The sequence below is a fragment of the Porphyromonas sp. COT-239 OH1446 genome (assembly GCF_000768875.1).
Lineage (GTDB): Bacteria > Bacteroidota > Bacteroidia > Bacteroidales > Porphyromonadaceae > Porphyromonas.
The window spans coordinates 173,015-230,685 of sequence record NZ_JRAO01000010.1 but is presented as its reverse complement, the minus strand read 5'-3'; the positions used below and the strand labels follow the sequence as shown (position 1 = coordinate 230,685).

Genomic DNA, 57,671 nt, shown 5'->3' with positions numbered 1-57,671 from the left:
GCTCTCGAGTCAGCTTACAGAGCGAGGCTACCTGATGCTCTCTGGTGGAGGCCCAGGGGCTATGGAGGCAACCCATCTCGGAGCATGGCTGGCAGGTCGTAGTGAACATACCCTCGGAGAAGCCCTAGCGATCCTTGCCCGAGCCCCCAAGTATGCCGACGAGGGCTGGCTCGAGACAGCCTTCGAGGTCATTGATCGCTATCCGAACCTAGGCTATGATAGTCTCGGAATACCCACTTGGCATTACGGTCATGAGCTGGCAACCCCTTTCGCTACTAAGATCGCCAAGTACTTTGCCAATAGCATTCGTGAGGAGGGCCTCTTGGCTGTCGCTCGAGGAGGGGTGATTTATTCGCCTGGCAGTGCGGGTACGATGCAGGAGATCTTTCAGGATCTAGCTCAGAACCATTATGTCAGCTATGGTGTAGCTAGCCCGATGATCTTCCTTGGCGAGAGCTATTGGACTAGAGAGAAGCCCATTTATCCGCTTATCGAAGAGCTCTCTACCTCGGGCAAGCTCAAGCATATTATCCTCTCGATCACAGATAGCAACGAGGAGATTATTGCCGAGCTGGAGCGATTTGCTGGAAGCCTCCCTGCCCCTCGTCCTTGAGGTGGAGAGAGCTTATAGATCAAAAAATAGACGCCATACCTCGATGGGTATGGCGTCGTATTTGTTTGTCTGTCCCTAGACCTTCGGGGGTTGTCCTTAGCGAGTCGCTTATGTCCTTGGGAAGGCCTAGTCCTGAGGCTTGGGGGAGTAGCCCTCTGCTGGGCGTATAGGCTTGCCAATGAGGGTCGCTGAGGTAGCAGCCTCGACGACGACCTCGACGAATTGCCCAATGCGGTAGCCTTGCTTGTCGAAGACCACGACCTTATTCTGCTGCGTTCGGCCGAAGAGCTGCTCTCGTGAACGCTTACTGAAGCCCTCAACGAGTACCTCGACGGTCTTTCCAATATCTCTGAGATTGCTCTCGAGCGAGAGCTTGTTTTGTAGGTCGATCATCTCCTGTAGACGGCGTAGCTTCGTCTCCTCGGGTACATTATCCTCTAGGTATTTGGCTGCATAGGTGCCGGGACGCTCTGAATACTTGAACATAAACGAGCTGTCGTAACCCACCTCTTGCATCAGGCGTAGGGTGTCCTGGAAGTCCTCCTCGCTCTCGTCATGGAAGCCACAGAAGAGATCCGAGCTTAGGGCACAGTCGGGCATAGCCTCTCGGATGATCCTTACACGATCTAAGTACCACTGACGTGTATAGTTGCGCTTCATTAGCTTGAGGATACGATCGCTACCCGACTGGGCTGGGAAGTGGATATGCCGACAGATATTCGGATACTTCGCCATCGTAGCGATGGCCTTGTCGTCCATATCCTTGGGGTGGGGTGAAGTGAAGCGGATGCGCATCTCAGGGACTGCCTCGGCTACCGCCGAGAGGAGGTCGGCAAAGTCATAGATACGCTCTCCCGAGTCGTAGCGATACGAATTGACATTCTGCCCAAGTAGGGTTACCTCTCGATAATTCTTTTCCCTGAGATCGAGCACCTCTCGTAGGATGCTATCAATCTCTCTACTACGCTCCCGACCACGGGTATAGGGGACGATGCAGTAGGAGCAGAAATTATTGCAGCCTCGCATGATCGACACAAAGCCAGAGATGTGCACACCACTCATTTTCAGAGGCATGACATCTTTGTAGGTCTCTTGGGTGGAGAGTTTGACGTTGATGGCTCGCTCGCCTCGCTCGACAGCCCCGACTAGATTGGGCAGATCTAGGTAGCTGTCTGGCCCGACGACGAGGTCTACACCATATTTGTCGATCAGTTCGTCCTTGACTCGCTCGGCCATACAGCCTAGGATGCCTAGCACCAATCCCTTGCGATGCTTGCGGCGTAGGGTGTTGTAGTACTCGATGCGGTTGAGTACCTTTTGCTCGGCATTCTCTCGCACCGAACAGGTGTTGATGAAGATCGCATCGGCATCGTCTGGATGCTCAACCAAATGAAACCCATCCATCTGCATGATGGAGGCTACAACTTCGCTGTCAGCTACGTTCATTTGGCATCCATAGGTCTCGATGTAGAGACTTTTGTCCGTTACTGCTTGGGCGGATTTAGAGTCCGCTGTCATTGCATTGCTCATACTAATAAACCATGTTTGAGATATTATAACAGAGATTAGGCTTGGTAAGTTCGGATATTCTGCTTACATTTGCGTTGGAAAATGTAAGATTTTTCATAGTTAAGGTTTTGGTTAAATAGGTTGGAGTAGATCGGGAGGTTTGCTCCAATTCTTTTTGTATTGAGTGATATCCTACTGGTGCGCCTGATATTACCTAATGGCTTCCTATTGATCGCCCTATCTTAAGCTCATATTTTCTTCTACTTGTCCTAATCCTAGTGTGTTTGACTTCTTGAGACTCTTTCTGTGGCTTTCGAGTAGTTGTAGGTGAAAATAAAAAATCTTGTTCGTGAGATACTTTTTTTGTGATATGGGTCGATATTTCCTCTTAAAGAACGAAGATAATTCATAACAATGTATTACCTTTGCAAGGTAATGAAGATTACAATGACAATAGTTATAAACCTATTAAAGTGAAATTTATGGGCAAGAAAAAGACTTTGGCACTTTGTGCTGCAATCCTGCTGAGCTTTGGCGTTAAGGCTAATGCTCAGGTCAAGGACGTGAGCTTTACGGCTTCGCCTGTGCTTGGGTACACCTGGTGGCACAACAACCTTAATATGGGTGATACCCCCTATTATGGTGTGCGTGCAGGCATCGGGCTAGGTCCTCTCATTGAGTTCCGTGCTCTCTATGAGAGAAGCTACAACCTCAAGGGAAAGCTCAAGGGCTCTTCTTGGGGAGCTTTACAGAGTATAGCCGATAAGCTGGAGGATGCTAAGATCCACATCGATCGCCTCGGGGGAGAGGTTAAGCTGAACCTATGGGATGGCACAGCTTTAACCCCTTACTTGACAGCTGGGGGTGGTCTGATGAACTTCAAGTATGACTACCCCGTTGCTCCAGGCAAGTATAAGGAGGAGCAGCTCTATGGATCTATCGGTGCTGGTGCTAAGATCAACTTGGCACGTCGCATCGCTCTCACGTTGGAGGGACGCAATATCTTCTTCAACGTAGACAAAAACAATCATTACCTAGCCGCTGGGGCATCTAAGAATGGTCGCCTTCACAACTGGGCCGCACAGGCCTCCCTCGACTTCTACTTCGGCGGTACGAGCGAGTATCCTAAGGATGCCGTTTCTCGTGCCTATCGAGATGCTTTTGCTGGAGGCTATCGTGGCATGAAGTTCTCTCTCGAGCCAGGTGTGGCCTATATCAACTTCAACGATAAGTCTATCTTCCGCAATCAGTGGTTTGTCGGAGGATCTTTGGGTGTAGACCTCAATCCTCTGATCGGGGTGCGTGGTTACTATTACCGTGCGGCTCAGAGCCCAAGGACGAGGAAGCTCAAGACCTCTGATCATATGCAGCTCTTCGGAGGTAAGTTCATTGGTCGTCTTAACTTCCCTCAGGGGGTAACCCCTTACATCAGCATGGGTGCTGGTTACATGCTTGTAGATAAGGATAACTATGTCGACAAGTTCGGTACTCGTCTCGGACGTAGTGGCCTTTATGCTACTGCTGGTGCTGGTATCGATATGCCTCTGCATCGCTCTGTCGCTGCCTATGTCGCTGTAGATGCCATGCTCAATAGACAGGACAATCCTAACATTAAGAGAATCCTTGAGCCTAGCCAGGTAAATCTGAGCATGATGTATCAGGCTGGTATCCGCTTCCACTTCGGATCTCCCTCTCCTAACCCAAGAGATGTCTACCGCAACTACATTACTAGTGCCCGTGGTGCTGCTCGTGAGGCCAATATGAGTGAGATTAACAAGCTGCGTGCTGAATATGAAAGCCGTATCGCTAAACTGAATAGAGAGCTGGAAGAGGCTGCTAGAAACCATGATGCAGAGAAGGTATCTCGTATCATTGAGGAGAAGAATGCCCTCGACAACATCAAGTCGATCAAGAGTGAAGAGATCATCAGAACTGAGTATGCTTATCCAAAGGATATTGTTCTGACTACTTCTCAGTTCGAGAGCCTTGTACGTCGTGTGGTATCCGAAGTCAAGGGTGCAAACGCTCAGACCATCACCAATGCCAATGTGATGGGTAGCAGCCTGACGGATCTTGACAAGATCCTTCTGATCAACGCTCTTAGTCAGGCTAAGTATCGTCAGCATCTTGCTCCCCAGCAGATTGTCATGCCAGCGGTTAAAAAGGATGACAGCAAGACTGAACAGCTACTTGAGCGTATGGAAGAGCTAGTTCGTCGTGTAGACCGCCTCGACCGTTCTAATCGTGATCTTCGTGATGTAACTCTTCAGAGTCAGGTGCTTAATGCTCCTGTAGCTCCTATAATCCAAGAGGTGCGTACGCCATCTGGCGATGATGTAGTTCTTGTAACTAGTGCTAGAGAGCCTGTTCTAAGATTTAGAGGGCTTACCCTCTTCACTGGTCCTAGCTTCGGAGACCATACTACTTGGAATTTGGGCCTACGTCCTATCTTCCAGATTGGCCGTTCGGACTTTGCCTTTGCTCCAGAGACTTTTATCGGTCTTGGTTCCAATGATGGCTTCGGTCTCTCTGCTAACGTGCTCTATGGCTTCCGTATTGGCAAAATACTACCCCTCAAGCCTTATGTGGGTGTAGGTCTTGGCTATACGGACATCAATAGCACAGTGCGCTTCGGTACTAACGTAATCGTAGGTACTTACTTTACCGACATTCTTGGCGGTAAGCTGAGCGTTGATTACTCTATACGTAATGCCTTCAAGAACAATCAGATCTCTGTAGGTTATACGTTCAACTTCTAATCACTTAATCCCTTTAAGAGATTATGAAAGCGAAAGTATTATTTAGCATCCTCGGCCTGTGTGCCTGGTCGTTTTGTGGTACTCCGAGTGCCCAAGCCTCTAGTGTTGCACGCCCCGACTCCTTGATCGTTATCAGTGAGCAAGAGCTCATCGACGGACTAAGGGCTATTGCTGAGGCTGCTGCCAAGGAGCAGAAGGTTCAGCGTAGTGGTAAAGATGGCCTTACCGCTGAGGATATGAGGCTACTCAAGTATCAGATGTTGCTCAATGCTCTTGGCTTGGGCGCAGTTGATATGCAGCACCCTGTCCAGGTTCAGCATACGCATACTACAGCTGAGTGTGCTGTTTGTGCCGCAAATAGGAGAGGTGGGGCGGCAGCCTCTAGGTACGATGATGAGCGTCTTGAACGTCTTGAGCGAGCTATCGACCTGCTTCTTTCCCAGCATCTTGCTAAAGATCCTAGAGCTTCTGTGCTCATCCGATCTAAGGAGAAGAAGGACACTGTAGCCAAGGTCGTGCCCATGATGCCTCTGCAGCCTGCAGAGCAAAAGCCCGATCCTCGTATCGGAGAGCTTCAGCGCAAGATCGATGAGCTCCTCGCTCTCAAGGACGAGCTTACTAAGCCTAAGATCAATACGGTTGTAGAGATGCGTACGGACACCATCCTTAAGCCTATTGGCTTCAAGCGTCAGGTGTTCTTTGCTCAGGGTAGCTCTCGTCTCTCTACGGCAGCTCGTAAGAGTCTGGGCGATGTGGTTCTGATGATGTCTCGTGATCATAGCCTTGTGATGCGATTGACAGGCTTTGCCTCTCCAGAGGGTAGCAAGGCTCTGAACCAACGTCTCTCAGATCAGCGTAGCCGTGCCGTGCGCGAGTTCCTCATCGCTTCTGGTATAGAGGAGCATAGGCTGATCACTGTTGCTGCAGGTGTTGATGCTACTCAGGATCTGCGTACAGTTGCTCGTCGAGTAGATATCGAGTTGGCTCGTCGAGAGGTACATCGTCATTAAGAGATCTCAGTTGAGATTGTAATAAACACACTAGGGGGTGTGGCTTTATGCCACACCCCCTAGTGTGTATTCGAAGAAAGGGCGGATTAAACTCTTACAGGCTTTGAAGGGAAAAGGTTTAGGATGATAATCTCCTAGACCTTTTCCCTTATTGTTCTAGTCCCTTTGAGCCTTTTAGAGGTTGTTTGCACCGAGGTAACGCTCAGCCTCGATAGCTGCCTTACAGCCCGAGGCGGCGGCGGTTACAGCCTGGCGGTAGTGTGGATCTGCTACGTCCCCGGCGGCGAATACCCCAGGGAGGTTGGTGGAGGGTGAATGTCCCTTCGTGATAATGTAGCCCACCTCGTCGCACTCTAGATACTTGGAGAAGAGGCTGGAGTTGGGTGAGTGCCCAATGGCCAGGAAGAAGCCATCGATAGCAATGTCCACAAGCTCCTCATCTGGCTCACCCTTGCGCTTGACCAGGTGGGCACCCTCTACACCATTCTCGCCAAAGAGTCCTAGGGTATTGTGTTCGAAGAGGATAGTGATATTCTTCGCATTGCGTACACGCTCCTGCATGATCTCAGAGGCACGCAGGTAGTTTTTGCGGACGATCATGTAGACATGCTTAGCGAGTGAGGCGAGGTAGAGAGCCTCTTCGCAGGCAGTATCTCCACCGCCCACTACGGCCACGACCTTGTTGCGGTAGAAGAAGCCATCGCAAGTTGCACAAGCCGAGACCCCCATGCCTGCATACTTCTGCTCGTCCTCGAGACCGAGGTACTTGGCAGTAGCTCCCGTGGAGATGATGATCGTGTCTGCCTCCACCTCGTGTCCATCGTCGAAGGTAACCAGGTAGGGAGCCTTCGAGAGGTCTGCCTTGACTGCGATACCTGTACGTATCTCAGCGCCAAATCGCTCGGCTTGCTTGCGCAGATCAGCCATGAGCTCGGGGCCTGTGATACCCTCGGGATAACCAGGGAAGTTCTCCACCTCTGTCGTGGTCGTTAGCTGCCCTCCTGGCTGTAGGCCTTCGTAGAGTAGGGGAGCTAGGTTTGCTCGAGAGGCGTAGATAGCGGCCGTGTAGCCTGCTGGGCCTGAGCCGATGATCAGGCAACGCTTGTGTTCTCTGTTCATAATGATGACAATGAGTTTTTAGATAATTTCTTTATGAGTAATAACCAGCTAGCATTCTCGGAGGTTCAGTCGTAAAACGAAGAAGGTTACTTCCCAGAGGGAAGTAACCCGTAGAGCCTCTTGTCGGATTCGAACCAACGACCCCGAGATTACAAATCACGTGCTCTGGCCAACTGAGCTAAAGAGGCAGGTGGGCAAGCGATCCATATCGCACCGCTACGACCTAATACCCTTGCTGCGATCAAGCCCTGGGGGAGTCAAAGGGAGCTGGTCGTATGGGACTTACCCGCTGCAAAGGTACTACTTTTCTCCAAATTTGCAAGTATTTGACTTCGTTTTTTCTTTTTCTGTGAGGGGGCGTGCAGATAGTGTTCTTGTTTAGAGAGTGTTATCCTGTGGGGCGAATACGCCCTTCGACCTCTCCTAATGCTTCCCTGGTGGCTTTTTGGTGCTAAAGCAGCCCTCTAGCTTCTGCACCTAGAGGGGAATGACCTCGATCTGACCATAGGAGCAGGCGTAGTCGAAGGCTTGCTCGAGCGAATACCTCCCCTGCCATACCGCAGCCGAGCGAAGTACTCCCGAGTGGGTAAAGGCCAGGATATTCCCTCCAGTACTGAGGGCCTCCGTCCTCTTCTCCTCTAGGAAGCTAGCCACACGCTCATATTGTTCGGCGAAGGACTCCCCCCCAGTGGGGGCTGTGTAGATATAGTCCCGATACCACTCCTCTAGCCTGGGATCCTCGATAGCGTCGAAGGCTTGCAGCTCCCATTGGCCGAAGTTGAGCTCCATCAGACGGTTATCTCGCTGGATATGATCGCCGTAGCCACAAAACTCGGCGAGCCGTATGCACCGAGACATCGGCGAGCTATAGACCCTCATCCCCTCGGGTGTAAGCCCTAGGCTCTCGAGCTCTTGCCTGACACAGAGGGCCTCCTCGGCGAAGCTGTCAGCCAGAGGAACATCGCTCTGCCCGTAGCAAACCCCTCGAGGGATCGCTACCGAGGTGTGGCGAATAAGGATGAGCCTGGCCATACTCTAGTCGATCGGTAGGGGATAAGAGGCTCGGAAGCTGAGGATGATTACGAGCTCGGCCATGAGATAGACAGCCCCACAGCAGTCGCCCGTATAGCCTCCGATACGCTTGCGTATGTAGGCGATCAGCCCTCGTACTAGGGCTATAGGCAGTAGGAGCGAGAGTATAACACCCCTCGTGCGATACACCATCCCTTCGCCCCCCTCGGAGATGAAGTGTGCTAGCAGAGCAAAGATGATCACTAGAGAGAGGATGCTAGGCCAAGGGTTCGTGGGCGTGTAGACGACCCCGGTCTTGCTCTGCTCCTCCTCTCGGGCATAGGGCAGTAGTCTAATCTGTTGCATTGAGAGGATGCGCCCATATACCCCAGCGTAGATCAGCAGTAGCGGATGATGGGCATCGGGTATGCTCTGCATCGCTAAGACTAGGAGGATGAAGTAGAGGATGAGGCTCAGTACCCCATAGCTCCCGATGTGGCTGTCTTTCATGATCATAAGGATGCGCTCTCGCTCTCTCCCCCCACCAAATCCGTCGAAGAAGTCTGCTAGACCATCCTCGTGGAAGCCCCCCGTGAGCAACAGCCTAGCGATGAGTGCCAGGACGAAGGCCACCACCCACGAGCCTGTGAGTAGATAGCTGCCGAGCAGCATAAGGCTCATAGCTCCTGCGACGATGAAGCCCACCACGGGCCACCAGTTGATGGCTTGACTGTAGGCCTCGCGAGGTAGCTCTCTGAGCCGCCAGGCAGGCAGGCGAGTGTACATCGAGACGGCGGCGAGGGCTTGATCGAGGGCTGAGGCTGACTTACTCATGGGTCTCGTCTGTGTCTTGGTCAAAGTACTTCGTTACCCCTGCCCCTGCGAAGGAGGCCATCTCTGAGAGCATACGCACGCTAGAGTGGACTATAGGCAGGGCACACACCGCTCCACTCCCCTCGCCCAGGCGCATCCCGAGGTGTAGTAGGGGCTTAGCCCCGAGATAGTTCAGTAGGCGAGCATGACCTGCCTCATCCCCCTGATGCCCGAAGATAGCGTATTGTCCCACGAGGGGGTAGAGGGCTCGAGCTGCCAGGAGGCAGGCAGTCATGATGAAGCCATCGACGAGGATTGTCATCCGCAGCTCCGCCGCCCGAAGCATTCCCCCCAGGGCTGCAACCATCTCTAGACCACCGAAGTAGCGGATGTGATCGATGGTCTCTGAAGAGCCCTGATAGCCCTCGAGGGCTCGCTTGAGGATCTGGTACTTATGCTCTAGGCCTGCATCGTTGAGGCCACTGCCACGGCCAACGCAGTCTCTCAGATCCATACCCGTTAGGATGCTCATCCACAGGGCCGAGGCAGCGGTATTGGTGATGCCCATCTCACCGAAGCTAACGATGTTAGCCCCCTCCTGCTGGGCTCGCTCCACCATCTCTACCCCGACCTCTATCGCCCGATCGAATTGGCTCTCTGTCATGGCATAGCCCTCGAGGTAACTCTCTGTGCCGTACATGATCTTGCGATCTATGAGCCCCTCGATCGAGCCGAACTCATAGTCTACGCCGACATCGACCAGTAGGGTCTCGACCCCATGCTGTCTGCTGAGGTAGCAGACCCCGGCACCACCCGAGAGAATGTTGTAGACGACCTGCCAAGTAACCTCCTTCGGACTTTGACTAATCCCCTCATTGACAATGCCGTGGTCTGCGCAGAAGATGATGTTGTAGGGTTTGTGTAGCTCGGGCGTAAGACTGCGCTGGATCATACCCACCTGTAGGGCGATCTCCTCGAGCCGTCCGAGAGCCCCCTTAGGTTTGGTGAGGTTATTGATCTTCTCGAGCAGGGGAGCTCTGTAGCGTTCATCTAGTGGAGAGATGTAGAAGTGTCTCATTGTCAATTGGTCATTTTGTCTTTATTTGACCTCCATGGGGATGCCGCAGACCATGAGGCTGAGGCGGTCTGCTCTCTGTGCGATGTATTGGTTGATCCAGCCTTGCAGCTCAGTAAACTGCCTCTGAAGTTTGTGTTCAGATACCCCTCCCATACCGATCTCGTTGGTTACGAAGATGAAGTGGGCATCCTGCTGCACTAGACGGTCAAACTCCTCCTTGAGGGCCTCGAGGGCATGCTCGACATCGCTCTCGAGGTCGAAGAAGAAGTTTGTTGCCCAGAGGGTTACGCAGTCTATGAGGACGACACGGCCCGTGAAGTCGTGTCGGGAGAGCTGGGTCTCCTCCTCGAGGTTATCCCAGTGCTCGGTGCGACGCTCCTGGTGTCGCTCTACACGGCGGGCGAATTCGTCGTCCCAGATGCGGGCCGTGGCCACATATAGAGGACGGGGAGATAGGGATAGAGCAGTCTCTTCGGCGAAGGTGCTCTTGCCCGAGCGTTCGCCTCCTGTGATGAGGTGGATGTAGCTCATTGCTCTCTTTGGGGTTGGTGTGGGGTTAGTGGGTGGAGGAGAGCGAGCGGATCTCGAGGCTGAGCTCGTCCCATCGCTCGGGGTGAGGGAGGCTCTCTCTGAGGTCTTTGCCTTCGAGGGCCGCTCGGCGAATAGCTGTCGAGGAGTACTCGAGTAGAGGGGCATCGAGCAGTATGATCTCGCCATCCTCTCCTGGCCTCTCCTGGCTTAGGTGGCGGATCTGCCCCTCTAGCTGCTCCCTGCTATAGCCCGCCCGTGGGTAGGCCAGCAGCCGATAGCCCTCGAGTAGCCGTTGGTAATCATGCCACGAGGCGAGGCCCATGAGGTTGTCCGCCCCGATCAGCAGGCTAAGCCTCGTCTCGGGGTGTAGGAGCTCGATGGCTCGTAGGGTGCGGACGGTGTAGTTGGGGCGAGGGAGATCCTCCTCGATGCGGCAGAGGCATAGCCTTGGCTCGCCCTCTATAGCCTCCTGGATGTAGTGAGCACGCCGATGGGCGAGGAGCTGGGTACGCCCCTGCTTATGTGGGCTCGATGGGCTGAGGACGAACCACAGCTCGTCGGCATAGCCCTCCGAGAGGACATGCCGGGCCAAGGCCAAGTGCCCTCGATGGATGGGGTTGAATGAGCCGAAGTAGAGGCAAACCTGCTTCATAGCTAGGGGAAAAGGTCGAGCCCTAGGGTGCGCTGTGCAAGCTCGATCTCTTGTGGATCTCCAGTATGCTTACCCTCGACATCGCTAAGCTTGATGCAGTTGTGCCAGCGTTCGCGTTCGGTCATCTTGCAACTGTAGAGTTTCATGACGATATTGCGAGGCTTGACTCCATTGCCCACATCGTTGGAGAGGTTCGTCCCTATGCCGAAGCTCGCCCCAATGCGTCCTCGACAGTAGTCCGCAATCTCGATCGCACGTTCGGGGTTGAGGCTGTCGGAGAAGATGATGTACTTGATCGTCGGGTCTACACGCAGCTCTTTGTATCGGGCAATAGCCTTCTCGGTGAAGACGAAGGGGTCTCCACTATCATGACGCAGGCTGGTGTAGAGCATAGCGTGTTTCTTGCTGAAATTGCTCATGAAGACATCAGTCGTATAGGTATCGGTGAGTACTGTGCCGAGGTCGCCGTCGTAGACGTTGATCCAGTCCTCCATGGCCATGTAGTTGGCCATCTTGTAGCCGAACATAGCTCCATGAAATTGTATCCACTCATGAGGGTGTGTCCCTGTAACCCTAAGACCCAGGAGGTAGGCAATATATACGTTGCTTGTGCCATAGAGACTCTCGCCTGCATGCTCCTTGAGCAGCTCCGTCATGCGTAGCTCCACGTCGAAGCTGAAGCGGCGACGCATCCCAAACATGGAGAAGGTAATGTTGTGCTCTCGGAGCATGCGTGCCTTCTCGATAATGCGCTGCTCGGCATACTGCATATCGGGCTCTGCGCCAGTGGCCTGGTAATATAGCTCGCTCACCAAGGCTAGGATAGGGGTCTCCCAGAGAGTAATGCGGTAGAGCAATCCCTCGGCCCATATCGAGAGGTGTCCCTCCTCGTCTTGGGAGACTTGTACCTCCTGTGGGTCGAAGCGATAGCCTCGGACGAAGTCTATGTAGGTAGGGGGTAGGTAGGGAAGCCCATGGGCGAGGAACTGTGCCTCCTCACGGCTCAGACTGAGCGAAGCCATGGCCTGGATCTCGGACTTGACCAGCTCGGCAAAGCCCTTGGGGTAGATGGTGTGGTCTCTGTCGATGAACTGAAATCGCCCACAGGCACGAGGATAGAGCTTCGAGTAGGCGTAGCTCGTGGTAAACTTGTAGAGGTCTGTGTCTAGGATACTTCGGATGATGCCCATAATCGTTGTAGGGAATATAGAGGTGTTAGGAATGCGATGACTATTGAGGCTCGGGCGATAGCTCTTGCTGTGCCAGCTCGAGGAGCCGAGTTACACGGCCGAGCGTGAGCGGGTGTGTGTTGGTGATGAAGCTACGTCGGCTGAGAAATCCGCCCATCTCATTGCAAGAGGCGATGTAAGCCCCGAGCAGACGTTCCATATCGGAGTCTACAGGCAGGAGGATGCCGAAGAGCATGAAGCTGGGCGCAAACTCGTACGACTCGACCTCGCCCCCTACTCGCCCCACCTGGTAGAGGAGCTCATCGACGAGGATGCGCTCTTGGTAGGGCTCTATTGTGATCCCTGGGCGGTAGGTTACGAAGCCATGCAGGCGAATGAGGTGGCCTCTGCCGCCCAAGCCGCTGGCTAGCATCACCTGATCTGCATCAACGAGCGATCCCACGACGCTCATTTTGAGGTCGAGCTCGGCCATGAGAGCCCAGCTACGATTGACTGCTTTGAGCCGAGGTAACAGCTCCTGTACCAGGCGCAGAGCTTCGATGGAGGCTGTCGAAGCGAGGAGTACGAGCTGTTTGCGTAGCTCCGAGACCTCCATCGTCTCTTGGGCGAAGAGCTCTCGAGCCTGGCTGATAATCTCCTCATCATCGAGAGCCAGCGAGCCCTGTAGGCGTTGTCTGCGTACAGACCGTGCCTGCTCGATGTACTGCTTCTGTAGCTGTATGGGCACATACTCGGGCAATTGGTGGATGTTCTCTGGGGCGATGTGCGAGAGCTTATCCTGCAATTCTGTATTGTCTGCTTCGGTGATGCTCATAATGCACAAAGATAAGTCTTTCCGTATAGCTTGCCCTCACTTTGGGGTAAGATCTGTATGGGGTCAGGGTTGTGGAGATGGCCTCTCGGTCTCTCAGCCCCTCTCGTGAGTTTCTAGTTATACCTCTCTTGTGCTCCTGCTTAACTCTCTATTGAAGCTCTATTTGAGTCTCTGTTGCGATCCTATTTGGACCTCCATCGAGCTCCTATCTGAGCCTCTGCTGCGATCCTATTTAGATCTCCATCGCTCTCCTATCTGAGCCTCTGCTACGCTCTTATTTAGATCAATTTGAGAAGTTCGTTATTCAGAGACTTTCGGGGATGTTTCACCCGAATGAACAAGATTGGTGGGGCAAAGGCTTGCATAGTATTGGTTAGTTATTTACCTTTGCAGAGCATTTCGATAGCACCTCTTGCGGTAGTAGCTCAGTTGGTAGAGCATCGGCTTCCCAAGCCGAGGGTCACGAGTTCGAGTCTCGCCTACCGCTCCACTGTAATCTAAATCCCTTCTGTTATGGCACTAGACATAGGTCATGAGTTGTCTCTCTTCAGCTTCGAAGAGATCATTGGTTCTTTTGCCCCTCTCTTTGTTACTATTGATATTCTAGGTGCTATACCCATTGTGCTTTCACTCAAGGATCGAGGACAGAAGTATGATCCCACTCAGGTTGCCGTTTATTCCACGATCATCCTCTTGATCTTCCTCTTCGTTGGGCAGTCCTTGCTCTCAGCTCTGAGCATCGATATCCATTCGTTTGGGGTAGCCGGGGGGATCATCCTCTTGGTGATGGCCGCTGAGATGGTCTTTGGGCTGCAGATCTTCCAGGAGGATGGGCCTACGGCCAATGCGACTTTTATCCCTCTCGTCTTCCCTCTCTTCGCTGGGGCAGCAGCCTTTACGACCCTACTTACTCTTCGCAGCCAGGGGTTAGCCTATATCAATCTGAGCATCAGTGTTGTCCTCAATATGTTCGCCGTTTACCTTGGGCTACGCTTCGTAGATCCTATCGAGCGGCTCTTAGGCAAGAATGGGGCCTACATCCTGCGTAAGTTTTTCGGGGTCATCCTGCTGGCTATCGCTGTGAAGTTCATCACCAATAGCTTGATTCATGTGATTGCCGATGTGAAGATTGGGGTGGAGGCCATTGCTGGCTAAGCTCTTCGCCCTATACCGAAGCATTATTCACTACTCATAAGGGTTGCGCCCCCGATCGAAGTTTTATCAAGACTTCGATCGGGGGCGCAACCCTTCTTTTTACTACTGAGCAACCACTAGTGTCCAGCCTGGCATTGCTCCAGGACACGCATGAGGTTCTCACCCCAGATGAGCGAGAGCTCCTCCTCGTCATATCCCCTGTCGAGCAGCTCCATGGTGATGCGGATCAAGTCTTCGCTCGAGCGACAGCCCACCAGCTCCCCATCTCCATCGAAGTCCGAACCAATACCCACATGTTCAATCCCTGCGATGCGGATCACGTGCTCGATATGATCGACAGCGTGTAGATAGCTCGCCTCGGCCTCCTCTGGATGGATGAAGCCTGCATAGAGGCAGATCTGCACCACCCCGCCCGTGCGGGCAATCGCTCGGATCTGCTCATCGGTCAGGTTGCGTGGATGGTCGCAGAGACTGCGGGCCGAGGAGTGGCTCGCTATGACTGGCTGTGTGGTGATCTCGAGGACGTCAGCAACGGTCTCCTCTGCGGCGTGGCTGAGGTCTATCATGATCCCGAGCCTATTCATCTCTCGCACAGCGGCTCGACCGAGCTCGCTCAGCCCCCCATGGGTGCGCTGGCTCTTGCGGGCCGAGTCGCAGAGGGCATTGTCTCCATTGTGGCAGAGGGTGATGTAGACGATGCCATATTGTTCTCGGTAGTATTGCAGTAGGCTCAGGTCTTCGCCTATGGCATAGCCGTTTTCGATGGCTGGTATGATCGCCTTGAGGCCTTCACGTTGAGCCTGTCTGATCTCCTCGGCAGAGCGAGCAATGCGTGCTCGCTCGGGGTAGAGGGAGACCTGGTGATGCAGCTCGCGGAGCTTGCCTTCGGCATAGAGGCGGGCCTCCTGGTGTGCCTCGTTGTTCACCTCTCCTTGGGGCAGGTAGGCGACCATTACCGTCGCATCAATCTGTCCGAGCTCGAGCTTGGGCAGATCCACGAGGGTAGGGCCATAATCTCCTAGGCGAAACTCAGGGGTGAAGCACATCGGTGTGTCGGTGTGCGAGTCTAGGGTCAGATGCTCTCGGTGGAAGCGTCTCGCTCTGCGATAGAGCTCCCCTCGGCGGACGATATGCTCGAAGAGGCGCAGCTGAGTCTGATCCCCTCCCAAGACCATCTGCTCGGGATGCCACTGCACAGCGAGTATATCCAGCTCGGGGAAGGCATCTATAGCCTCGTTGATACCATCTGAGGCAATGGCCAGCTCGGTGAAGGGGGGCTTGATCTCTCGCAGGGCTTGGTGGTGCAGACTATTGACATAGAGCTCCTCGCATTCTTGGGTGTCGATGCCGAGTAGCTCGCCTAGGCGATTGGGCAGGCCCGATAGGCTTACCTTGTGCGCTGCCATGGTCTTGGGGATGCTGGGGCTATGGTCTATGGCCAGCTCTATGGTATATTGGCTGACAAGATCTTGGAAGAGCGTAGAGCCATAGGCGACCCCTAGGAGCTGATGCCCTCGACAAATACCCAGGATCGGTAGGCACATTGAGGCAGCCAAGCGGATGAGGAGTAGCTCGTAGCGGTCTCGCTCGGGCTTCACCTCTCCGAGGCCTCGCAGAGGCTCTTCGTCGAGGTAGAGGGGGTAGAGGTCTGAACCACCCGAGAGGATGAGTGCATCGACGCCTCGGAGCAGGTGTGTCAGGGCCTCCAGGTCGGAGGTGATCGGAAGGATCACGGGCGTCCCACCTGAGCGGATGACTGCCTCCGAGTAGGCGAGAGCAAGGCTCGAGCCATACTCGGTACTGTTGGCCGTGATGCCGATGACGGGCCGAGCAGTTGCTAAAAAGGGAGAGGACGTGCGTCCCCTCCCTAGATAGTGCTTGACCTCTTGATGCAGGCTCTGTAGAGCTGGCGAAAGATCTTGCTTTATCATGACTTCTATTGCATCGTGATACTCACATGCTGTTAGGCATCGATGCGAGCATAGGTAGCATTGGCCTCGATGAACTCTCTGCGTGGGGCAACATCGTCGCCCATGAGCATGGAGAAGATAGAGTCGGCCTCGGCTGCATTCTCGATCGTGATCTTGCGCAGCGTCCTATGCTCTGGATTCATTGTGGTTTCCCAGAGCTGCTCCTCGTTCATCTCACCAAGACCCTTGTAACGCTGCACATGTACCTTGCTCTCGTCCCCAGAGGCTACTCGGGAGATGAAGGCGAGGCGTTGCTGTTCGTTCCAGCAGTACTCCTGCTCCTTGCCTCGACGGCACAGATAGAGCGGGGGAGTGGCGATGTAGACATAGCCGTTCTCGATGAGGCTGCGCATATTGCGGAAGAAGAAGGTCAGGATCAGCGTTGCAATATGGCTGCCATCTACGTCGGCATCGGTCATGATGATGACCTTGTGGTAGCGCAGCTTCGATAGGTTCAGTGCCTTGCTGTCCTCCTCTGTGCCGATGGTTACACCGAGGGCGGTGTAGATGTTGCGTATCTCTTCGCTCTCGAGGACTTTGTGTTGCATGGCCTTCTCCACGTTGAGGATCTTCCCTCTTAGGGGGAGGATAGCCTGAAACTCTCGGTCTCGTCCCTGTTTGGCTGTACCGCCGGCCGAGTCTCCCTCGACGAGGAAGAGCTCGCTCTGTGCGGGATCTTTGCTCGAGCAGTCAGCGAGCTTACCGGGCAGTCCACCGCCAGAGAGGGGCGACTTACGCTGTACCATTTCACGGGCCTTGCGTGCAGCTTGTCGAGCCGTTGCCGCAAGGATGACTTTGTCTACGATGATCTTTGCCTCCTTGGGGTGCTCCTCGAGGTACTGCTCAAGTGCTTTGCCGACAGCGATCTCTACGGCACCGCTGACCTCGTTGTTACCGAGCTTAGTTTTCGTTTGTCCCTCGAACTGTGGCTCTGCGACCTTGATGCTCACCACAGCGGTCAGTCCCTCGCGGAAGTCATCGCCTGTGATTTCAACCTTGACCTTATCCAGGAGCTTAGAGTCGGTCGCATACTTTTTGAGCGTGCGAGTAAGTCCACGACGGAAGCCCGCCAGGTGTGTCCCCCCCTCGATGGTGTTGATATTATTGACGTAGCTGTATACGTTCTCTTGGTAGGAAGTATTGTAGGTCATGGCCACCTCCACGGGGATGCCCTGCTCTTCGCAGGAGATGTGGATGATGTCCTGCACGAGGGCCTCCTTCATGCGGTCAATGTAGAGAACGAATTCCTTGAGTCCATCGGCCGAATGGTAGGTTTCACTGCGGAAGCTCCCATCCTCAAGAGGTGTGCGCAGATCCGTAAGCGTTAGCTTGATACCTGCATTGAGGAAGGCTAGTTCGCGCAATCTATCGGAGAGGATCTTGAACTGATACTCCCTAGCGATGAAGATGGAGCTGTCGGGGGTGAAGATGATCGTTGTCCCAGTACGATCCGTCTCTCCCAGCACTCTCAGTTCTGTGGTGGGCACGCCACAAGAGAACTCCTGCGCATAAATCTTTCCCTCACGATGAACGATCGCCTTGAGATGCGTCGAGAGTGCATTCACACATGATACACCAACCCCGTGCAGTCCTCCCGATACCTTGTACGAACCCTTGTCGAACTTACCCCCTGCATGCAGGACTGTTAGCACAACCTCGAGGGCACTCTTGCCCTCCTTCTCGTGAATGTCTACAGGGATGCCTCGACCATTGTCCTGTACCTCGATGGAGTTGTCTGGGTGGATGGTTACGCGGATGTCGTCGCAATAGCCTGCGAGAGCTTCGTCGATAGAGTTGTCTACGACCTCGTAGACCAGGTGGTGGAGACCCTTCTCTCCTATGTCTCCGATATACATGGCTGGGCGTTTGCGGACTGCCTCGAGGCCCTCTAGCACTTGGATGCTACTAGCCGAGTAATCCTGCCCTTGCATTTTGTCGTTTAGTTCTTCGTTCATTGATGTACATCTTGATTGTAACTACAAAGGTAGTGAAAAGCTGCGTGATGGGCAAAGCTCGCCCTCTCGGCCCCATCCCTGTCGATGAGAATGCAGTATGGACTCCCAGGGAGATGTGTATTAATTTGTATGTTAGTTCTTTGTGTGTTTCTCTCGAGGTCTCTCTAGAAGTCTCGATAGGGCCTCGCTTGAGATCCTATTAGGATCACCATCGAGACTCAGATAGGATCGCCATCGAGATCCTAATAGGATCGTTGTAGAAGTCTAGATAGGCTCTCTATCGAGGAGTCGTCTAGGCACTCACTCGAGCTCTCGATAGACCTCCACTTGGATGCCTCATAAGGCCTCTTCGGACGAGCCTCCGAAGTCGAACCATACACTCCCATGCTCCCGAGGAGGAGCACACGAGGGTGAATGTTTATCTTTGCAGGCAAAACAAAAACGAGAACTACTTATAATGATTGGGATCATAGGTATTAGCCACCATACGGCGAGCCTCGAGGAGAGAGAGCTATTCGCCCTAGATGCCTCTCAAGCCAAGGCCTTGGTCGAGCAATGGCGCACTCAGGATCTTATTGTAGGGGCGATCATCCTCTCGACCTGCAACCGAACCGAGATTTATTACGAAACAGCCTCTGCCTGCCCTTCGCAGGGAGCGAGGATCATCGATACTCTCACGGCTCAGTATGATGAGGGCGATGCCCTCAAGCAAGCCTTCGTTCACCATACGGGGAGCGAGGCAACGAGACACCTCTTTCGCCTAGCCTCGGGCCTCGAGTCGATGGTCGTTGGGGAGACGCAGATCTTGGGACAGCTCAAAGCGGCCTTCCGCATGGCGATAGATGAGGGGCAGAGTACACCGTTGCTCTCGCGCCTCTTTCACAAGGCATTTGAGGCAGCCAAGCATATCCGTACTCATCATCTCATCTCAGCCACACCAATCTCGGCAGGCTCGGCTGCGGTGGACTTTGTCTCTGAGCGTCTCGGGGGGCTCGCCTCTAGCCCTGTGCTCATCATTGGCGCAGGACAGATGGCCGAGACTATCTATGATCGTCTGCAAGAGCTAGGTACTCCCGAGGTACACCTCTACAATCGTACGGGTGAGCGGGCCGAACGCTTCGCCGAGGGTCGAAGCCTTCGTATTTGGAGCGGCGACGATCTACGCCCTGCGCTTCAGGCGGCCTCGGTCGTCTTTGTTGCGACCTCGGCTTCGTCCGCAGTGGTTACCGAGGAGCTACTCAGTGGCCTCGAGCAGCAGTGGAGCTTCTTCGACCTCGGAGTGCCTCGCAACGTAGCCCAGGATCTAGGTCATGACCCTCGTATTCATCTCTATACGATCGATGACCTCGGTCGTGGGGCTTGCGAAGAGGGGCGGTTCGACCTCAAGGGCGTGGAGGTTCAGATCGAGGAGATGGTGCGGGAATTCGCCCGTTGGTGCGATGCCTCGGAGATGCGAGAAGTGATTCGTATCATCCAGCAGGCCTCAGATGCGGTGCTCGAGCAGGAGCTCAGCAAGCTCCCCAGTCAGCTCTCAGCTCATGAGCTGGAGCTTATTACTCAGTACGATACCCATCTGCGTATCACCTTCGCTACAGCCATCGTCTCGGCCCTGAGGGAGGTAACCCAGGAGGGGCGGCAGGCCAAGGAGGCGCAGGCCATCCATCAACTATTTGCTCACATCTTGGATCGCTACAGTCCAAGCTCCTCCTCAACATAAACCCATCATGAAGAAGATCGTCATTGGCACAAGGGGCAGTCGTCTAGCCCTGGTACAGACCTATATGGTGCGAGATGCCCTTCTCGAGCATGATCCGAGCCTCGAGATCGAGGTCAGGGTTATCAAGACCAAGGGAGACCGCTTCCTCCAACTGGCCCTCGATGCCTCGGGCGACAAGGGGCTATTCACCAAAGAGCTCGAGCAGGAGCTACTCGAGGGCTCTATCGATATGGCTGTACATAGCCTCAAGGATCTGCCCGTCGAGCCTGTGGCTGGGATTTGTGTGGCGGCCCTCCTGCCTCGAGAGTGTACCTGCGATGTGCTACTGGGCCGTCGCCTCGAGGAGCTTGGCCCTGGGGCTATTGTCGGCACGTCAAGTCGGCGTCGAGCCTATCAGCTACGCCAGCATCATCCGCAGCTGGATATTCGCCCGATACGAGGCAATGTGGAGACGCGGATCGCCAAGATGCGCTCAGGCGATTACGATGCCATCGTGATGGCCTACGCAGGTCTCAAGCGTCTAGGGCTCGAGCACGAGATCGCCCAAGTCCTACCCATCGAGGTGATGGTCCCTGCACCAGGTCAGGGGGCTATAGCTGTACATACCCGAGCCGAGGACGAGGCTCTCATTCGCCTGCTATCCAAGATCCATCACCATCAGACGGCCCTCGAGGTCGAGACGGAGCGTAGACTACTCTCCAGCCTCGGTGGGGGCTGTGCCTTGCCCTTGGGTTGCCTGTGTCAGATAGAGGGCTCTCAGGCTCGGCTCGAGGTTTTCTATGCCCGAGAGGATGGCTCAGAGGCGTTACACCGATCGCTGAGCTCCTCGTTAGAGGGCCTCGCTGAGACCCTAATGGCCTTGAGGAATGAACTGCTTTGCCTGCACGAGAAGAGATGAGGACAACTGTTTACCTTGTTGGGGCAGGCCCAGGTGATCCCTCCCTGCTCACCCTCGGGGCGGCTCAGCTGCTCTCTGAGGCCGATATTATCGTCTATGATGCCCTGGTCAGCCCAGCCATTCGGTCGTATTTCTCCCCTACGGCCCGCCTCGAGTATGTGGGCAAGCGAGCCGGTCGGCACTCGATGACGCAAGAGGAGATCAATGCCCTGCTCGTCGATTTAGCTCAGGAGGGTGAGGGGTTGAAGATCGTTCGCCTCAAGGGCGGCGACCCCTTTGTCTTCGGTCGAGGGGGGGAGGAGATGGCCACTCTGCACAGCCATGGCATTGCCTACGAGATAGTCCCAGGAGTAACGGCTGGCATTGCCGCTCCAGCCTACTGCGGTATCCCCGTAACTCAACGGGAGCTTAGCCGCTCGGTAACCCTGATTACCGCCTCGACACAGCAGGGTGGTTTGCCACAGCTCGACTGGGGAGCTTATGCCCGTCTCGAGGGTACGCTCGTCTTTTACATGAGCATGCGTGCCGTGCCTGAGATCGCCCGAGAGCTGATGGAGCACGGGATGCCACAGGAACATAGGGCAGCGATCATTGCCCATGGCACTTTGCCTTCACAGCGTCTGCTGTCTCAGTCGCTCAAGCAATTTGCCTTGAGCACAGAGGGCTATGAGGCTTACTCTCCAGGGCTCTTCGTCGTCGGGGATGTGGTCGCCTGGGGGCAAGACTTCGCCTGGTATCGTCCAGGCAGGCTCGTCGGGCAGAGGATCGTCGTTACACGCTCCGAGGCACAGGCCTCGTCGCTCTCTGAGCGTCTCGAGCGAGAGGGAGCAGAGGTACACCTCTTACCGACAATAGCCATTACTCCGACCGAGGAGTGGGGGCAGATTGATGAAGCTATTGCCCATTTGGACGAGTATGATTGGCTGCTGTTGACCTCGGCCAATGCTGTGCGCCTCTTCTTCGAAAGACTCTCTCTGCTGGGTAGAGATGCTCGTGCCCTCGCAGGTCTCAGTATCGGCGTGATCGGGCAGGCAACGCAGTCAGCCCTTAGAGGGTATGGCCTCGAGGCCGACTTCATCCCGAGCATTTATACGGCCGAAGTGATGGCTCGAGAGCTAGCCCCTAGGCTAAGCCCCGGACAGAGGGTCTTGTTGCCTCAGTCGGCTCGCTCGAGTGGACTCTTGGCCGAGGGGCTTAGGGCGGCGGGAGCTGTGTGTACCGAGCTGGATCTCTATAGCCCGAGTCCCATCGAGCACGATGAGGAGTATATCCGCTCGCTCATCTCGAGGGGGACGAGCTGGATTACCCTCTGCAGTTCGTCCGCAGCGACCAACTTCCTCGACCTTGTGCATCGGTATGGCTTGCAGGAGGAGCTGCATCGGTGTCGCCTGGCCGTCATCGGTACAGTAACGGCCGAGACCATCACGGCTGCGGGCTATTCGGTTGCGGCTCTGCCCGCCAAGGCAAGTATTGAGGCTTTGGTGGAGGAGATTGTGCAAAAATCACTACCTTAGCCCCTGTACCTCGTTTTCGATACAATGCGAGGCAGTAACTATTCAACCACAATCCATTCACATCACACAGCTATGATCTACGACTTAGCGATTATCGGGGCTGGCCCTGCAGGGGCAGATACGGCTGAGTACGCAGCCGCTCAGGGCCTCTCTGTAGTACTCTTTGAGAAGAATAAGGTCGGAGGCGTTTGCCTCAACGAGGGGTGTATCCCAACCAAGACCCTCTTGCATTCGGCACATCTCTACTCCCAAGCGCAGCAGGGACGCAAGTATGCCATCTCTGCTAGCGATGTAAACCTAGAGCTCTCGAAGCTCATGGCTCGCAAGACGAAGATTCTCAAGAAGCTCGGTGCTGGTATCAAGATGAGCCTCGAACAGCATGGTGTCAGGCTCGTCTGCGAAGGGGCTCGCCTGCTGGAGCGTCGTGATGAGGGCTTTGTGCTCGAGGCTGGGGGGGATACCTATATGGCCCGCAAGGTGATCCTAGCTACAGGCTCTGAGGCTTTCATCCCTCCCATCGAAGGGCTTGAGGAGGGCTCGTATTGGACCGCTCGCGAAGCTTTAGAGGTGAAGGAATTGCCTCAGAGGCTCGTTGTTATCGGTGCTGGAGTCATCGGGATGGAGTTTGTCTCCTTCTTCAATACTATGGGCGTCGAGGTCTCTGTCGTTGAGATGCTGCCCAAGATCTTAGGCCCTGTGGATGGAGAGCTGTCCGAGGAGCTGCGTCAAGTCTTTGAGAAGCGAGGTGTGAAGTTCTACCTCTCCACCCGTGTCGAGGCGATCCGAGATGGCATCGTCTATGCCCGTAATGAGGAGGGGTCTATCGAGCTACAAGCTGATCGAGTGCTCATCAGTGTGGGTCGTCGCCCTGTGATGAGGGATCTTGGTCTGGAGACCTTGGGAGTTGCCTGTGCCCGAGGTGCTGTCGTCGTGGATGAATACATGCAAACCAATGTCCCAGGGCTTTATGCCATTGGAGACCTTAATGGTACGTCGATGCTGGCGCATACGGCTACTCGAGAGGGTGTTGTGGCAGTCGATCACATCGTCGGCGAACGTCCCGAGCCCATGAACTATCGGGCCATCCCTGGTATCGTCTATACTGATCCCGAGATTGCCTCGGTGGGTAAGACTGAGGAGGAACTACGTGCTGAGGGCGTCGAATATCGGGTGCATCACGTCCCCATGACCCTATCGGGACGATTTGTCATTGAGAACGAGATGGGTAGCGGCACTTGTAAGCTGCTCACTGATACCTCTGGCCATCTGCTGGGAGCGCACCTCTTGGGCAATGTCTCCTCAGAGATCCTCACCCCTGCGATTATGGCCGTGGAGCAGGGGATGACGCTGCGTGAGCTCAGCCGCTTCGTCTTCCCACACCCCACGATCGGGGAGATCCTACGCCTAGCCGCCCTGCATTAGCAAGAGGGGCGGGCTCTCTATCTCTTTTAGATAGTCTGTTGCGTGAAGCCTGGGCAATGATGCTCAGCTCTGCCCATCCACGATGAAGACTCTCGAGGCTCATCGTGGATGGGTTTTGTTGTGCCCATACTCTTAGCCCCCGAGCAGTCTATGGCTTGCCTCCGTATAGCTGCTCCGCTGAGGCCTCGATAGTAACCGTCTGAGGTGCTCGCAAGACCTCGGCGGAGATCTCTCTAGACACTGGATGGAGGTACAAGTAGGGCCTCGATCGAAGTATAGATAGGATCGAGGCGGAGCTTCTACTTGAGTCTCACTTGCGATCCTATCTATACTTCAATTGTGATATAAGTAGGAACGAAATGGAACTCCTCCTGATACCTCCCTCGAGGCCCCATCGGGATAGCTATTGAGTGGGGTATAGGGCCTCGGACTGGAGGCTATCGTAGGGGTGGAGGAGGCCTCGAGAGAGCCTTCGCTCGTTAGATGGGGGGGGCGAGAGGCCAGCATCTGACTAGGGCTTAGAGGGGGGCGAAGGGGAGACTTTGAAATCTTGTTATCGAGGAAACCCTCTCGGTGAAGACATTTTAACCGCTCAGCTTTATTCTTTTGGACGGGGTACTCTGTGCAAAATCAGTTATATTTGCAGATGCTTGTCCGAGCCGAGCTTGCGGCGGGCCATACTTAGATAATGATTATCAATTCTTATGATATAAGACATGAAAAGAATAGACGTACTGCTGGGTTTGCAGTGGGGAGACGAAGGTAAGGGTAAGATCGTAGATGTATTGACCCCTCGGTATGACCTCGTCGCTCGCTTCCAGGGTGGACCTAATGCAGGGCATACGCTAGAGTTTGACGGAGAGAAGTATGTATTGCGTTCGATCCCCTCAGGTATCTTCCAGGGGGATAAGCTCAACGTGATTGGTAATGGGGTTGTCCTAGACCCAATTCTCTTTGTCGACGAAGCTACGGCTCTCTCGCGTAGTGGACACGATCTGACTACTCGTCTCGTTATCTCTCGCAAGGCACATCTGATTCTACCCACACATCGCTTGCTGGATGCAGCCAACGAAGCCGCCAAGGGAGATGCCAAGGTCGGCACGACGGGCAAGGGCATTGGTCCTACCTATACGGACAAGATCGGCCGCTATGGCCTACGTGTCGGGGATATAGAGTATGACTTCCTGAACAAGTACGAGCAGGCCAAGCAGAGACATCTCGGTATGCTCAAAGCTATGGACTTCCCCCTAGGCAATCTGGAGGAGCTAGAGCGTGCATGGCTCGAGGCCGTAGAGCAGCTCAAGGCCTTCACTTTTGTCGATAGTGAATGGCTTATTAACAATAGCCTCCGAGAGGGCAAGACCGTCTTGGCCGAGGGAGCACAGGGCTCTTTGCTGGATATTGACTTCGGCTCTTACCCCTTCGTAACCTCTAGCAATACGATCTGTGCAGGCTGCTGCACAGGTCTGGGTGTTGCTCCCAGCAGCATTGGCCAGGTCTATGGGATCTTCAAGGCCTATTGCACCCGAGTGGGGGCAGGCCCCTTCCCCACAGAGCTCTTCGACCAGACAGAGGACGAGCTCTGCCGCCTAGGGCATGAGTTCGGCTCTGTAACAGGGCGTAAGCGTCGCTGTGGATGGCTAGACCTTGTAGCTCTTCGCTATACAGTAATGATCAATGGGGTTACGAAGCTCATGATGATGAAGAGCGACGTCATGGACACCTTCGAGGAGATCAAGGTTTGTGTCGGCTATGAGCATGAGGGTAGGGTCTCTAGTGAGTTCCCCTATGAGCTCAATGAGAGCTATCGTCCCGTCTATAAGAGCTTCAAGGGCTGGGGGCAAGATACCTCGAAGATGAGCCATGAGGAGGAGCTCCCGGCTGCTCTGCGAGAGTATATTGCCTTCATCGAGGGGGAGATCGGCGTGCCCATCGCCCTCATCTCTGTAGGCCCAGACCGAGACCAAACAATCATCCGAGGCACACTCTAAGCACCTATGACCTACGAGGAGGCTGTAGCCTATCTCTACGAGGCAACGCCTGTCTATCAGCATATCGGTGGCCAGGCTTACAAGCCTGGCCTGGGCAACATTGAAGCCCTAGATGCCCTCTATGATCACCCGCACACATCCTATCGCTGCATCCATGTAGCGGGGACGAATGGCAAGGGCTCTACTTCGCATACACTGGCTGCCATCCTACAGTCGGCTGGTTATCGTGTGGGGCTCTTCACCTCTCCACATCTAGTGGACTTTAGAGAGCGTATTCGGGTCAATGGCCAGATGATCACTCAAGACTATGTCGCTGATTTTGTGATGAAAGCTCGGGGTGAGGTGGAGCAGATCCACCCCTCCTTCTTCGAGCTGACGACGATGATGGCTCTCTGCTACTTCCGCCACAGTGAGGTCGATGTGGCAGTCATCGAGGTAGGGCTAGGCGGACGGCTCGATAGCACCAATATCATTCGTCCCGTGCTGAGTATCATCACGAATATCAGCCTCGAGCACACACAATTCCTCGGCAATACCCTAGGGCAGATCGCAGCCGAGAAGGCGGGCATCATCAAGCCTCTTACCCCTGTCGTCGTGGGTAACGCCTCGGGCGAGGGGGTGCGGGAGGCTCTTGAGGCCAAGGCTCAGCAGCAGAGTGCTCCCCTCTTCCTAGCCGAGGAGGCAGCACCGCTCCAGGAGGCCACCCTCATGGATGTCGGCTACCTCTACAAGACCCGAGACTGGGGTGTCGTGAGAGGCGAACTGACAGGTCTTGCCCAGGTGGAGAATACCCGTACGATCTTGACGGCCCTAGAGTGTCTGCGAGGGGAGTTTGAGATCACCCCCTCGGCCGTAGCCCAGGGCTTCGCTGGGGTGTGTCGTCTCACGGGGTTGATGGGTCGTTGGCAGACACTCTCCAAGCATCCTCGCCTTGTCTGCGACACGGGGCACAACGCCGCCGGCCTGGCTCAGATCGCTGAGCAGCTTCGTCGCTTGCGCTACTGCTACGAGCATACCCACTTCGTCCTGGGGATGGCCTCGGACAAGGATGTCGCCGCAGTGCTCAAGCTTCTGCCCCGATGGCCCAAGTACTACTTCACCCAGGCAAGTACCCCACGGTCTCTGCCCGCAGAGCGTTTGGCTGCATGGGCCCACGAAGAGGGGCTCGAGGGTGAGGTCTACTCCAGCGTCGCAGAGGCCCTTGAGGCCGCTCGAGCCTCGGCCTCTTCTAGAGACCTTATTTTCGTTGGGGGGAGCAACTTCGTTGTGGCTGACCTCCTAGAGAGCATTCAATGATTATTGTCTATCTAATAAAGAATAAACTATGACAGAACAAGTAAAACTGACGATGAGGGATAAACCCCTGTACCGCTGGGCAGCCCTTATCCTGCTGTCTGCAACCATGTTCTTTGCCTACATGTTTGTGGACGTGCTCTCCCCCTTACAGGCCAATCTGCAGGAGCTGAGAGGTTGGGATCCTAGTGCCTATGGCCACTTTGCCGGCTCTGAGATGTTTCTCAATGTCTTTGTCTTCTTCCTCATCTTCGCTGGGATCATCCTCGATACTATCGGGGCTAGGCGTACAGCCATCCTCTCGGGCGTTGTGATGGTGTTGGGTGCTCTGGTCAAGTACTTTGCGATCTCTGAAGCCTTTATTGGCAGCTCTGCCGAGGCTTGGTTCAGCAACAACCTCAACTTTCCCAGTGAGTGGTGGAATATTACCCCCTTCTATGCAGGGATGCCCGCCTCGGCCAAGATGGCAGCCGTGGGCTTTATGATCTTTGGTTGTGGTGTAGAGATGGCTGGTATTACAGTCTCTCGTGCTATCGTTAAGTGGTTTAGAGGCTACGAGATGGCCCTGGCGATGGGGCTAGAGATGGCCATCGCTCGTATCGGTGTCGCTGTCGTAGTACTGCTCGGCCCTAAGGCCCTCGGGATGGGGGGGGTGATTGATATCTCTCGTCCTGTGCTGCTGTGTACAGCCCTAGTATTCATCGGCTTGCTCTCACTCATAGCCTTCTTCTTCATGGATCGTAAGCTCGACAGAGAGGTGGGAGCTTCTAACGAGGAGAAGGACGATCCCTTCAAGCCCAAGGATCTCGTTTCGCTCTTCACCAGTCCTACATTCTTGATCGTTGCCTTGCTGTGTGTGCTCTATTACTCTGCTATCTTCCCCTTCCAAAAGTATGCGATCAACATGCTCCAGTGCAACCTACAGATCAGTGCCGAGGATGCTGGTATGATCTTCTTTTGGTTCCCCCTAGGGGCTGCAGCCATTACTCCATTCTTGGGGAACTTCCTCGATCGTAGGGGTAAGGGGGCTTCGATGCTCATTATCGGTGCTGTCCTGATGATTGTCTGCCATCTGACTTTTGCCTTCCTGCCCCATATCAGCTCATCGCTGGCTACGCCTGTGGCTCTCGGGGCCATTGTGCTGCTGGGGATCTCCTTCTCCCTCGTACCCGCCTCGCTCTGGCCCTCTGTGCCCAAGCTGGTAGACGAACGCCTCCTGGGCTCTGCCTATGCCGTGATCTTTTGGATACAGAACATCGGTCTCTACTCCCTGCCCATGGTCATCGGAGCAGTGCTGCGATCATCTAATCCAGGTGTAGAAGATCCTCTGCTCTATAACTATACACAGCCTATGCTCGTCTTCGCCAGCCTCGGTGTCGCAGCTCTAGTGCTGGCTTTCGTCCTCAAGGCGATGGATAGAAAGAAGGGCTACGGCCTTGAGCTTCCCAACGTCAAGGAGTAGCTCCTCTCTCGGTAGGCTCCAGGGGGATTGCAGGGAAGCAATAATATTGCTACCTTTGCACCGCTAATGCAATTACGCAAGCAAGAATACTTAAAAATTATTTATGGCAACTAAGATCAGATTGCAAAGACACGGTCGCAAGGCTTACGCCTTCTACAAGATCGTTGTCGCAGACAGTAGAGCGCCACGTGATGGCAAGTTTATTGAGAAGATTGGTACTTATAACCCTAACACCAATCCTGCCACAGTAGATTTGAATTTCGAGCGCGCTTTGTATTGGCTTAATACCGGAGCTCAGCCCACAGACACGGCTCGCAGCATCCTCTCTCACGAGGGCGTTCTGCTGATGAAGCACCTGCAGGGTGGAGTGAAGAAGGGTGCCTTCGATGAGCAGGCTGCCCAGGCTAAGTTCTCTGCTTGGCAGCAGAGCCGTGAGAATGCCCTCGGTACGCTCAAGGCTAACATCAACAAGGCTAAGCAGGATGCTGCTAAGGCTGCCTTCGAGGCAGAGGTAGCTGCAAACAAGGCTAAGGCTCAGCTCGTAGCTGAGAAGAAGGCCGCTGAAGCTCAGGCCGCCGCTGAGGCTGCCGCTGAACAGGAAGCTAACGAAGAAACTCCTGCTCAAGAGCCCACAGCCGAATAATCAGACTTGTATGATCTGAAGATAAAGGACGGATGCATCCTTCACAATTTTGGTGGAGTGCGTCCGTCCTTATTCTTTTTATCCCTTCGACAGACTTTCCCCCTTGGCGAGCGAACAAATAGGGGTCGAAAGTTATTCTAAGTATAAGTTAGATAAAGCACTTACACGTTCAAATCAACTTAATGATTAACCACCAAAAGTTATGATGAAACATCTACTTCGGTTTGCAGTCGCACTGGTCGTCAGTTTGGCTACATTTGGGCTTCAAGCTCAGGTAACAACCTCCGCAGTTACGGGTACAGTTACAGATGCCGTAACCAAGGAAGCTCTTATTGGAGCATCGGTTGTCGTCAAGCACTTGCCCACTGGTTCTATCCAGGGTACAAGTGTCAACGCCAAGGGTAACTTCACCATCGTTGGTCTCCGCCCTGGAGGACCTTACCTCATTGAGGTAAGTTTTGTGGGCTATCAGAAGGCTCAAGTGAAGGATGTTCAGCTCTCTCTCGGAGAGACTGAGACCTTTAACTTCCAGCTCAAGGACGATGTCCAGTCTCTCCAGCAGCTGGTTGTTACGGCTTCGGCAGGCTCTGCCTTCAACGCTAGACGTACGGGCGCAGGGACGAACTTCTCTCGCAAAGCTATCGAGCGTACCCCTAGCATCGAGCGTAGCCTTTTCGACGTGGCTAAGCTCTCTCCAATGGCTAGCATCTCGAGCAATGGTGCTGTGAGCTTCGCAGGGAGCAACAACAGATACAACAGCTTCCAAATCGACGGAGCGGTGAGCAATGATGTCTTTGGCCTTGCTAGCTCTGGGACTAATGGCGGTCAGGCTGGTGCTACTCCTATCTCTCTAGAGGCAATCGATGCTCTTCAAGTGCTTATTGCCCCCTTTGACGTGCGTCAGAGCGGATTTACTGGCGGTGGTATCAATGCTATCACCAAGAGCGGTACGAATAGTTTCAAGGGCTCTGCCTATGCCTTCTACAAGGATCACAACTTCTTCGGCACTACGCCTGGGGCAGACATTAAGAACCGCACCAAGCTAGGAGAGCAGCACGATTACTCTACTGGATTTACTCTCGGAGGGCCTATCATCAAGGACAAGCTCTTCTTCTTCGTCAATGCAGAGCTTAATGACTCTCGTTATCCCTCTCGCTACCTCATTGGCGAGCCAACGCAGCAGGTGCAGGAGGCAACTGTTAAGCAGATCGCTAATAAGGTCAAGGAACTCACTGGTGGTTATGATGCAGGCGGCTACGATGCCACTGATGTACCTACGCGTAGTTATAAGGCCCTGGCTCGTATCGATTGGAATGTCGCTCATGGTCATCGTCTGAGCCTACGCTATAGCTTCCTCGATGCCTCTAAGTATGTCTTCAGCAATGGCCCTCAGACGCTTCGCTTCCTCAACAATGGCTATACCTTTGTTAATAAGACCCATTCATTCGTAGGGGAACTCAACTCAACCTTCAGCAGTACAGTATCCAACGAACTTCGTGTTGGTTATAATCGCATCCGTGACCACCGCAATGTCGCAGGTCGTCCCATGCCTAGCATTCAGATCGTTGATGGGAATAGCAATATTTATCTTGGTCCAGAGCGTAACAGCTCGGCTAATGCGTTGGATCAGGATATCTTCAACATCACGGACAATCTGACCCTCAACTTTGGTAATCACACCCTTACGCTCGGTACACACAACGAGCTCTTTAAGATCCGCAATCTCTTCATCCAAAACAACTATGGGTCCTATGTCTACAAGTCGCTGGCAGACTTCCTAAGCATCGGCACCTCTGATGAGAAGATGCCTGATAGCTATGACTACTCTTTCTCGATAGAGAGCGTAACTGGCTCTAAGCGTTATGCACCTGGTTTCGGTGCTGCCCAGCTTGGTTTCTATGCACAGGATGACTGGAAGGTGAATGATCGCCTCCGTCTAACCTATGGTCTACGTATCGACGTTCCTATCTTCTTCGATAAGCCTAGTGAGAATAAGGACTTCAATGCTGGGCCTATTGCCAAGAAATATGGTGTGCAGAACAACACTATGCCCAGCAGCACACCTCTGCTCTCGCCTCGCTTTGGCTTCCGCTATCACCTCGATGAGGCTCGTAAGTATTTGCTTCGTGGAGGAGTTGGGATCTTCACTGGTCGCATTCCTTTCGTTTGGCTGTCTAATAGCTTCAGCAACACGGGCTTTGAGTTCTCTCGAACACGCTTGAATTCAAAAGATTTCAACAAGGGTGTGCCAGGCTTTAAGTTCAATATCGATCCTGACAAGCAATATATTGCACCTGCTGGAGGACCTAATACAGAGGTGAATATGGTAAGCAAAGACTTCAAATTCCCTCAGACTCTGCGTACAAACCTTGCTTTGGAGGCTATGCTCCCTGGTGATATTAAGGCCACTGTAGAGGGAATGTTTAGTAAGACGCTCAACAACATTTTCTATCGCAATCTCAATCAGGTTTACTCTGGAGAGTTCTTTGATCATGGCAGCATGAAGCGTCCTCTCTATAAGAAGGTTGATCCCAAGGCTACTTACCTCTTGCTGCTCGACAACACGGACAAGGGATATAGCTACAATATCTCTGCTCAGCTGTCTAAGGACTTCAATTTCGGCCTCAGCACCTCTTTGGCTTACACCTATGGAAAGAGCTTTGGCGTGATCGATGGTACGAGCTCTGTAGCTTCATCTAACTGGAAGTATAACTATACTTTCGCTGGTATGGATGCCATGGAAGAGGCCTTGACAACCTTTGACGTTCGTCATCGTATCGTTGGTACATTGAACTATCGAGTAGAATACGGTGGTAGCTTCGCCACAACTATTGGTCTTATTTATAGTGGTCAGAGCGGTCCTCGCTTCTCATTGGCTTATAACCGTAGCGACATGAACGGTGATGGAGAGAGCGGCAATGACTTGATGTACATTCCTACGAAGGAGGAGCTAAAGAAGATGAAGTTTGTGGATGATAGCAATCGACAGGCCTTCGAGGACTTCATTACTTCAAACGAACAGATTGCGGCCTATCGTGGTCAGTTTGCTCCTCGCAATGCCTTCGTCGCTCCCTTCTTGCACAAGATTGATTTGCATTTCGCCCAGGATTTCTATCTCAACATCGGAGGTCGTCGTCATACTCTACAGTTGAATGCAGATGTGCTCAACTTGGCCAATCTACTCAATCGTGGTTGGGGAATTTCCTATTCGGCCGGATGGGCCCAGACTCCACTCTCTTACAATGCGAAGAAGCAAGAGTATAAGTTCTCTCCCTATCCTGGTACGATTTGGTCTATTCAGGATATGGACTCTCGCTGGAAGGCCCAAATCGGTATCAAGTATATCTTCTAAGGCATTTCGCAGAGTGTGAGCCTTTAGGTTCATCTCTTTAAAATACAAGGGGCTGCTCTAACAAGTAGAGCAGCCCCTTGTGCTTTGTGGGGAAAAGGTAGACACCTAATTTATTGCTCTCTCTCGATAGCTCTACTATCACTATTTCTTAGACCTCCTGTAGAGACTCAGATAGGATCTCCATTGTGATCCTACTTATGTCTTACATTCGATCCTACTTATACCTCGATCGAAGTCCTATCTAGACCTCTACAGTCCGCCTATCTAACACCTCATATGAGAGTCTATTGATGTTGAGATGGAGAGCGTATGAGGCAGTCATAGTAACTTGATCGATGTCATTGGGGTAATTTGAAGAGTGAAGGCAGCAAGAAGCCTTGTAGAAATTCGCTAACTTTGCATGGCCTTGCCCCCCTCTACCTCGAGTTTATTGCTCAGTAAGGGAGTAGGGGAGGTATGGACTAAAAGCAAAACGAAAGAAGTACCACTATATAATATAGATTGCGATCTACAGGTAATCGCCCAAACTATGCAAGAGAAAATCAAAGCCCTACTCGAGGAGATCGAGTCGCTCAAGAGTCAGTCCCTGCAGGAGGTAGAGGAGCTGCGCATTAAATATATCAGCAAAAAGGGGTTGGTGGGGCAATTGTTCGAAGAGTTTCGCTCGCTCCCTAACGAGGACAAACGCAAGGTCGGAGCTCTGCTCAATCAGCTCAAAGATGTTGCCCAAGAGCGTATCAACCATCTTCGGGAGACGTTGAGCCAGGAGAGCAAGCGTACTCCCGAGATTGACTGGAGTCGCACGGCTTACCCCGCACCATTAGGCACTCGCCATCCGCTCACCCTTGTCCAGGAGCAGATCTGCTCGATCTTTGCTCGACTGGGCTTTTCTATAGCTGAAGGGCCTGAGATAGAAGACGACTGGCATGTCTTCTCTTCGCTAAACTTTGCCGAAGATCATCCTGCCAGAGATATGCAAGATACCTTCTTTGTGGCCAACGCTCCTGGGACACTGCTGCGCACCCACACCTCTTCGGTGCAGTCTCGTGTGATGAGTCAGAGCGAGCCTCCGATCCGCATCATCTGTCCTGGTCGTGTGTATCGTAATGAGGCGATTTCGTACCGAGCCCACTGCTTCTTCCACCAAATGGAGGCTCTCTATATTGATCAGAATGTCTCCTTCGCTGATCTCAAGCAGGTGCTGCTCTACTTCGCACAGGAAATGTTTGGCCCTAAGACTCGCATTCGCTTGCGACCCTCCTACTTCCCCTTTACAGAACCTTCGGCAGAGATGGATATTTCGTGTAATATTTGCTCGGGCAAGGGGTGCAACTTCTGCAAACATACGGGCTGGGTCGAAATCTTAGGATGTGGGATGGTAGACCCCAATGTGCTCGAGAGCTGTGGTATCGATAGTCATAAGTATAGTGGCTATGCTCTCGGTATGGGGATCGAGCGTATCACCAATCTTAAGTATCGAGTCAAGGATCTACGCCTCTTCTCGGAGAACGATCAGCGATTTTTGGATCAATTCGAGAGCGCACACTAACGCCTGCCTGCCCCGTGAACAAACAGGAGAGATACCGCCACATCATCGAGTGGTTCACGAAGAATATGCCCGTGGCGGAGACGGAGCTGGACTATACTACGCCTTTTGAACTGCTTGTGGCCGTTGTCCTTTCGGCTCAATGTACAGACAAGAGGGTCAATATGGTTACTCCCCATCTGTTTATGCAGTATCCGACACCCGAACGACTGTCTGGGGCTAGCGTAGAGGAGGTCTTTGAAGTCATCAAAAGTATTAGCTATCCGAATAATAAGGCTCGTCATTTGGTCGCTTTGGCTCAGATGCTCGTGCAGGATTTCTCGGGCGAAGTCCCCGAGACGAGAGAGGAGCTCATGCGGCTACCAGGTGTCGGGCGTAAGACCGCCAATGTCATTACTTCGGTCATCTTCCATCAGCCTACGATGGCTGTCGATACGCATGTCTTTAGGGTGAGCGAGCGTATGGGGTTGGTTACTCGATCACGTACTCCGTTACAGACTGAGCTCGAGCTTGTTAAACATATCCCTAGCGAACTCATTCCCAAGGCACACCATTGGCTTATCTTGCACGGGCGTTATATCTGTTTGGCCCGCAAGCCCAAGTGTGATGAATGTGGCCTAAGGCCTTATTGCCGTTATTACGAACGTAAGCAGAGGCAACTGACCAAGAGCCGCCAGGGCTCTGACCAACAACTTTCTATCTGATGAAAAGTATTATATAATAATTATTTATCTACTATGAATAGAGGAAAGACTACGACAACCTATGCCTTTTGTGCTCTTTTGATGGGCCTGGGTATCTTACTGATCTCAAGTTGTGGATCGGGCTCTAGTTCTCGTAAGGCAAACGAAGTGATGAACCTGCGTATGGGTATTATGCCTTCTGTCGATCACCTGCCTTTTGCCTGGGCGCAGAAGCAGGGTATCTATGACTCTCTTGGTCTGAAGCTCGAGATCGAGCGTTTCTACTCCCCCATGGAGAGAGATGTAGCCCTACAAGTTGGACAGCTGGATGCCTCCATCTCCGACTATACAAGTGTAATGATCCAGCATGCTAAAGGACTTCCCCTGCGCCTGGGCATGCAATGTCAAGGTGCATTTGCCTTCATTACGGCAGCAGATACTCCATGTGAGCGCGTTGAAGATCTGAGGGGGAAAGAGATTGCTCTCTCAAGCAATACAGTGATAGAATATGCTACTGACAGGCTACTCGCTCTCAGTGGCGTCTCTCCCGAGGAGGTAACTAAGGTAGAGGTACAGAAGATCCCCCTGCGTCTTGAAATGCTTCTCTCTGGTCAGGTCGATGCGGCTATATTGCCCGAGCCTTTTGCTCAGATTGCTCTCGAAGCTGGTCTCAAGACCATCCCAGGTGTGTTGGCGGCAGGCAGCCCAGAAAGCCAAATCACGGGAGTAGCCATTGCAGAGAAGGCTTTGCAGGACAAGCAGGAGGCGATAGCCCTGCTCCTCAAGGGTTATCAGATCGCTGTCGAGCGCATTCAGATGCTGAGCCCCACTGAATGGAAGCAGTTTGTAGCCCAAGAACTTGGTGCTCAAGACCTCTCCCTCTCTAGAGAAGGATATTCCCGAGAGATCACGCCTAATGCTGCAACGCTACAGGAGGTCGCCGCTTGGTTAAAAGCCAAGCAGCTCATCCCTGAATCCTATCAACCCACTCAGCTTCTCTATCAAGCGAAGAACTAACCAGACATCTCTCATGCTGACAGAGGGTGGACTGCATATAGAGAATCTGAGTCTGAACTACGAGCTGCGGGGGCGAGGCATCATCGTCCTCGAGCACGTTCACCTTTCTGTCCCCGAGCGAGAGATCTGCGCCCTCATAGGCCCCTCGGGAGGAGGCAAGTCTAGCCTCCTCAACGCCATCGCTGGGGTACACCCCCGCTATACTGGGGAGATAAGGCTCTCGGGCGAGAGGCTCTCGCCTCGAAAGCACCACATAGCCCTCGTCCCTCAGCACTATGGTCTGATGCCCTGGAAGCGGGTGAGCGAAAACATCCTCCTACCTGCCGCCCTCTCGCATGAGGCCGTAGATCCCTCGACCCTAGACGAGATCATCCATTGTCTGCACTTAGAAGATCTGCTGCAGCGTTACCCAAGTGAGCTCAGCGGAGGGCAGAGGCAGCGTGTGGCTCTAGCCCGAGCCTTTGCCATGCGGGCAGATCTACTTCTGATGGACGAACCCTTCTCTGCTCTCGATGTGCTAACGGCCGAGCGCAGTCGGGCTCTATTCCTTCAGCTCTGGGAGCGTTATCCGAGGACGACTCTCTTCGTTACCCATAGCCCCGATGAGGCGGCTACTCTAGCGCATTCGGCCGCATTGCTTACGGGCCATCCAGCATACATTTCACATCATCTTCGAGGGGCTAGTGCGGGCGAATTGCGCGGATTACTCCTCCAAACACAAGACTGTGCAGCAGACTAAACGCTATCGCTCGACCTGGGCCATGATTGCCCTCGGAGCTCTTGTACTGCACCTGTGCTGGTTGCTGCTTTGGGCCGCTCTATCCACTAAGCTCTTGCCTGCTCCATGGTTAGTCTACGCTCATCTGTCCGAGGTCTTTGCCAGCGGGCTGCCCGAGCATCTATTGGCGAGCCTAGGACGCATCCTTTGGGGCATTGGGCTCTCGATGCTCCTGGCCTTCGTCCTGGCTCTCGTCATGTTTCGCTATAAAGCCTTTGGCCGGGTGCTGGATGCCTTCATCTACCTGACTTATCCCGTGCCGAAGCTGGCCCTCCTACCCATCGTCATGCTCCTAGGTGGGCTGGGCGAGGGGACGAAGGTTGCTATGATTGTGCTCATTATCCTCTTTCAGCTCGTCCTCAGTCTCAGGGATAGCTTACGTTCGATCCCGAGGGAAAGCTTTGCCATCACTCGCTCTCTCGGGGCAGGATCTAGTCAGACCTTGAGGCACATTCTCCTGCCTGCGACGCTGCCTGCGACCCTCTCGGCCCTTAGGGTCGCTCTCGGTACGGCTATATCTGTGCTCTTCGTTACCGAGACCTACGGCACTGCGAGAGGAATGGGTTATTATATTGTGGATGCTTGGATGCGCATCCATTATTTGGATATGTATGGCGGGATTGTGGTGCTGAGTCTTGTGGGTTTTGTGCTTTTTGTGCTAATAGACCTTGTTGAGGCTTTGCTCTGCCCTTGGCATCGATCGTCGGTATCCTAGGACTCTAAAAAGGAGCAAGCCCTTCTCTCCCGAGAAAGACTTGCCTACGATTTATCACTTAAACGGTTTACTATTTACAGAGCTATTCAGGAGAGATTGCCAAGAATTACTCTACAGTTGCAAAGGTACTACCCCTAGGAAGGATCGGCAATACCTATTTTTCGCTAGTTTTTTTTCGAGCCTACCTAATAGGGATGATTATGAAGTCTATGCGAGAGAAGTTTTTGTTACTCCAGTAGGAATGAGCTACTTTTGTTGTAGTAACAAATAATAAATACAAAGTATATGGCTATCAATAAGAATAATTCGGGACAACCATTCTTCACGGCTCAGACACGCATGAGTGATTTGATCTGTGACAATTACTCACTCCTGCTCATCATCACACGCTTTGGTATCCCACTGGGCTTCGCAGACAAGACCATTGGTCAGGTTTGTTCCGATCATGGGGTGGACGTTCCGACACTGTTGCTGCTACTCAATAGTGCCACCCATCCGGGGGAGTTGCCGAGCACTGAGCAGCTCTCGCATATTGAGCTGGAGAGCTTGTTGCGTTACTTGTCGAACTCGCACAGCTATTTCCTCGACTTTCGCCTGCCTCAGATCCGTCAGCGTCTACTCTCGGCTATATCCAACTGCCCCCAGGAGGTAGCTTTTGTCATCCGTCGTTTCTTCGACGAGTATGTAGAGGAGGTGCGCAAGCATATGAACTACGAGGAGAAGACCGTCTTCCCCTATGCCCGCAGACTAGCCCACGGCGAGAGGGATGATCATTACTCGATCTCTATATTTAGCAAACGCCACGACCAGATCGAGCTCAAGATCACTGAGCTCAAGAACCTTATAATCAAGTATTACCCCGCCCCTAGTGGTTATGATCTCAACAACGTCCTGCATGACATATTCTCTTGCGAAGCTGATCTAGCCTCCCACAATCATATCGAGGACGACATCTTCACACCCTATATGCTTGCACTTGAGACAGGTGAGATACAGGCTAAGGCCTGCTAAGCCCTGACCTCGGACTATCTACGGACTAAACGATTATGACAACTCCATCCAAGATCTCCATCGCTATCGCAGAACCCTCTACGATCGTGCGCAGCGGTCTAGAGATCCAGCTCAAGAAGCTGAGCCGCTACAAGGTGTATGTAACGCAACTGTTTAACGAGGGCAAACGAGACTGGACTGAGGCGGTAGCCTACAACAGTCATGCCGACATCTACATCCTAAGCCCGCTACTGGCGAGCCTCACGCCTCGCAAGGTATGCCCTGCGCTGCCAGAGAGTAGTCGGATCGTTGCCCTCAACTATGGTTTGCTCGATCCTTCCATGCTCCGGGAGTATGATGGAGTGCTCCCCCTATCGGCCAATACCACCCAGCTGCTCGAGGTCATCGAGAGACTTCAAGAGCCACAGGCCGAGGATGAGAATATGGCTGGCACGGAGTCGCAGAGCCTCACCCCTCGAGAGCGAGAGATTGTAGTGTGCGTGGTCAAGGGAATGACCAATCGAGAGATCGCCAATGCCCTCTTTCTCTCGACTCATACGGTCATTACCCATCGTCGCAATATCTCCAAGAAGCTTCAGATCCACAGCCCCAGCGGTCTGACGATCTATGCGATTATGAACAAGCTGGTCGAGCTTGACGAGATCAACCAACGCTACTAAGGCCTCATCCCGTGGGGAGGCTTGGGGCAGTATCATCTTGTAAACAATCAACATCTAGACAATGAATAGACTATGTGAACTTCTCGGGATTCGTTACCCGATCATCTCTGGTGGTATGGTATGGTGCAGTGGCTGGAGACTAGCCAGTGCCGTGAGCCAAGCCGGAGGGCTAGGTCTCATTGGTGCAGGCTCTATGCACCCCGACAACCTTAGAGATCATATCCGCAAGTGTCGTGCTGCGACGGACAAGCCCTTTGGGGTCAATGTCCCTATGCTCTACCCTGAGCTGGATCGTATCATAGAGATCATCATCGAGGAGCAAGTCCCCGTCGTGGTAACCTCTGCCGGAAATCCCAAGACCTATACTGCTCGTCTCAAGGAGGCTGGCTGCAAGGTGCTCCATGTGGTGAGCAATAGCAAGTTCGCCCTCAAAAGCCAAGAGGCCGGCGTGGATGCCGTGATCGCAGAGGGCTTCGAGGCTGGTGGGCACAACGGTCGAGAGGAGACGACGACACTCTGCCTCATCCCCAGCATCATCGAGGTGGTCAGCATCCCTGTTGTCGCCGCAGGGGGCGTGTGCAGTGGAAGTTCGATGGCAGCCTGTATGGCCCTGGGGGCTGATGGGGTGCAGATCGGTACTCGCTTCGCCCTCTCGAGGGAGAGCTCAGCTAGCGATGCTTTCAAGAGCCACTGTCGTGGTATCAAGGAGGGCGATACGATGCTCAGCCTCAAGCACCTGAGCCCTACACGTTTGGTTAAGAATGAGTTTTACGAACAAGTCCGAGCAGCCGAACTCAGTGGCCAATCTGCCGATGAGATCCGAGCTCTGCTGGGTAAGGGACGAGCCAAGAGAGGTATCTTCGAAGGAGATCTCGTCGAGGGTGAGCTCGAGATCGGCCAATGCGCCACACTGGTGAAGCACGAGGAGGGTGTAGCCGAGATCTTCGCCGATCTCATTGAGGGCTATCGTGCCTCGATGCAGAGGCTTGCCCCTGCACTCTAGTCCGAGGAGCTCGCTGTCGTAACGACAGAGCCTCAGCCACTGCCACTGAATGGGCCTAGTGGTTGTAATAGAAGGGAGCCGCAGCATCCGCCACAATGAGGGTCAGTGCTGCGGCTCTGCCTCTTTCGCCTTGTTCGTCTCCCTCTCGTAGTCTCCGACCGCAGCCCTATCTCTCCCGATTCTTCTCCCCCTCGGTAGGGGTGTTTTTGTCGCCCTATAATCCCCCTCGATGGAGCTCCTACTTAGACTTCCATTGAGATCCTATTTGAGTCTCGATGGCGATTCTACTTAGACCTCAGGTGAAGTCCTATTTGAGTCTCGATAGCGATCCTATCTATACCTCTATAGCACCGCTGTTGAGACTTCTACGAAGGCCCTATCTAGCTGCTCGGTCGAGGATCTACCGAGAGCGCAGTAGATATTCTACTGAGAGCTCGTCCAAGAGCCCCGTGAGGGTGTAGGCGAAGAGCCAGGGGATGGATGAGTGGGAGGCAGCGAGGCGTGCAGGAAAAGCTGTGAGGGGGGTGTCGCTGTCGCCATTAAGGGAGTTACAGCCCCTCGAAATGGACAAAGAGGAGAATATTGGCATGCAATTGCCCTCGAGGCTGAAGTGATCAGCGGGCTTTTTACTACCTTTATAGGGTTGTTTGCGATATTACCAACACTTGTAAGAAAATGATGGATCAAGATTTATTTAGCCCTGCTGATCTGGAGACTCTCCAGAGTAGAGGCATCAGCCTGGAGGAGGCTGAGCGACAGGTTAATGATATTAGAAATGGCTTCCCTTATCTCGATCTGATCGCCGCCGCTTCGCTCAAGCAGGGGATCATGCGTACAGACAAGGAGGAGGAGGCTCGCTACATGGAGCTGTGGCAGGATTATCTCGATAGCCCAGAGGCATCGGTGTGCAAGATGGTCCCAGCCTCGGGGGCTGCCTCACGAATGTTCAAGATGCTCTACAGCTTCCTCGAGGCTGACTACAATGAGCCTACAACATCCGCAGAGAAGATCTTCTTCGACCGCTTGTCCGACTTTGCCTTCTACGACCGCCTCAACGAAGCATGCCTACGTAATAGCTGGAAGACCATCCCCAAGCTCATCTCTCTCGGTGAATACAAGGTTGTAGTAGAGAATCTACTCAAGGATCAAGGCCTCGGCTATGGTTCGCTGCCCAAGGGCCTATTGCTCTTCCACCTCTACCCCAAGGGGGCATGCACCTCGGCGGACGAACATCTCGTCGAGGGAGCTCTCTATGCCCGTAACTCCGATGGTCAGGTGCGCATTCACTTTACGGTATCGGCCGAGCATCGGGCGGCCTTTGAGGCTCATGTCGAGCAGTCCCGTAAGTACTTCCAGGATAAGTATGGTGTCCTCTACGATATTTCCTATAGCGAGCAGAAGCCCAGCACAGACACCCTGGCACTCACACCCGAGGGCGATCTGTTTCGTGATGAGGCTGGGGGGCTCGTCTTCCGCCCTGGAGGGCATGGTGCTCTGATCTCCAACCTATCGGATTTGGATACCGATGTCGTCTTCATCAAGAATATTGACAATGTCGTGCCCGACTATTTCAAGGGGGCAACGATCATGTCCAAGAAGCTCCTCGGTGGCATCCTCATCGCTGCCCGTGATCAGATCTACCAGTACCTCAAGCAGCTGGATCGAGGACGAGTGCCCCATACACAGCTGCTCGAGATGGCTGCCTTCATCCGAGACAATCTCTATATTCAGACCCCAGAGGAGATCCTCGAGGATGATAAGCTCTTGCAGTCTTGGCTCATGACCAAGCTCAATCGCCCCATCCGTGTCTGCGGTATGGTGCGCAATGAGGGTGAGCCTGGAGGAGGCCCTTTCGTCGTGCGTGAGGCAGAGGGAAGCACTTCACTACAGATCCTCGAGAGTTCGCAGATCAATATGCAGGATGAGACTCAGAGAGCTCTCTTCGAGGGTGGGGAGTACTTCAATCCTGTGGATCTAGTTTGCTGTATCAGGGACTTTAGAGGCGAACGCTTCGACCTCGGTAAGTTCATCAACCCCAAGACAGCCTTTATTGCCTCCAAAACCTCGGGTGCACGTGCCCTTCGTGCCCTGGAGCGTCCTGGGCTGTGGAATGGCTCGATGCACCACTGGAATACCATCTTCGTTGAGGTACCCATTGAGACCTTTAACCCAGTCAAGGAGGTAAATGACCTGCTTCGTCCCCAACATCAAAATCCTATTCACAACTAAACAACATAATCATGACGATCAACGAACGTATCTCTCTACTGCGCAAGGTAATGCGCAACTCAGGCATCTCTGCCTACATCATCACCTCGTCAGATGCCCACCTGAGCGAATATACCCCTGAGCGATGGAAGGGGCGCACCTGGATCAGCGGCTTCGACGGTTCGGCAGGCTCTGTAGTCGTTACCCTCGACAAGGCTGGGTTATGGACAGACTCTCGCTACTTCCTTCAGGCTGCTCAGCAGCTTGAAGGGAGCGAGATCAGTCTCTACAAGCAAGGTCTTCCCGAGGTGCCTACGATCGAGGAGTTCCTCTGTCGAGAGCTCCCCTCGGGTTCGGTAGTTGCCGCCGACGGAGCTTGCCTCTCTCGTGCCGAGGCCGAAGATACCCGTGCCAAGTTGGCCCCCTATGGCATCACCTATCGTCTCGACCTTGATCTGCTCGAGGGCGTTTGGCTCGATCGCCCCGAGGTGCCTATGCATCAGCTTTTTGAGCATCCTAGCACTTTCGCAGGGCAGACGGTCTCTGAGCGTATCGAGGCTGTATGTGCTCGCCTAGATGCTGTCGGGGCTAATGCCACTATCATCACGATGCTGGACGAGCTGGCCTGGGCTTTCAACATCCGAGGCAATGACGTCGAGTATAATCCTGTTGCCTTAGGCTTTGGCTTCATCAGCACTACGGGCTCAGTCCTCTTCACCCTCGAGAGCAAAGTGCCTCAGACTCTACGAGAGAGCCTAGAGAGGAGCGGTGTACGTATCGAGGACTATTACCATATCGGCGACTTCATCGCCTCTCTTCCCGAGACAACACGCCTCTTCGTCGATGCCAAGCGCATTACCCAGAGCCTCTATGCCCGCATCCCACAGCATTGTCAGGTCATCCCTGGAGTATCGGTCGTTACGATGCTCAAGGCAGTGAAGAATGCTACCGAGCTGGCAGGCCTGCGCAAGGTAATGGTGCGTGATGGCGTAGCCCTTACTCGCTTCTTTATTTGGCTCGAGGGAGAGCTGGCCGCTGGCCGTACCTATACTGAGTATGAGATCGGCGTGCGTCTGAACGAGTTCCGTGCCCAGGGTGAGCTCTTCTATGGCGATAGCTTCTCCACTATTGCGGGCCATCAAGGGCATGGAGCTATCGTACACTATCGAGCCGATGCCGAGACCTCCTCTGTCATCCATCCCGAGGGCGTATTGCTCCTGGACAGCGGTGGGCAGTATGTCGATGGCACAACGGATATTACCCGTACTATCGCCCTGAGCAAGCCTAGCGAGCAGCTGCGCAGAGACTATACCCTCGTACTCAAGGGGCATATAGGCATCGCATTGGCCCGTTATCCACAAGGTACTTGCGGTTGCCAGCTGGACATCTTGGCCCGTAAAGCTCTATGGGATGAAGGGCTCAACTATGGTCATGGCACAGGTCATGGCGTAGGCTACTTCCTCAACGTGCACGAAGGGCCTCAGAACATCCGTACAGACCTGAATCCCACAGCCCTCGAGATCGGTATGATCACCAGCAATGAGCCAGGCCTTTATCGCTCGGGGATCTATGGCATTCGTATCGAGAACCTTGTTGTTACGGAGCTTAAGCAAGAGACGGATTTCGGTCGCTTCTACGGCTTCGAGACCCTGACCCTCTGTTACCTCGACAATAGCCTTGTCGATAAGAGCTTGCTCACAGATAAGGAGCTCGCTTGGTATAATGATTATCAGGCTGCGGTCTATGATCGCCTCAGCCCAGAGCTGAATGCCGAGGAGGCCGCCTGGCTCAAGGCCAAGACTGCCGCACTCTAACCTCTATCGAAGAAGAAATTATTAATTAATTTAATGGCATATATTCAAACTGTTAGAGGGTTCAAACCCTCTATAGCGGACAATGTCTTCTTGGCTGTCAATGCAACAGTCGTGGGGGATGTTGTCATTGGCGAAGGCTCTAGTATTTGGTTCAACGCTGTGGTGCGGGGGGATGTCAATTCGATCCGCATCGGCAAGAATGTGAATATCCAGGATGGCTCTGTCCTGCACACCCTCTACGAGAAGTCCACTCTACATATCGGGGATAATGTCTCGATCGGGCACAATGTTACCCTGCATGGCTGTACGGTACACGACTACGCCCTGGTGGGCATGGGAGCTGTGGTGATGGATCATGCTGTGGTGGGCGAGGGTGCTATCATCGCTGCAGGCTCTGTCGTCCTGGCAAATACGATCATAGAACCCTATACCCTGTGGGCTGGTGTGCCTGCGAAAATGGTCAAGCGTGTCAATGAGGCGCAAAGCCAGGAGCTGAACAAACGCATTGCTGGTAACTACCAAATGTACGCCTCGTGGTTCCCTGAGCAGACACATGAGTTCTCCGAGCTTTAGCCTCTGCATACCAACAAAGTTTCGCCCCAGCCAAGCACTCGTAAGAGGCATTGGCTGGGGCGAAGTCGTTGGGTCGATAAGGCCCTAGTCGTCTAGTGCCTAGGGCTGTAGATAATGCCTGAGGCAACAGAGGCCGCAGCCTCCTCACCAAGCAGATGAGTGATGATGGCTAGAGCGAAGTCGAAGGTGAAGCCTGCACTCGTGGCCGTGATCACTGACCCGTCGATCTGTACCCCCTGGGCCGAGGGGATATATCCCTTGAGGTGTGGCTCAAAGCTGGGGTAGGTCGTGGCTCGCTTGCCCTCTAGGATGCCCAGCTGCCCGAGGATCATGGGCGCAGCACAGATCGCAGCTACTAGGATGCCGGACTGGTGGGCAGAGGCCACCAGCTCTCTAAGCTGGGAGCAGTCGTTGAGGTTAGTTACCCCTGGTAGACCGCCAGGTAGGATGATGGCTTCGGCCTCGTTGATAGAGACCTGGCTGATATGCTTGTCGGCGCAGACGCAGACATTGTGTGCGCCAGAGACGTTCAGAGTCTCCTCGACAGAGACAATAACGCAGGAGAGACCTGCACGGCGCAGCAGGTCGATGGTGGCTACAGCCTCGATCTCCTCGAAGCCTGTAGCTAGGAATACGTACACATTCTTGTTCATCATTGCGAGGGGGATTAGGTTATTGAACAAATCTATATTTGATGCTGCCTCGTTGCTCTGTAGCATTGGGGACGGCATTGAATTGCGTAGCCTTTGCGGCTGCGATGGCGGCTGAGCGGATGGCGGGGTCTGCGATATTCGTTCCCTGCGGATTGACCGAAGCGTCGATGACCCTGCCCGAGGCATTGACCGTAATGCTCACGTTGATCACGCCCGTGATGGCTCGGTTGGTCTTGGGACGAGTAGGTACGCCCCCGAAGCTCGTAATGGTGCGGCCCGTGAGTGAATAGCTGTCGCTACTACCCTTGCTCTCACCCTGGTTGCCCGCCCCTGTGGTGTCTGTGCCCTGAGTGGAGCTATTACTGGCTTTGCCTGCGAAAGCTCCAGCGACACTTTGGCCGATCTGACGGCGACGCTCAGCCTCCTTGGCTTTACGCTCGGCCTCGGCTTTAGCTTTGGCTTCGGCAGCCTCTCGCTCTAGTCGTGCCCTGCGCTCAGCCTCGGCCTTGGCTTTGGCTTCAGCCTCGGCACGTGCTTGCTCGGCAGCTTGCTGCAGGCGAAGTTGCTGCGCTCGCTCCTCCTCAGCCTTGATTGTAGGCTCGATACTCTGTCGTTGGTTGGCAGGCATTTGGGGCTTAGGCTCGGGGGCTGTAGGCTTGGTGGGCTTGGGGTTAGGGTTCGCTTCGGGAGTGGGCTGCGCTGGGGCTGCGCTCTGCTCCGGGCTCTCCTCCTGCAGCTTCTTGCCCTCGGGCTCTTCCTTGCCCGAGGCAGAGGGGAGGTCGCCTAGATTAACTACGACCAGCTCTTCCATGGCTGGGGGCTGGGGTAGGCTACTCTCCAGGTGCAGCTGATAGAGCATGAATACGAGGAGTGCATGCAGCATCAGCGTGATCCCTAGGGCGATGAGGCGAGAGCGAAGTCTCGGATCTAGAGGTTTACTCATGCTTGGAGGAGGGGGTATTAAGTGCGTGAGATGATCTTGGTGGCGAGCACGACACGCAGGTTGGCCCGGCTGGCAATATTGATCAGCTCCATCACTCGTTGGTAAGGTACTCGCTCGTCAGCATGGATAGAGACGAAGGCCTCGGGATGCTCGGCGGAGTAGATGCCGAGGCGTTGCTCCAGCTCCTCGAGGGTAATCGGGGTTGCGGGTGCATTGCCCTCGGAGAGGAAGCACTCGAGCTGCTCTGTCAGGGAGATGCCCAGGGCAGGCAGCTCGCTCTTGACCTGCCTCTCTGCGCTGGGCAGACTGACTTTGAGCGCATTGGGCACGATGATGGTGCTCGTTACGAGGAAGAAGATGAGCAAGAGGAAGATGACATCCGTCATCGAAGCCATGCTAAAGGCTTCGGTTATTCGGCTCTTACGCTTGAGGCTCATAATGATTCGTTGAGCAAGTCCATAAATTCGACCGTCTTGGTCTCCATTTTGTTGACGACCTTGTCGAGCTGTGCAACGAGGTAGTTGTAGGCGAAGAGGGTAATGATCCCCACGATCAAGCCCCCAACGGTGGTTACGAGAGCCTCATAGATCCCTCCTGAGAGCAGTGCCACGTCTACGCCATGAGAGCCTGCGCCAGCCATGTCGAAGAAGGCCCGCACCATCCCCGTTACCGTCCCTAGGAAGCCGATCATCGGAGCTCCAGCAGCGATGGTGGCCAAGATCGGTAACCCATTCTCCAGACGGCCGATCTCGATGTTGCCTACATTCTCGACGATCACGAGGATGTCGCTCATGGGTCGGCCGAGGCGACTAATGCCCTTCTCCACCATACGGGCGGCAGGGGTGTCGGCCTCCTGACAGAGCTTGATGGCCGAGCTAGTCTTGCCCTCGTGGATGTAGTCCTTGATACGCTCCATGAAGTACTTGTCCTCCTGCCCTGCGGCACGGATCTGTAGGAGCTTGGAGACGAAGACATAAACGGCCAGTAGGGAGAGGACGAGCAGGAGGATCATGATCCATCCGCCCTTGGTGGCCAGCTCGAGGACTGAGAGTTCGCTGACGGGTATCGTCACAGAGGTGGCCATATGGTTAAGAGAGTCTACGAGAGTAGTTTCCATAGTGTTGGTGTATAGTAATCTATTGGGTTGAGTGAATAATGACGATGTATCAAAAGAGGGGTTAGATGAGGCACTGGCGATAGCGGCGTATTGTCTCCTCTAGGCCGAGGTAGAGGGCCTCGCTGATGAGGGCATGCCCGATGGAGACCTCGTCGAGCTGTGGCAGGCTTTGGCACAGGTAGGTCAGGTTGTCGAGGCTGAGGTCATGCCCTGCGTTGATGCCTAGACCGAGCTGGCGAGCAAGTTCGGCTGCCTCGATGTAGTCCGCAACAGCAAGGGCTGGATCGTTGGGATAGGTGGCGGCGTAGGGCTCTGTGTATAGCTCGATGCGGTCTGTGCCTGTACGTGCTGCCCAGCGGATGTTGTCGGGCTCTGTGCCTACGAAAATTGAGCTGCGAATGCCCCTATGCTTGAGATTAGAGATAACCTGACAGAGGAAGTCGAAGTGCGGCTCTACGCTCCAACCGGCATTGCTCGTTAGAGCATCAGGGGCATCGGGCACGAGGGTTACCTGAGTCGGTTGTACCTCGTAGACGAGCTCGAGGAACTGAGGAGTGGGATTACCCTCGATGTTAAACTCTGTCGTTAGCCTAGGGGCTAGATCTCTGACATCCTGGTAGCGAATGTGCCGCTCGTCTGGGCGAGGGTGCACAGTGATACCTTGTGCCCCGAAGCGTTCGCAGTCGAGGGCTACCTGAAGCAGATTGGGTACATCCCCCCCTCGGGCATTGCGTAGGGTGGCGACCTTATTTATATTGACACTTAGCCGAGTCATCTTCTTTAGTTTATTTATATTTGCACGAGTCCAATCCTTTGGGCTCACAATTCGCAAATATAGGCTTTTTACGCTTAATTAACTTAGACTTATGCACAGGATTGCAATATTTGGCTCTAGCTACCAGCATATGCATGCCCCTAAGCTCGGGGCTCTGCTCGAGGAGCTTCTGCGTACGGGGGTGAGGTTGTATTGCGATGGAGCTTTTCACCGCAGTCTGAGGGAGGACTTTGGTCTTGAGGTGCCGATCTCGGGTTACCTCGAGGATATGGAGGCCTTAGATCTAGACTTTGCTATCAGTCTCGGGGGTGATGGTACTTTCCTGCGCACTGCACGTCGGGTATCCTCGCAGCGTATCCCGATCCTTGGGATTAACCTCGGTCGATTGGGTTTCTTGACCGACATTGACCTGGACGAGGCTCTCTCTGAGGTTCACCTCTTGCTCGAGGGACGTTACACCATAGAGGAGCGTATGCAGCTGCGTGTAGAGGTTGATGGTCGCTACTGTGGAGATACGCTCAACGAGGTTTCGCTGCTCAAGCGAGAGACGGGCTCGATGATTACGCTACACACACGCCTGGGGGATGCCTATCTAGCCGACTACGAATGCGATGGTCTCTTGATCTCTACCCCGACGGGCTCTACGGCCTATTCACTCGCTGCTGGTGGCCCGATTATGATGCCTGAGACGGAGAGTATCTTGATGACTCCAGTAGCACCGCATTCGCTCACGGTACGTCCTCTTGTCGTTTCGGATCAAGAGGTCATTCACATAAGGGTTAGTTCGAGAAACAATAGCTTCCTGATGGCTCTAGATGGGCAGACTAAGATCCTCGACTGTGATAATTCCATTTGCATCCGACGCTCCGAACATAGTATCCGGATGATTCGCCTAAGCAACAAGTCCTTTGCTGATACACTGCGCCGTAAGCTGCATTGGGCGACACCCGTGCGAGATTGATCTGCTCGTGCCCTCCCTGGCCTCATGACTAAACCCTCGCTGGAGCTCCTGGTGAGCTCTCTGTGGTCTGATAACTTATCTCTTTTTTCGTTGCTACTTATTGGATGCTGGACTGCTAACTTATAAGACTTTTTGCAGCTACTTGTGTGTCCATGGGCTTCTAACTGAATATCCTTTTTCGCTCCTATGTGGGTCTCGAGAGTGATCCAACTTAGATCTCCATTGAGCTCCTATTTAGACCTCCGTTGCGATCCTACTTATACTTCAATCGAGATCCTATTTGAGTCTCCATTGCAACCCTATTTAGATCTCTATTGAGCCCCTATTGGGGTCTCCATTGCGATCCTACTTAGACCTCTATTGCACCCCCGTCGAGACCTCTGTCGAGCCTCCCGCCAACGGCCGAGCGACGATCCTTTAGTATCCCAGCCTTGCAGGGTTTGCTCGCTGCGGAGTATCCCCTGCGAGGGGGCTGGTCGCCTCAATATTTATCCTTATCTTTGTCCTGCATTTAATCTCTGAACAAAATAAATAAGTAAGATGAAAAGAATTGTATTGATCCGCCACGGTGAGAGTGTGTGGAATAAGGAAAACCGCTTTACTGGTTGGACAAACGTAGACCTCTCGGAGCAGGGCGTAGAAGAAGCTAAGAAGGCTGGTGCACTGCTCAAGGAGCATGGCTTCCGCTTCGGTAAGGCCTACACCTCCTATCTCAAGCGTGCCATCAAGACGATGAATCAGATCCTCGACATCATGGATCTCGACTGGATTCCTGTAGAGAAGAGCTGGCGTCTGAACGAAAAGCATTATGGTATGCTGCAGGGTCTTAACAAGGCCGAGACTGCCGAGAAGTATGGCGACGAGCAGGTACTTATCTGGCGACGTAGCTACGACGTGCCCCCCACACCACTGGAGAAGGCTGATGAGCGTAGCCCCTTCGCCGACCCTCGCTATGCAGGTGTTGTGCCCGCCTTCCTCCCTCTGACCGAGGCTCTGTGCCACTGCGTTGATCGTACATTGCCCTATTGGCAGAACAACATCTTCCCCTCTCTGCTCGAGCATGATGATGTCCTTGTGGCTGCACATGGTAACAGCCTGCGTGGTATCATTAAGGTACTCAAAGGAATCAGCGACGAAGATATTATCGCCCTGAACCTGCCTACGGCTGTACCCTACGTCTTCGAGTTCGACGATGAACTGAATCTCGTCAAGGACTACTTCCTCGGCGATCCCGAAGAGATTAAGAAGCTCATGGACGCTGTTGCTAACCAAGGCAAGAAGAAGTAAGCTCTAGGCCCAAAAGCAAAAGGCTGCCCCGCAAAACCCCTCCCCACCGAGGGCTTGGCTTGCGTGGCAGCCTTTGCCTTTGTTGCCCATGATCCGATCAGATGATGCAAAAGCAAGACATAGCATGTGCTCTATCTCGCTATAGAGTACAGACTCAGAGCCAAGGACAGGTTTTTCGAGCTGTATTCTTTGACATGGATGGGGTGCTCTTCGACTCGATGCCCGCACACAGCCGCTCCTGGTGCGAGACTGCCCTACACTATGGGCTCGAGATGACCCCAGAGGACGCTTATCGTTACGAGGGGCAGACAGGTAAGCATACCATTGACCTGCTCTATCGCTCCCGATATGGTCGCCCCGCCACCGAAGCCGAGGCCGAGGCCGTGTATGCGCACAAAACAGACCTCTTCGTCCGCTACAATAGCGGTGCGGTGATCTCGGGAGCTCCCGAGGTGGTCGAGCGGCTGCGCAGCCTCAAGCGACTTCTCGTAACGGGCTCGTCCCAGAGGTCGTTGCTGGAGAAGATCGAGCCTGACTTCCCTGGGGTCTTTACTGCCGAGCGGATGATCACAGGTCGAGACGTTCGTCGAGGTAAGCCCGACCCCGAGCCCTATCTCATGGCGATCCAAAGGGCAGAGGTAGCCTCCAGCGAGGCGATGGTCGTGGAGAATGCCCCACAGGGGGTACGCTCAGCCTCTGCTGCGGGCTGCTTCACCATTGCGGTCAATACAGGCCCATTGCCCGATGAAGCTCTCTGGTGCGAGGGTGCTCATCTTGTGTTGCCCTCTATGGCTTCGCTCTTGGAGGCTATCCCCCTCCTACTCGAGAACCCCTCTCCTCCAACCCCGTAGCAATGAATCCACTAGACATCATTGGGCTGTACTACCCCCTCGGTAGCGAGTCCAGGCGCATTCTCATTGATCATAGCCATGACGTTACGACGTTAGCCCTAGAGGTTGCTCAGCGACATCCCGAGCTCGAGCCAGACCTTGCCTTCATCGAGGAGGCAGCTATGCTGCATGACATTGGCATCTTTCTGACCCGTGCACCCAAGATCGACTGCTACGGGGCATCGCCTTATATGCTGCACGGCTATCTCGGGGCAGAGCTACTGCGCCACAAGCATGGCCTATATCGTCATGCTATGGTTGCGGAGCGGCACACGGGCAGTGGGCTGATGCCCGAAGATATTCGGCAGATGGGGCTTGATCTGCCCGAAGGGATTTATTACCCCTGTAGTGTGGAGGAGCAGATCATTTGCTATGCGGACAAATTCTTCTCCAAGAGCAAGCTCGGTCAGTGTCATAGCCTGGACAAGGTGCGCCGCTCCATGCTCAAGTATGGCGAGGCGGCACTGGAACGCTTCGATCGTCTTCATGAGCGCTTTGCTTAGATCGCCAGTGGAGAGAAATGTTATAAGAATATGGTTAGACTAGAAGCCTCTTGGTATACTGCCCTCTCGGCAGAGTTTGATAAGCCTTACTTCACCCACCTCGTAGCCCGTATCAGGAGCGAGTATCGGGAGCATCCACCCATCTTCCCCGAGGGGCGTTATATCTTCCGAGCCCTAGATCTCTGCCCCCTGCCCCAGGTGCGTGTCGTCATCCTTGGGCAAGACCCCTATCATGGCCCAGGGCAGGCTGAGGGGCTCTCCTTTTCTGTACCTCGAGGGATGGATATTCCTCCAAGCCTAAGGAATATGAAGCAAGAGATAGAGAGTGATATAGGTCGTCCCTCTATCGTTCTCGACGGACACCTTATGCCTTGGGTTGAGCAGGGGGTATTGCTCCTCAATGCGACCCTTACGGTGCGAGCGCATCAAGCGGCTTCGCATCAGGGCTTAGGTTGGGAGACCTTTACCGATGAGGTCATTCGGCAGCTCTCGATGCGCCGCTCAGGCCTCGTCTTCATGCTTTGGGGGGCTCCAGCTCGGCGCAAGGGGGCTATGATCGATCGTTCTCGTCATCTTGTCTTAGAGGCCCCACACCCCTCCCCTCTATCTGCTCATCGAGGTTTCTTTGGCTGTCGACACTTTAGCCGAGCCAATGAGTACCTCATAGCCCAAGGCTTAGCTCCGATCAATTGGTAGGGCTTCTTTCGTCTCAAAAGAACTAGCCCCAGAGACCTACAGGTCTCTGGGGCTACGCTTTTGATATGTTAGGTCTACACCTATTTAGCCGTTGATCTCTTCGATGATGGCTTCAATATCATCTTGGCAGCTGCCGCATACAGAGCCAGCCTCGATGGCCTCGGATACTTCGTCGAAGGTCTTCAGACCGTGCTCACGAACAGCCTGCTCGATTGTCCCACGAGTGATCTCTAGGCAGTGGCAGATGATTTCATCTGGATTTCCCATATTCTTAGTTGTGATTAGTGAATAATAAATCGTTTAAGCGACGCAAAGTTAGTGAAGCCTAATCACTTTCCCAAGCGTTTAGCCTTTCGTCTTAGAATACCTCGACGATGAGGATGCGGGCATATCGCCAAAAACCCTCCGAGTCAGTGATCCGAAGGGTCAGAGCTCCCCGCCCGTCCGCCTCGAGCTTGTAGGTTGAGCTGGGGTGTACACTGTGTATCTTGGCCTCTTTGCTCTGCAGGGGGAGCGAGATGAAGGTACGCTTGTCCACCTGGGTCAAATAGTCTAGATTGGCCCGATCGACCGAGATGCGATCGTTGCGGTAGAGCCGCATCTCTGCTAGGTCTCCCTTCGTCCCCAGGCAGTAGTGAACGAGGTTGAGGGCCTGCTCACGTGCCAGTAGGCTCTCGGCCCTTTGCTTCTGTTCTTGGTCTAGGCGATGGGCCTCGCGGCGTAGTCGCTTCAGATGTGCCTCTAGGCTCTCGATGGCCTTTGATCGTAGCTCGATCTCTTCTCCTATGCTCTCGATTTGCTCCCTTTGACGCTCATGCTGCTGCTTGAGCATTTGTACCATGAGGTAGAGGCTACTATTGGTGTCATTGCTCTTCTGTAGCTTCTGCGAGAGCTCCTCTAGAGCCTGATGGTTGGCCTCGAGCTTGTCTGCGATTTGCTGCATATTGGCGTCGATGCGCTCCTGCAGGCTCTTGCTCGATGCACCTCGCTGGGGGTTGAGGTCGATCATGCTCTCGATGTGTTCGATTTGCTGGAAGTTAGCCAGTACACTGGCCACGAGAGAGTCTGTGTGGAAGACCTCCTGCTCATAGACCTGATTGCGTAGAGCGATCGAGTCGTATTGTTCCTTGAGCTCTGAGTAGCTACCGGAACTGACGCAAGAGGCCGAGAGTAGTAGGAGGGGAAAGAATAGTAAGTAACGATGGGTCATTGGTCTGTGTTATCTGCTTGGCTATCTGTCGTCTTTTGTTTCTTCGTGGGGGTAGCGCCTGCGACGACGAGGACAAACTCGCCTCGAGGACTATGTGTAGAGAAGTGTGAGATGAGCTCAGAGAGCGAACCTCGCACGACCTCTTCATGTAGCTTGCTCAGCTCTCGTGCTGCTGCCGCAGGGCGATCCTCTCCTAGCTCAGAGGCCAATTGCTCTAGGGTCTTGAGCACTCGATGAGGGGACTCGTAGAGCACCATGGTACGGGGCTGGTCGGCCAGCTCCTTGAGGCGGGTCTGACGACCCTTCTTCACAGGCAAGAAGCCTTCGAAACTGAAGCGATCGCAGGGCAGTCCCGAGGCAACCAACGCAGGGACTAAGGCCGTTGCTCCAGGGAGGCATTCGACCTCGATGCCCCGCTCGAGGCAGGCCCTCACCAGCAGGAATCCTGGGTCAGAGATCCCAGGTGTGCCAGCATCTGAGACGAGGGCTACATCTTGGTTCTCCTCTATGCGGCGGCAGATATGCTCTAGGGCTTGATGCTCGTTGAACTTGTGGTAGCTCTGCAGACTACACTTGATCTCGTAATGTTTGAGCAATAGACCCGTAGTGCGAGTGTCCTCTGCCAGGACGAGTTGCACTCGGCGAAGGGTCGAGAGGGCTCTCAGGGTAATGTCCTCTAGGTTGCCGATGGGGGTAGGGACGATGGTTAGCTTGGCCATGAGATAGGGTAGGGCTAGGGCTCGAGTAAATACATAGGGGAGGGACTAGTACGCTTGAGAGCCGTTAGGGTAACATCCTTGCCCACACGGATACCCTCGCAGAAGAGACGCTGCTCAATGGTTTTCCAGCATAGGTCTGGGTGATTGTTGTCCTTGCTTAGATGGCAGAGCCAAATGTTGCGCATCTCGGGATGGAAAGCTTGGCAGAGTAGCTCGGCCGTGTCGCTATTGCATAGATGCCCGAGCGGGCTGGCAACACGCTCTCGGAGGAAAGGTGGGTAGGGCCCACTCTCAAGCATCTCGTGGTCATAATTTGCTTCGACGACGAGATGTCGTGCTCGGCTGGCGTAGTCGATGATCTCTGGCGTAACGTGCCCGATGTCGGTTGCCAGGGTGAAGGTGAAGTCATCGCCGCTACTGATGTGATAGCCGAGGTTCTCTGTGCTGTCATGGGGAACTTCGAAGCTCTCGATCCGAAAGCCTGCTAGGGAGAAGGCCTCCCTTGCGCTGATGATGCGGCGAGAAGCCCCTACATCCTCTGAAACGAAGCGACTTGAGGCGATGCAGTGATGCACCCGCTCTGTCGCATAGATGGGGATGTGATACACGCCTCCGAGCACCCCGACGGTACGGACGTGGTCTGCATGCTCATGCGTTACGATAACTCCTTGGATATGGGTGCTGTCTAGAGGAATGCCTTCGGCTTTGAGGGCTTTGGCAATCGAACGTATAGGGATGCCTGCATCGATCAGGATCCCTTGGTCATCTTGGCCGAGGTAGTAGCAGTTGCCGCTACTACCACTGGCCAAACTCATAAATCTAATCACTATAGTCTTTGATCTCTTTGTCTTAGTTAGAATGTGAGGCAGGAAGGAGGTGATCGAAGGCCTATGCCCTAGCCCCTCTGCTTGAAGATCCCATGATAGAAGCTCTCATGAGCTCCGTCGATGCTGATCTCTCCCCTAAGCGAACAACCCATCAACTCCCTAATCTGTTCGGAGCTATAGCCCAAACCGATCAAGTGCATGAGCTTAGTTAGGGCCGCCTCGGTCGTGCTGTCGAAGCCACTCACGAGGCCTATCTCTTGTAGGCCATGCCCCGTTGCATAGCGTCCCATATCTACATAGCCTCGAGGGCATTGGGTAACGTTTACGATGACGACACCTCGGGCTAAAGCTCTCGAGAGGGCTTCGATGAACCAGTCTGCCTTTGGAGCATTGCCACTGCCGAAGGTCTCTAGGACGACACCCTTGAGGCGGGGAACGCCCAGGATTGCCTCTACGACCTCAGGGGTAATCCCAGGGAAGAGCTTGAGGATAACGACGTTGGGGTCAAAGTCTTTATTGACCTTTAGTCCTCGAGGCTTTTCCTCTCTGTAGATCATCTTGTCGTTGTAGCGAATATCTATCCCGGCATAGGCCAGCTCGGGGTAGTTGAAGGAGGCGAAAGCGTTGAACTGGTCTGCGCTCACTTTACAAGCTCGGTTGGCTCTCATGAGGTAGTTCTCGAAGAAGATCGTTACCTCGGGGACTCTAGGTTGACCATCGGGCAGAGTAGCTGCTGCGATCTCTATGGCTGTGATGAGGTTCTCCTTGCCGTCGGTGCGGAGCTTGCCGATTGGTAGCTGAGAGCCTGTGAAGACGACTGGTTTGCTCAGTCCCTCGAGCATGAAGCTCAGTGCAGAGGCCGTGTACGACATGGTATCTGTACCGTGCAGGACAACGAAGCCATCGAAGAGATCATAATTCGTCTCGATGATCGTGGCGATCTGCTCCCAAATCTGCGGTGTAATGGCAGAGGAGTCTATCGGGGGTGTCAGCTGCTCTACGGAGATCTCGCAGCCAATGCGTCGTAGCTCGGGTACGTTGTCGTACAGGTAGGTGAAGTCGAGGGCCTCGAGGGCTCCGCTTGCGGGGTTCTCTACCATGCCGATGGTGCCGCCAGTGTAGATGAGCAGGATGGATCGATGGTTAGCCATAATGTGGGGCAGTTTGTTGGTTCGTCTGTAGGTATGGGGCTAAGGACTTCGGGCCGTAGCGACGACACAAAGATAACCCTTTTAGCTCAAGCCTTATCCTCTGATATGCCATTCGTTGTCCTAAGGGTAGGGGAATGCTTCCCCTCAGGAGAGTCTAGACGAGTCGGGGGAGCAGTGCAAGTTGCCTCGCTCTGCTCCCCCTTGTTCGTCTCGCTCTGCTCTAGGCTTATTGTAGGCCTCGAGCCCTCATCAGGCTACTGATGTCTGGATGCTTGAGCCCTGTCATTTGTTGGAATAGACCATTAAGATCCTGCGAATTGCCCTTAGAGAGGATAAGCTCTCTAAGACGCTCCCCATTCTCGGGTGTCAGTCCTCCATTCTTGACGAACCAGTCGTAGACGTTGTTGTCCAAGACCTCAGACCATAGATAAGCGTAGTAACCAGCCGAGTATCCGCCACCCATGCTGTGGCGGAAGTAGGTGCTACGGTAGCGAGGGGGGATTTGTTTGTTGTACATCCCTGCACGCTCGAGGGCTTCACGTTCGAAGGCGGCCACATCCTTCACCTCAGAGCCTGCTGGGAGCTTGTGCCAGGCCATGTCGATGACCACGGAGGCGATGTTCTCCCCGAGGGCATAGGCCTGGTTGAAGCGTGCTGCACGCTTCATCTTCTCCACCAGGGTTTCGGGCATGGCTTCGCCGCTCTTGTAATGCTTGGCATAGTTGCCCAATACTGAGGGATCTGTAGCCCAATGCTCGTGAAACTGTGAGGGCATCTCTACAAAGTCTCGAGGTACGTTAGTGCCTGAGAGCGTCTCGTACTGCTGGTTGGCAAAGAGGCCGTGCAGCCCATGACCGAACTCGTGGAAGAGGGTCGTAACCTCGTCCATATTCAGCAGGCTAGGCATGTCGCCCACGGGAGGAGCATAGTTGCAGACGTTGTACACGACGGGGCGGTTGCCGAGCAGGTGGCTTTGCTCTACGAAGTTACCCATCCATGCACCACCGTTCTTCGTGGGGCGACGGTAGTAGTCGGTGTAGAAGAGGGCCATTTTCTTCCCATCCTTGTCGAAGACGTCATACACATGCACATGCTCGGCATATACAGGCAGATCCGTACGCTCTACGAAGCTGATGCCGTAGAGCTGCTTGGCCATGTAGAAGACACCATTCTTGAGCACACTGTCGAGGGCCATGTAGGGCTTGATGTCGTTCTCATCGAGATCATACTTGGCCTTGCGGAGCTTCTCTGCATAGTAGTCCCAGTCCCAGGCCTCTAGCTTGAAGTCTGCGCCTGCCGTCTTCTTGGCGAAGTCCTCTAGCTCCTTGGCGTCGGCCTTAGCCTTGGGGGCATAGGCCTTGGCAAGTCGGTAGATGAAGCCATCGACATTGTCAGGGTTCGAGGCCATCTGATCCTTCAGCCCCCAGGTCGCATAGTTGTCGAAGCCGAGGAGCTTAGCCT

51 protein-coding genes and 2 tRNA genes (2 of these 53 running past the window's edge) are annotated in these 57,671 nt (G+C 54.0%); 30 read left to right on the top strand and 23 right to left on the bottom strand.

Annotated features, from left to right (window positions below; all coding sequences use genetic code 11):
- A protein-coding gene (locus tag HQ37_RS02640; protein WP_052080702.1) for an LOG family protein crosses the window boundary here: on the top strand, positions 1-613 show its 3' portion. The gene continues 506 nt to the left of window position 1, outside the view; the window shows 613 of its 1,119 coding nt (coding positions 507-1,119); its start codon lies off the left edge, out of view; the stop codon is at positions 611-613.
- Between the two features lie 126 nt (positions 614-739).
- On the opposite strand, the gene miaB is transcribed toward HQ37_RS02640, so the two are convergent.
- Positions 740-2,143, bottom strand: coding sequence for a tRNA (N6-isopentenyl adenosine(37)-C2)-methylthiotransferase MiaB (miaB, locus tag HQ37_RS02635; protein WP_036879972.1), 1,404 nt, complete (start codon positions 2,141-2,143; stop codon positions 740-742).
- A gap of 461 nt (positions 2,144-2,604) precedes the next feature.
- Here miaB and HQ37_RS02630 point away from each other — a divergent pair, with 461 nt between their 5' ends.
- Positions 2,605-4,881 (top strand): outer membrane beta-barrel protein, encoded by a 2,277-nt coding sequence (locus HQ37_RS02630; protein ID WP_036879968.1) that lies wholly within the window; start codon positions 2,605-2,607, stop codon positions 4,879-4,881.
- Between the two features lie 23 nt (positions 4,882-4,904).
- On the top strand, positions 4,905-5,891 hold the full coding sequence (locus HQ37_RS02625) for an OmpA family protein (RefSeq protein WP_081951731.1): 987 nt from the start codon (positions 4,905-4,907) through the stop codon (positions 5,889-5,891).
- Between the two features lie 174 nt (positions 5,892-6,065).
- Here HQ37_RS02625 and trxB read toward each other — a convergent pair whose 3' ends face one another.
- From trxB to HQ37_RS02580, 9 genes are all read right to left on the bottom strand, one after another.
- Positions 6,066-7,010, bottom strand: a complete 945-nt coding sequence (gene trxB, locus HQ37_RS02620) for a thioredoxin-disulfide reductase (RefSeq protein ID WP_036879963.1) — start codon at positions 7,008-7,010, stop codon at positions 6,066-6,068.
- 114 nt (positions 7,011-7,124) lie between these two features.
- Positions 7,125-7,198: transfer RNA gene (locus tag HQ37_RS02615), tRNA-Thr, on the bottom strand.
- Between the two features lie 289 nt (positions 7,199-7,487).
- The gene (cobC, locus tag HQ37_RS02610; protein WP_036879961.1) at positions 7,488-8,042 is read right to left on the bottom strand and encodes an alpha-ribazole phosphatase family protein; all 555 of its coding nucleotides are present in this window, start codon (positions 8,040-8,042) and stop codon (positions 7,488-7,490) included.
- 3 nt (positions 8,043-8,045) lie between these two features.
- Positions 8,046-8,879 carry an adenosylcobinamide-GDP ribazoletransferase gene (gene cobS / locus HQ37_RS02605; RefSeq protein WP_152566770.1) on the bottom strand — a complete coding sequence of 278 codons (834 nt, stop codon included), beginning with the start codon at positions 8,877-8,879 and terminating at the stop codon, positions 8,046-8,048.
- Positions 8,848-9,912, bottom strand: coding sequence for a nicotinate-nucleotide--dimethylbenzimidazole phosphoribosyltransferase (gene cobT / locus HQ37_RS02600; RefSeq protein ID WP_036879946.1), 1,065 nt, complete (start codon positions 9,910-9,912; stop codon positions 8,848-8,850). Before cobT ends, cobS begins: the two co-directional genes overlap by 32 nt.
- A gap of 21 nt (positions 9,913-9,933) precedes the next feature.
- Positions 9,934-10,443, bottom strand: a complete 510-nt coding sequence (cobU, locus tag HQ37_RS02595) for a bifunctional adenosylcobinamide kinase/adenosylcobinamide-phosphate guanylyltransferase (RefSeq protein WP_036879942.1) — start codon at positions 10,441-10,443, stop codon at positions 9,934-9,936.
- 25 nt (positions 10,444-10,468) lie between these two features.
- Positions 10,469-11,095 (bottom strand): nicotinate (nicotinamide) nucleotide adenylyltransferase, encoded by a 627-nt coding sequence (gene nadD, locus HQ37_RS02590; RefSeq protein ID WP_036879940.1) that lies wholly within the window; start codon positions 11,093-11,095, stop codon positions 10,469-10,471.
- 2 nt (positions 11,096-11,097) lie between these two features.
- On the bottom strand, positions 11,098-12,285 hold the full coding sequence (gene pncB / locus HQ37_RS02585) for a nicotinate phosphoribosyltransferase (RefSeq protein ID WP_036879937.1): 1,188 nt from the start codon (positions 12,283-12,285) through the stop codon (positions 11,098-11,100).
- 40 nt (positions 12,286-12,325) lie between these two features.
- Entirely contained in the window at positions 12,326-13,099 is a 774-nt protein-coding gene (locus HQ37_RS02580; protein WP_036879934.1) for a hypothetical protein, read from the bottom strand.
- 414 nt (positions 13,100-13,513) lie between these two features.
- Between HQ37_RS02580 and HQ37_RS02575 the strand changes: the two genes are divergently transcribed.
- A tRNA-Gly gene (locus tag HQ37_RS02575) sits at positions 13,514-13,589 on the top strand.
- Between the two features lie 23 nt (positions 13,590-13,612).
- Positions 13,613-14,254 (top strand): MarC family protein, encoded by a 642-nt coding sequence (locus HQ37_RS02570; protein ID WP_052080701.1) that lies wholly within the window; start codon positions 13,613-13,615, stop codon positions 14,252-14,254.
- Positions 14,255-14,370: 116 nt separating this feature from the next.
- Here the strand turns inward: HQ37_RS02570 and HQ37_RS02565 are convergent, their stop codons facing one another.
- Together HQ37_RS02565 and gyrB are read right to left on the bottom strand one after the other, a co-directional pair.
- Positions 14,371-16,185: a membrane dipeptidase gene (locus tag HQ37_RS02565; RefSeq protein ID WP_036879930.1), complete on the bottom strand. Its 1,815-nt coding sequence runs from the start codon at positions 16,183-16,185 to the stop codon at positions 14,371-14,373.
- A 32-nt stretch (positions 16,186-16,217) separates the two neighbouring features.
- On the bottom strand, positions 16,218-18,179 hold the full coding sequence (gene gyrB / locus HQ37_RS02560; protein ID WP_036879928.1) for a DNA topoisomerase (ATP-hydrolyzing) subunit B: 1,962 nt from the start codon (positions 18,177-18,179) through the stop codon (positions 16,218-16,220).
- 457 nt (positions 18,180-18,636) lie between these two features.
- Between gyrB and hemA the strand changes: the two genes are divergently transcribed.
- The 20 genes from hemA to HQ37_RS02460 all read left to right on the top strand — a co-directional run bounded on the left by hemA (position 18,637) and on the right by HQ37_RS02460 (position 44,478).
- Positions 18,637-19,896, top strand: a complete 1,260-nt coding sequence (gene hemA, locus HQ37_RS02555; protein ID WP_036879926.1) for a glutamyl-tRNA reductase — start codon at positions 18,637-18,639, stop codon at positions 19,894-19,896.
- Between the two features lie 7 nt (positions 19,897-19,903).
- Positions 19,904-20,794 (top strand): hydroxymethylbilane synthase, encoded by an 891-nt coding sequence (gene hemC, locus HQ37_RS02550; RefSeq protein ID WP_036879923.1) that lies wholly within the window; start codon positions 19,904-19,906, stop codon positions 20,792-20,794.
- On the top strand, positions 20,791-22,308 hold the full coding sequence (gene cobA / locus HQ37_RS02545) for a uroporphyrinogen-III C-methyltransferase (protein WP_036879918.1): 1,518 nt from the start codon (positions 20,791-20,793) through the stop codon (positions 22,306-22,308). Before hemC ends, cobA begins: the two co-directional genes overlap by 4 nt.
- Positions 22,309-22,380: 72 nt before the next feature.
- On the top strand, positions 22,381-23,730 hold the full coding sequence (lpdA, locus tag HQ37_RS02540; RefSeq protein WP_036879915.1) for a dihydrolipoyl dehydrogenase: 1,350 nt from the start codon (positions 22,381-22,383) through the stop codon (positions 23,728-23,730).
- A 716-nt stretch (positions 23,731-24,446) separates the two neighbouring features.
- Positions 24,447-25,721 carry an adenylosuccinate synthase gene (locus HQ37_RS02535; RefSeq protein WP_036879911.1) on the top strand — a complete coding sequence of 425 codons (1,275 nt, stop codon included), beginning with the start codon at positions 24,447-24,449 and terminating at the stop codon, positions 25,719-25,721.
- A gap of 6 nt (positions 25,722-25,727) precedes the next feature.
- Entirely contained in the window at positions 25,728-27,017 is a 1,290-nt protein-coding gene (locus HQ37_RS02530) for a folylpolyglutamate synthase/dihydrofolate synthase family protein (protein WP_036879908.1), read from the top strand.
- 28 nt (positions 27,018-27,045) lie between these two features.
- The gene (locus HQ37_RS02525) at positions 27,046-28,476 is read left to right on the top strand and encodes a nitrate/nitrite transporter (RefSeq protein WP_036879906.1); all 1,431 of its coding nucleotides are present in this window, start codon (positions 27,046-27,048) and stop codon (positions 28,474-28,476) included.
- A gap of 103 nt (positions 28,477-28,579) precedes the next feature.
- Positions 28,580-29,119, top strand: a complete 540-nt coding sequence (locus HQ37_RS02520) for a 30S ribosomal protein S16 (protein WP_036879903.1) — start codon at positions 28,580-28,582, stop codon at positions 29,117-29,119.
- Between the two features lie 202 nt (positions 29,120-29,321).
- On the top strand, positions 29,322-32,471 hold the full coding sequence (locus tag HQ37_RS02515; RefSeq protein WP_200879446.1) for a TonB-dependent receptor: 3,150 nt from the start codon (positions 29,322-29,324) through the stop codon (positions 32,469-32,471).
- 529 nt (positions 32,472-33,000) lie between these two features.
- The gene (gene pheS, locus HQ37_RS02510) at positions 33,001-34,020 is read left to right on the top strand and encodes a phenylalanine--tRNA ligase subunit alpha (protein ID WP_036880247.1); all 1,020 of its coding nucleotides are present in this window, start codon (positions 33,001-33,003) and stop codon (positions 34,018-34,020) included.
- A 14-nt stretch (positions 34,021-34,034) separates the two neighbouring features.
- A complete protein-coding gene (gene nth / locus HQ37_RS02505) occupies positions 34,035-34,721 on the top strand; it encodes an endonuclease III (RefSeq protein ID WP_036879897.1) in 687 nt (228 codons plus the stop codon).
- Between the two features lie 33 nt (positions 34,722-34,754).
- Positions 34,755-35,717, top strand: coding sequence for an ABC transporter substrate-binding protein (locus tag HQ37_RS02500; RefSeq protein ID WP_081951729.1), 963 nt, complete (start codon positions 34,755-34,757; stop codon positions 35,715-35,717).
- A gap of 13 nt (positions 35,718-35,730) precedes the next feature.
- Entirely contained in the window at positions 35,731-36,456 is a 726-nt protein-coding gene (locus HQ37_RS02495; RefSeq protein WP_036879895.1) for an ABC transporter ATP-binding protein, read from the top strand.
- A gap of 22 nt (positions 36,457-36,478) precedes the next feature.
- Positions 36,479-37,210 carry an ABC transporter permease gene (locus tag HQ37_RS02490; protein ID WP_036880236.1) on the top strand — a complete coding sequence of 244 codons (732 nt, stop codon included), beginning with the start codon at positions 36,479-36,481 and terminating at the stop codon, positions 37,208-37,210.
- Between the two features lie 285 nt (positions 37,211-37,495).
- Positions 37,496-38,221, top strand: coding sequence for a hemerythrin domain-containing protein (locus tag HQ37_RS02485; RefSeq protein WP_052080699.1), 726 nt, complete (start codon positions 37,496-37,498; stop codon positions 38,219-38,221).
- A 35-nt stretch (positions 38,222-38,256) separates the two neighbouring features.
- On the top strand, positions 38,257-38,880 hold the full coding sequence (locus HQ37_RS02480; protein ID WP_036879892.1) for a response regulator transcription factor: 624 nt from the start codon (positions 38,257-38,259) through the stop codon (positions 38,878-38,880).
- Between the two features lie 61 nt (positions 38,881-38,941).
- Complete coding sequence (locus HQ37_RS02475) at positions 38,942-39,883, top strand: nitronate monooxygenase family protein (protein WP_036879890.1); 942 nt, start codon at positions 38,942-38,944, stop codon at positions 39,881-39,883.
- A gap of 678 nt (positions 39,884-40,561) precedes the next feature.
- On the top strand, positions 40,562-42,112 hold the full coding sequence (locus HQ37_RS02470; protein ID WP_200879449.1) for a DUF4301 family protein: 1,551 nt from the start codon (positions 40,562-40,564) through the stop codon (positions 42,110-42,112).
- An 11-nt stretch (positions 42,113-42,123) separates the two neighbouring features.
- A complete protein-coding gene (locus HQ37_RS02465) occupies positions 42,124-43,905 on the top strand; it encodes an aminopeptidase P family protein (RefSeq protein ID WP_036879884.1) in 1,782 nt (593 codons plus the stop codon).
- Between the two features lie 24 nt (positions 43,906-43,929).
- On the top strand, positions 43,930-44,478 hold the full coding sequence (locus tag HQ37_RS02460) for a gamma carbonic anhydrase family protein (RefSeq protein WP_369794061.1): 549 nt from the start codon (positions 43,930-43,932) through the stop codon (positions 44,476-44,478).
- A 92-nt stretch (positions 44,479-44,570) separates the two neighbouring features.
- Here HQ37_RS02460 and HQ37_RS02455 read toward each other — a convergent pair whose 3' ends face one another.
- The 5 genes from HQ37_RS02455 to HQ37_RS02435 all read right to left on the bottom strand — a co-directional run bounded on the left by HQ37_RS02455 (position 44,571) and on the right by HQ37_RS02435 (position 47,966).
- Positions 44,571-45,134, bottom strand: coding sequence for a DJ-1 family glyoxalase III (locus tag HQ37_RS02455; RefSeq protein ID WP_235264618.1), 564 nt, complete (start codon positions 45,132-45,134; stop codon positions 44,571-44,573).
- A gap of 16 nt (positions 45,135-45,150) precedes the next feature.
- On the bottom strand, positions 45,151-46,074 hold the full coding sequence (locus tag HQ37_RS02450) for a TonB family protein (protein ID WP_036879879.1): 924 nt from the start codon (positions 46,072-46,074) through the stop codon (positions 45,151-45,153).
- A 17-nt stretch (positions 46,075-46,091) separates the two neighbouring features.
- Positions 46,092-46,511, bottom strand: coding sequence for a biopolymer transporter ExbD (locus tag HQ37_RS02445; protein WP_036879877.1), 420 nt, complete (start codon positions 46,509-46,511; stop codon positions 46,092-46,094).
- Positions 46,508-47,191 carry a MotA/TolQ/ExbB proton channel family protein gene (locus HQ37_RS02440; protein ID WP_036879873.1) on the bottom strand — a complete coding sequence of 228 codons (684 nt, stop codon included), beginning with the start codon at positions 47,189-47,191 and terminating at the stop codon, positions 46,508-46,510. Before HQ37_RS02440 ends, HQ37_RS02445 begins: the two co-directional genes overlap by 4 nt.
- 61 nt (positions 47,192-47,252) lie before the next feature.
- Positions 47,253-47,966: a pyridoxine 5'-phosphate synthase gene (locus HQ37_RS02435; protein WP_036879870.1), complete on the bottom strand. Its 714-nt coding sequence runs from the start codon at positions 47,964-47,966 to the stop codon at positions 47,253-47,255.
- A gap of 91 nt (positions 47,967-48,057) precedes the next feature.
- On the opposite strand from HQ37_RS02435, the gene HQ37_RS02430 reads away from it, so the two are divergent.
- From HQ37_RS02430 to ung, 5 genes are all read left to right on the top strand, one after another.
- Positions 48,058-48,927, top strand: a complete 870-nt coding sequence (locus HQ37_RS02430; protein WP_036879868.1) for an NAD kinase — start codon at positions 48,058-48,060, stop codon at positions 48,925-48,927.
- 540 nt (positions 48,928-49,467) lie between these two features.
- Positions 49,468-50,214, top strand: coding sequence for a 2,3-diphosphoglycerate-dependent phosphoglycerate mutase (gene gpmA, locus HQ37_RS02425; protein WP_036879865.1), 747 nt, complete (start codon positions 49,468-49,470; stop codon positions 50,212-50,214).
- Positions 50,215-50,315: 101 nt separating this feature from the next.
- A complete protein-coding gene (locus HQ37_RS02420) occupies positions 50,316-51,065 on the top strand; it encodes an HAD family phosphatase (protein WP_036879862.1) in 750 nt (249 codons plus the stop codon).
- Between the two features lie 2 nt (positions 51,066-51,067).
- Complete coding sequence (locus tag HQ37_RS02415) at positions 51,068-51,607, top strand: HD domain-containing protein (protein ID WP_036879860.1); 540 nt, start codon at positions 51,068-51,070, stop codon at positions 51,605-51,607.
- A gap of 30 nt (positions 51,608-51,637) precedes the next feature.
- Positions 51,638-52,303, top strand: coding sequence for a uracil-DNA glycosylase (gene ung, locus HQ37_RS02410; protein WP_036879858.1), 666 nt, complete (start codon positions 51,638-51,640; stop codon positions 52,301-52,303).
- An 84-nt stretch (positions 52,304-52,387) separates the two neighbouring features.
- On the opposite strand, the gene HQ37_RS02405 is transcribed toward ung, so the two are convergent.
- From HQ37_RS02405 to HQ37_RS02380, 6 genes are all read right to left on the bottom strand, one after another.
- Positions 52,388-52,570, bottom strand: coding sequence for a (2Fe-2S)-binding protein (locus HQ37_RS02405; RefSeq protein WP_036879856.1), 183 nt, complete (start codon positions 52,568-52,570; stop codon positions 52,388-52,390).
- A 91-nt stretch (positions 52,571-52,661) separates the two neighbouring features.
- Positions 52,662-53,513, bottom strand: a complete 852-nt coding sequence (locus HQ37_RS02400) for a hypothetical protein (protein ID WP_036879854.1) — start codon at positions 53,511-53,513, stop codon at positions 52,662-52,664.
- Complete coding sequence (rsmI, locus tag HQ37_RS02395; protein WP_036879852.1) at positions 53,510-54,232, bottom strand: 16S rRNA (cytidine(1402)-2'-O)-methyltransferase; 723 nt, start codon at positions 54,230-54,232, stop codon at positions 53,510-53,512. Before rsmI ends, HQ37_RS02400 begins: the two co-directional genes overlap by 4 nt.
- 14 nt (positions 54,233-54,246) lie before the next feature.
- Complete coding sequence (locus HQ37_RS02390) at positions 54,247-55,047, bottom strand: MBL fold metallo-hydrolase (RefSeq protein WP_200879445.1); 801 nt, start codon at positions 55,045-55,047, stop codon at positions 54,247-54,249.
- Between the two features lie 80 nt (positions 55,048-55,127).
- Positions 55,128-56,210, bottom strand: a complete 1,083-nt coding sequence (locus HQ37_RS02385; protein ID WP_036879846.1) for an asparaginase — start codon at positions 56,208-56,210, stop codon at positions 55,128-55,130.
- Between the two features lie 226 nt (positions 56,211-56,436).
- On the bottom strand, positions 56,437-57,671 hold the 3' portion of the coding sequence (locus HQ37_RS02380) for a M3 family metallopeptidase (RefSeq protein ID WP_152566769.1). Its footprint extends 886 nt past the window's final position; only the last 1,235 of its 2,121 coding nucleotides appear in the window; its start codon lies off the right edge, out of view; its stop codon occupies positions 56,437-56,439.

Coding starts and splice junctions, on each gene's coding strand:
- miaB (WP_036879972.1), bottom strand. CDS start 2,143: ATGAGCAATGCAATGACAGCGGACTCTAAATCCGCCCAAGCAGTAACG.
- HQ37_RS02630 (WP_036879968.1), top strand. CDS start 2,605: ATGGGCAAGAAAAAGACTTTGGCACTTTGTGCTGCAATCCTGCTGAGC.
- HQ37_RS02625 (WP_081951731.1), top strand. CDS start 4,905: ATGAAAGCGAAAGTATTATTTAGCATCCTCGGCCTGTGTGCCTGGTCG.
- trxB (WP_036879963.1), bottom strand. CDS start 7,010: ATGAACAGAGAACACAAGCGTTGCCTGATCATCGGCTCAGGCCCAGCA.
- cobC (WP_036879961.1), bottom strand. CDS start 8,042: ATGGCCAGGCTCATCCTTATTCGCCACACCTCGGTAGCGATCCCTCGA.
- cobT (WP_036879946.1), bottom strand. CDS start 9,912: ATGAGACACTTCTACATCTCTCCACTAGATGAACGCTACAGAGCTCCC.
- cobU (WP_036879942.1), bottom strand. CDS start 10,443: ATGAGCTACATCCACCTCATCACAGGAGGCGAACGCTCGGGCAAGAGC.
- nadD (WP_036879940.1), bottom strand. CDS start 11,095: ATGAAGCAGGTTTGCCTCTACTTCGGCTCATTCAACCCCATCCATCGA.
- pncB (WP_036879937.1), bottom strand. CDS start 12,285: ATGGGCATCATCCGAAGTATCCTAGACACAGACCTCTACAAGTTTACC.
- HQ37_RS02580 (WP_036879934.1), bottom strand. CDS start 13,099: ATGAGCATCACCGAAGCAGACAATACAGAATTGCAGGATAAGCTCTCG.
- HQ37_RS02570 (WP_052080701.1), top strand. CDS start 13,613: ATGGCACTAGACATAGGTCATGAGTTGTCTCTCTTCAGCTTCGAAGAG.
- HQ37_RS02565 (WP_036879930.1), bottom strand. CDS start 16,185: ATGATAAAGCAAGATCTTTCGCCAGCTCTACAGAGCCTGCATCAAGAG.
- gyrB (WP_036879928.1), bottom strand. CDS start 18,179: ATGAACGAAGAACTAAACGACAAAATGCAAGGGCAGGATTACTCGGCT.
- hemA (WP_036879926.1), top strand. CDS start 18,637: ATGATTGGGATCATAGGTATTAGCCACCATACGGCGAGCCTCGAGGAG.
- hemC (WP_036879923.1), top strand. CDS start 19,904: ATGAAGAAGATCGTCATTGGCACAAGGGGCAGTCGTCTAGCCCTGGTA.
- cobA (WP_036879918.1), top strand. CDS start 20,791: ATGAGGACAACTGTTTACCTTGTTGGGGCAGGCCCAGGTGATCCCTCC.
- lpdA (WP_036879915.1), top strand. CDS start 22,381: ATGATCTACGACTTAGCGATTATCGGGGCTGGCCCTGCAGGGGCAGAT.
- HQ37_RS02535 (WP_036879911.1), top strand. CDS start 24,447: ATGAAAAGAATAGACGTACTGCTGGGTTTGCAGTGGGGAGACGAAGGT.
- HQ37_RS02530 (WP_036879908.1), top strand. CDS start 25,728: ATGACCTACGAGGAGGCTGTAGCCTATCTCTACGAGGCAACGCCTGTC.
- HQ37_RS02525 (WP_036879906.1), top strand. CDS start 27,046: ATGACAGAACAAGTAAAACTGACGATGAGGGATAAACCCCTGTACCGC.
- HQ37_RS02520 (WP_036879903.1), top strand. CDS start 28,580: ATGGCAACTAAGATCAGATTGCAAAGACACGGTCGCAAGGCTTACGCC.
- HQ37_RS02515 (WP_200879446.1), top strand. CDS start 29,322: ATGATGAAACATCTACTTCGGTTTGCAGTCGCACTGGTCGTCAGTTTG.
- pheS (WP_036880247.1), top strand. CDS start 33,001: ATGCAAGAGAAAATCAAAGCCCTACTCGAGGAGATCGAGTCGCTCAAG.
- HQ37_RS02500 (WP_081951729.1), top strand. CDS start 34,755: ATGAATAGAGGAAAGACTACGACAACCTATGCCTTTTGTGCTCTTTTG.
- HQ37_RS02495 (WP_036879895.1), top strand. CDS start 35,731: ATGCTGACAGAGGGTGGACTGCATATAGAGAATCTGAGTCTGAACTAC.
- HQ37_RS02490 (WP_036880236.1), top strand. CDS start 36,479: ATGATTGCCCTCGGAGCTCTTGTACTGCACCTGTGCTGGTTGCTGCTT.
- HQ37_RS02485 (WP_052080699.1), top strand. CDS start 37,496: ATGGCTATCAATAAGAATAATTCGGGACAACCATTCTTCACGGCTCAG.
- HQ37_RS02480 (WP_036879892.1), top strand. CDS start 38,257: ATGACAACTCCATCCAAGATCTCCATCGCTATCGCAGAACCCTCTACG.
- HQ37_RS02475 (WP_036879890.1), top strand. CDS start 38,942: ATGAATAGACTATGTGAACTTCTCGGGATTCGTTACCCGATCATCTCT.
- HQ37_RS02470 (WP_200879449.1), top strand. CDS start 40,562: ATGGATCAAGATTTATTTAGCCCTGCTGATCTGGAGACTCTCCAGAGT.
- HQ37_RS02465 (WP_036879884.1), top strand. CDS start 42,124: ATGACGATCAACGAACGTATCTCTCTACTGCGCAAGGTAATGCGCAAC.
- HQ37_RS02455 (WP_235264618.1), bottom strand. CDS start 45,134: ATGATGAACAAGAATGTGTACGTATTCCTAGCTACAGGCTTCGAGGAG.
- HQ37_RS02450 (WP_036879879.1), bottom strand. CDS start 46,074: ATGAGTAAACCTCTAGATCCGAGACTTCGCTCTCGCCTCATCGCCCTA.
- HQ37_RS02445 (WP_036879877.1), bottom strand. CDS start 46,511: ATGAGCCTCAAGCGTAAGAGCCGAATAACCGAAGCCTTTAGCATGGCT.
- HQ37_RS02440 (WP_036879873.1), bottom strand. CDS start 47,191: ATGGAAACTACTCTCGTAGACTCTCTTAACCATATGGCCACCTCTGTG.
- HQ37_RS02435 (WP_036879870.1), bottom strand. CDS start 47,966: ATGACTCGGCTAAGTGTCAATATAAATAAGGTCGCCACCCTACGCAAT.
- HQ37_RS02430 (WP_036879868.1), top strand. CDS start 48,058: ATGCACAGGATTGCAATATTTGGCTCTAGCTACCAGCATATGCATGCC.
- gpmA (WP_036879865.1), top strand. CDS start 49,468: ATGAAAAGAATTGTATTGATCCGCCACGGTGAGAGTGTGTGGAATAAG.
- HQ37_RS02420 (WP_036879862.1), top strand. CDS start 50,316: ATGATGCAAAAGCAAGACATAGCATGTGCTCTATCTCGCTATAGAGTA.
- HQ37_RS02415 (WP_036879860.1), top strand. CDS start 51,068: ATGAATCCACTAGACATCATTGGGCTGTACTACCCCCTCGGTAGCGAG.
- ung (WP_036879858.1), top strand. CDS start 51,638: ATGGTTAGACTAGAAGCCTCTTGGTATACTGCCCTCTCGGCAGAGTTT.
- HQ37_RS02405 (WP_036879856.1), bottom strand. CDS start 52,570: ATGGGAAATCCAGATGAAATCATCTGCCACTGCCTAGAGATCACTCGT.
- HQ37_RS02400 (WP_036879854.1), bottom strand. CDS start 53,513: ATGACCCATCGTTACTTACTATTCTTTCCCCTCCTACTACTCTCGGCC.
- rsmI (WP_036879852.1), bottom strand. CDS start 54,232: ATGGCCAAGCTAACCATCGTCCCTACCCCCATCGGCAACCTAGAGGAC.
- HQ37_RS02390 (WP_200879445.1), bottom strand. CDS start 55,047: ATGAGTTTGGCCAGTGGTAGTAGCGGCAACTGCTACTACCTCGGCCAA.
- HQ37_RS02385 (WP_036879846.1), bottom strand. CDS start 56,210: ATGGCTAACCATCGATCCATCCTGCTCATCTACACTGGCGGCACCATC.